This window comes from Salimicrobium halophilum (genome assembly GCF_900100295.1).
GTDB classification, from domain to species: Bacteria; Bacillota; Bacilli; order Bacillales; family Halobacillaceae; genus Salimicrobium; species Salimicrobium halophilum.
The window spans coordinates 229972-287642 of record NZ_FNEV01000004.1 but is presented as its reverse complement, the minus strand read 5'-3'; the positions used below and the strand labels follow the sequence as shown (position 1 = coordinate 287642).

The window sequence follows — 57671 nt, the reverse complement described above, 5'->3', positions numbered from 1 at the left end:
TTTTTAGTTATTATTCTGTAGAAAGATTGTTTTTCCTCGATTCTCTTAAATGATTGCAAGGCTGCCATCATAATAAATAAGGCGGTTAGGCTCACACTTACGAACGGAAGAATAGCGGTAATCATTAGAGAAACGAAACCAATTACGAATACACTTGAAACCATAGTTAAGGTATTGAGGGGATTACTTATCATTACTAAAAGAGAATTTTTGAGGTTTTGAAACGTGTTCATATTATACTGAACGTAAACTGGAAAAAAGTATAAGAGACTCATAACAAAAATGACCGTTAATGCAATAGATGGGTAATAAAGAAAATGAAACAGGTGGTTTTCGGTGGTTTTAAAGAAGTGAATATTACCAGCCATTACTACAATAATGATGGTGATCGACCAGGCAGATACATTCCCTTTAACGAATTCTCTTTTAAAATGTTGCCAAAACGTCTTAAATATTGGTATCTCATCCTCTGTGGTGAGTAATAAATGAATCACTGAGAACAAAGCTATAGTTGCTGGAAAAATACCTAGCACAATAAAGCCTGATAAAGAAAATAATATCCACAAAATGTTCAAATAAGTTATTTTTAAGAACCAATCAGATAATTTGTAAATCAAACCACTAAATCCTTTTTGAAACATAGTGCTCCCTCCTATAACCTATACGCTACAAGACAGTTATCCAGTGAATTATTCAAACAAAAGCATCTGTCTTTATTTAATAACCCCAGATGAAAGCTAGTTATCGCTTTCATCTGGGGTTATTATACGTATTGTTTGTTTTGTCTTTCAATCGGTTTTATGTAAGAGGTAAAAATATTCCCTAACTAGTAAGAATAGTACATTGTTGGAGTTGTCGACAAAAATCTATAATGTAATCACGACAAGGAGGTGAGATGAAATGCGATCGGGATCAGAGGCTAGTCAAGAAAGAGTAGTCGAAGAAAAAAAGGCACGAATGAACAGTTGGAAAGATAACGTTTCAGGATACTTATTTATCGCACCGATGTTGATAGGAAGTACGATTTTAATACTCTATCCAATTGTCGCTTCTTTCATTCTTAGTCTGACAGACTGGAATTTTGTAAGCGGTTTAGAAGGGGCTAGTTTTGTAGGGTTAGATAATTTTATCACACTATTTAATAACCCTGTGTTCTTAAAAGGGCTTGTTAATAACTTTATATTACTGTTAGTGGTACCAGGTGGGCTGCTATTATCATTGGTTCTCGCAGTAATTATAAATAAAAATGTGTATTTCAAAGACGGATTTAAAGTTATCTACTTTATGCCCTACATTTCAAGTACTGTTGCAATAGCACTGGTATTCCAAGTTTTGTTTCACCCGAGCGAAGGTCCCATAAACCAATTTTTGATGTCTATAGGAGTTGAAAATGTACCGCAATGGATTGCTGACCCTGCGTGGGCACTTCCCTCTGTAATGATTATCATCGTTTGGACTCAAATTGGTTTTCAACTCATCCTTTACATTGCCGCATTACAAAACATACCACCTGAACTGTATGAAGCTGCAGAGGTAGATGGTGCCTCAGCACTTTATAAATTCAGGAAAATCACGGTACCCCTGGTTACACCTACTACCTTCTTATTACTCATTCAAGGGATTGTGCATACGTTTAAAGTTTTTGATCTAATAAACGTATTAACCGAAGGTGGACCAGCAAATGCTACGACAATACCGGTGTTTTATTTGTATGAGCAAGCATTCGAAGAGTTGAAGACGGGGTATTCTTCAGCTATTGCCGTTGTATTGTTCATTATCTTAGTCGTAATTACTATTACCCAGTGGTTTGGACAGAAGAAATGGGTTAACTATTAGAAAGGAGGCTCTTAAGTGGAACAAGTATTCAGAAGAATAAATGTGTCTAAATTACTAGTGACTATTGTAATGACGATTGTAGGGATAATATTCCTTTTGCCATTTCTGTGGATGATTTCAGCATCATTCAAAGTAGAAGCTGAGGTCCTTGCTTATCCAATTGAATGGATTCCATCAACGTGGAATGCTGTTGAAAACTATAAAGAAGTATGGTTCGGGTCGAATTCATTTCTCTTGTATTACTGGAATTCAATCAAAGTTTCTTTTTTGACAACTTTTGTATCCGTTTTCTTTTCTTCAATTGCTGCTTATAGCTTTGCAAAGATTCATTTTAAGGGACGAGATGTTCTGTTTCTGATTGTGCTACTAACATACATGATACCGCCACAAGCTATAATCGTACCGCAATACCTTCTTTATTCGTCTGTAGGGTTGATTGATACCCATTTAGGGTTGATCCTTCTTAATAGCTTTAGCGCATTCGGAACATTTATGCTGAGACAATTTTTCATGGGAGTTAACGATGAAATAATCGAGTCAGCAAAGATGGATGGTGCTGGTCATTTCCGGACTTTCTTTAGTATCGCGCTTCCATTAGTGAAACCGGCGATTGCAACTTATGCTATATTACGCTTTATATGGACTTGGAACGACTATCAAAATCCACTTATCTTTTTGCGCTCTGAGCATTTGTACACTATCCAAATTGGAATTGAACAATTTGCTGACGCCCATGGATCTATTTACTCTTTGATGATGGCTGCGGCAGTGTCAGCGGTTATTCCACTTCTAATTGTATTCGTAGTTGGTCAAAAGAGAGTTATTGAAGGAATTTCCCTTGGTGGGGTAAAAGGGTAAGACAATTTTATAAAAAAGGAGAAGGTTATATGAATAAAAAGTGGTTGGAAGTGATGGTTTCTACACTCATCTTAACTAGTCTGATGTTAGCAGGATGTTCCAATGGAGAAAACGCAGAACAGAGCGAATCGGAAAGTGATGAAGTCACTTTAAAATTGTTTACATGGATTAATGAAGAGAACGGAAATTGGGAGGAAACTATCAGCACCTATGAGGAAGAAAATCCGGGGGTAAATGTAGAAGTTAACACTTTGGTCGAGAACATGTCGGCAGATGATTACTTAAAACAATTGGATTTACTTGCGGCGTCTGGCGATGAGCTGGATTTGATCATGTTTCCTAGCAGTGAAGATCTTGCAAAACGTATTTCGACGGGAATGGTTGAGCCACTCAACAATTATATTGATGAAGAAGATATCACTCTCGACGAGGTATACAACACGGGGCCAGCTCCAGCTACGGATGATGGGGAATACTATGGTATTCCATCAAAATACAATACGTATCTGATTATGATGAACAAGAATCACTTGGACGAAGCCGGGCTAGAAATACCTGAAGAATGGACATGGGACGATTACAGAGAGTATGCAAGTACATTAACAACAGACGAAAGGTACGGATCTTATCTTCATACGTGGTCTACAATCTTTGATACTTTGAAGATGTTCGGTAAAGGTGAAGAAAACTTACTTATAAAGTCTGATGGTTCTTCAAATATGGATGACCCACTTGTAAAAGAATCATTACAGTTACGACATAACTTGGAAAAGGTTGATGAATCTTCTGTTCCTTATGCAGATATTATTTCTCAACAATTAAGTTATAGACAACAGTTTTTCTCCCAAAGTGCAAGCATGATACCAATCCCAAGTTACATGGTCACAGAGTGGGGAGGTTATGATCCGGAGTTTGAAATTGCGTGGGCTCCCTGGCCAAAAAATGATTCAAATGACCAAAAATACAGATACGCATCAGCGGACATTTTGTCGATGGGGGAAAGCTCCGAAAATAAGGATGAAGCTTACAAATTCATGAGGTGGATGACTACTGAGGGAATGCTTGTACAAGGAAAATCTATTCCTGCATGGAAGCAGACGGACACGGAAGAAGTACTCAATGAACTTGCGAACTCTACGTCTAATCCGGAAGCCGTCCATGTACCGTCTCTTCTTACAGCAATTGAAACTGGTGAAGAGGCAGAACAGTTCCTTCCTGCCGGTTATATGACAGAAGTTTATAGTGCATATAAGACAGAGGTAGAAAAATACCTGTTAGAAGGCCAGAGCCTGGATATAACAATAGAAAATGCCAAGCAATCTGTGCAAGACATAATTGACGCTAATAAATAATGCAACTGACAAGGGGGAGTGCTTGCTCTCCCTTTCTAAGTTAGGTTAGCGGTTATAGGCTAAGGAAGAGTATCGGAATCCAGAAAGGAGAAAAAAATGTTATATCCTACGATTACACCTACTCGAAATGTTATTGAGTTAAGTGGTATATGGAATTTCAAATTAGATAATGGAGAGACAGATCCAGTACTATCAGCTCAAAAAAAATTGACTAATTCATCACCTATGGCTGTCCCAGCCTCCTATAATGACATAGGTGTGGTCAAAGAAATCAAGGAACATATTGGTTTTGTATGGTATGAGAAAGAGATATATGTACCTAATGATCTAGAAAAGCAGCGAATAGTTCTTCGCTTTGGTTCTGCTACTCACCTTGCAAAGGTTTATCTAAATGGAGCTCTCAGTATAGAACACAAAGGCGGATTTCTCCCTTTTGAATTAGAAGTGAACAATTACATTGAGGACGGGAAGTTGCGTATTACTATTGCTCTGGATAACACTTTAGATCATTCTACTTTGCCCGTAGGTATTTATGAGGAAGAAGAATACGAATCGTTAGGTAAAGTGGTTCGTAACCTTCCGAACTTCGACTTCTTTAACTACGCTGGTCTTCAACGTCCAATCAAATTATACACAACTCCTCATCAATTTATAAAAGATGTAACGATCGTAACAGACCATGACGGTGACCATGGAACAGTGAAATATTCAGTCGATACAAATCCTAAAGAAGGGTTAGTGAGAGTAACAGTAATTGATGAAGATGGGAACAAAGTAGCTGCTTGTGAAGGAGCTAATGGTGAAATTAGCATTTCGGACGTAAACCTGTGGGAACCTTTGAACGCCTATCTGTATACAATGAAAATTGAATTGATAAACGAAAATCAGTTGGTTGATGTTTATGAAGAATCTTTTGGGGTTCGTACGATCAAAGTGGAAGGTGGGCAGTTTTTCATCAATCATAAACCATTCTATTTCAAAGGTTTTGGAAAACATGAGGATTCACCGATCCATGGTCGTGGTTTCTCTGATGCAGTAAACGTCATGGATTTTAATTTGATGAAATGGATGGGAGCTAATTCTTTTCGCACAGCACACTATCCTTATTCCGAAGAACTTATGCGCTTAGCAGATCGAGAAGGATTCGTTGTTATTGATGAAACTCCAGCAGTTGGTTTACATTTCAACTTTCATGCTACTGGAGCAATTAAAAAGGAAGACAGCACCTGGGAAAGATTACAAACGTTCGACCACCACAGGGATGTCCTCGAAGATATGATTGCCCGTGATAAAAATCACCCGTGTGTTGTTATGTGGTCTGTTGCAAACGAAGCAGCTACAGAAGAAAACGGTGCTTTTGAATATTTCGAGCCGCTGGTTGAACTCACGAAAGGAAAGGATCCTCAAAAAAGGCCTGTAACAATTATTACTTATATTGGTTCCAGTCCTGAGCATGATAAAATCGCAGAACTCGTTGATGTATTAGGGTTGAACCGTTATTACGGTTGGTACGAGCATGGTGGTGAATTAGATGTTGCAAAGGTGAAATTGAAAGCTGAACTTGAAGCTTGGCAAAAGCGTTGTCCTGATAAACCAATCATGATGACTGAGTATGGTGCGGACACCATGGCTGGCTTCCATGAGGTAGCCCCCGTGTTATTTACAGAGGAATATCAGAATGAATATTTAAGGATTAATCATGAGATTTTTGATGAAACTGATGTTTTTATTGGAGAACACGTATGGAACTTCGCAGATTTTGCTACAAGTCAAAATATTCGTCGTGTAAATGGCAATAAAAAAGGAGTATTCACCCGTGAAAGAAAACCTAAAGCTTCAGCACATATGCTACGTAAACGATGGATGACGATACCCGATTACGGATATAAGGTCATAAAGGATAAGATCACTAAGGGCTGATGCTTCGATTAATATAATTACAGTAGAAAAGCTTTCGTTGACAGGAGTTTATTATCCATGTCAACGAAAGCATTTTTTTAAAATCAAGAATTACTTTCCTGTTATTGGAATTTCATCTATAGACGACATTGCTATAATATAAGTATTAACAAACCATGATTTTGAATTTTCTAAAAATATACAGAGGAGTCTTCAAGTAGGTGTATTTAAATGTTAAATTTGTTCAAACGAGCTGCAAGTCTATCTCTCCGTTACCGTATTACTATTGCGGTTGTTGTATGTGTGTTTTTACCCTGGGTCATGACGTATATTGTATCGAATTACATGACCAAGGATATATTGGAGCAAAGAGCTGTGAGACAGTCTGAAGACTCGTTGCGCGTGGTAGAAATGAGTATAAATAAGTCTTTCAGCGATTTGATGTACCTTTCGAATTTCATTCAGTTTGATACAGAATTCAACAAACTGATCGGTTCTTATCAAAAAATCGATCAGTCCCTGGAAGATGCAGAACAGAAAATGGCGATGCAGAAACTTGAGATATCCGGTTATTTAGAGGGAATTACTAACACTATTAATTTGGCTTACATTACTATTCTATTTGATAAGGATATGTATTATACGAATTATAGTACTAATGAATATAACCCTTCCGAAATTTTTGAAGAAGAGTGGTTTGATAAGCTTCAATCTCTGAACTATTATGAAACGTATTGGATGGGGGCGCAGCCCAATTATATCCAAAGTGAATCCTCTTACAGTCCGTATTTGATTACGATGGGGAGAACGATTCAAGAATCGAATAATGACCAAGTGTATGTAATGCTTAGCGCTCATGAAAATGATATCAGCGAAGTACTAAGCAATTACACTAATGAGAGCATGCAGGAGTTTTACTTATTAAATGAAAAGGGCACTATTTTATCTAGTGTCAATAAGCAGGAAATTGGGCGAGAACTTCCTTACGATTTATCCATGGAAAATGAATACCAGGTTGTGGATTATCATGAGAAAGAGCATTTGTTAGTAACTCAGTCAGTATCACATACTAATTGGAGTCTGGTCAGTTTGGTTCCTTACAAGCAGACCATAGGCAATATCAACATGATAACTAGGACGACAATCATTATTCAGGGTGCATTTTTACTTTTGTTTCTTATAGCGCTTATCATTCTAGTTCGTGAAACGACGAAACCCCTCGAAAGAATAGGGGAAGTAACTAAAGAAGTTGAACAAGGAAATATTATTGTAAGAACAAATATAGAAGGAAGCAATGATATTTCAAAATTGGGTCAATCCTTTGACGAAATGTTGAATCGAGTTGAAAAAATGATTGATCAAATCAAACACAAAGAAGAAGCAAAGAGGACAGCGGAATTGGAAATGTTACAAGCTCAAATAAATCCTCATTTCCTCTTTAATGTATTAAATGCAATTAGATTAAACGTCTCCATGAAGGGAGATGTTGAAAGTTCGAAACTCTTACGATCCCTTTCATCGTTACTAAGAATGACCATTAACAGAAACAATGCTTTTATACCACTTAAGGAAGAAATTGAAATTATCAAACACTATGTAGACTTGATGAATTTCAGGCATGACCAAAATATAAAATTGGTGATGGATCTCGATGAGATGACCTGTAACGAAGAGGTTCCACGCTTTTTTTTGCAACCGATAATAGAAAATGCAATTATTCACGGATTCGATAGTAAAGAAGGCAGTGTCAAAATAAAAACTTGTGACGTTGAAGACCACCTATTGATTTCAATAAGTGACGACGGCAAGGGTATTGACTCACAAAAACTAGCTTCGATTAAAAAGACAATCTTTTCAGAGGAAATTCAATCTAACAAGAGCAGCGAAAACTCATTTAATGGCATTGGTATTAAAAATGTATACCAGCGTATGAGAATCGTTTATGGAGAAGCATTCCGTATGAATTTGACCAGCACTCTTGGAAAAGGGACAGACTACACTTTTTATATTCCAAAGGAGAAATGACGGTATGTATAAAGTTGCCTTGGTTGATGACGATGTAATGGTATTAAGATATATGCAGAAGATGATTCCCTGGGAAGAGCACGGCTTTGAAGTTACTGGAGTATTCAATGATAGTGTAGAAGCATACAACGAACTGAAGATGAATAATTATGATGTATTGTTCACTGATATTGGAATGCCCAATCTGAACGGAATAGAGTTAATCTCATTGTTGTATGAAGAGAATCCAGATTTGTATAAAGTAATCCTATCTTGTCATGATGAATTTTTGTATGCCCAACAAGCATTGAAACTTGAAGCGTTTGATTATATTTTAAAAGAATCCATGGAGGAAGAAACAATAGTAGATTTATTAAAATCTCTGAAGAAAGCGATAGAAAAGAAACGACAAAAAGATACAGAAACAGACAAAATATATGAATTCCTGAAAAAGAACAAAAACAAGCTTAAAACTGAATTTATTGAGAAAATACTTTACGACAATTCATTTATAGAAGATGAAACCTGGTGGATAGAGGAAGAAGAACATCTTGGGATTGACTTCTCTTATGACTATTACACCCCCGTGTTGTGTTATATAGACAAAAGCGAAGAGGCAATTAAACAATACGAAACACAGAACTTGCTTCACTTTAGCATAGATAATGTAATTAACGAAATTTTGGATAAACATTGGAAAAATGCACAAGTTTTTTATATTAGAAATAAATTTTTTATTATATTTCCTTACGATACTGACGAACTGAACGATGGGTCTTCTATAGTTGAGAAGATATTACGAGAGATTCACTATAAAATTAGTAAGTATTTGAAGTTAACGTTCACAACAGTTATCGGCCGAGATTACCAAGTAAGGGATCAGTTAACAAATTCCTTGAGAGAGCTGTTTTACAATGAAGAACAATCTTTTTATTATCAGCATGGCTCTATTAATCATCTTGAAGTGACACCGTATGAAAAATCCAACTCTTTTCACAACCACCTCGAACTGACGGAGGAGCTTGTTCACTTCATGATAAAGGAAGACTATGATGAAGTAGAGAGTATAGTAGTACAACAGCTAGAAACTATGAGGGAGCTGAGGTTAGAGCCATCGATTGTAAAGGACTGGTCAGTAAAATTAGTATTGGACATCAAACATAGGCTTCAAGCTCTTCCCCACTTTGAAGATACTACAATCGTAAGTATGACAGATAAATTGGTCAATCAAGCCTATTCGCTGGATTATTTGGAAGAATTGATGGTAGGTATTTGCAGACAACTTATGGTTCACACGAAAGATATGAAACATATGCCGGAGAATACAGATGTCGCTTCAGCTCTAAAATACGTGCAAATAAACATCCATAAAAAAATCACCTTGAGTGAGGTTGCAACTCATTTACATTTGAATCCTAGTTATTTTAGTAGAGTATTCAAAAAAGTAACAGGGGAAACTTTTATTGAACATGTGATAAGAGTTAAGATGGAACGTGCTCAGGAACTATTGAGTAAAACGAACAAATCAGTGGACGAAATCTCCGTTGATCTTGGGTATGAAAGTAAGAGCTACTTTTTGAAGACCTTTAAAAAATCTTATGGAGTGCCTCCAAGTTCGTTCAGATATGAAAAAGATTCTTTTAAGCAAGAAACCTGATAGTTTCCTAACACAACAAACTAAACCCGAACCATTCCTGTCTTTAATGGTTCGGGTTCTTTAAATTTATTCAATATTCATTTTGATTTCTAAGCCATCGCCGGGTGCTTCGGTTCAGCAGCCTTCAGTCCTGCCTGATTCAAGAAGTTCCATGGCTGATTGAAATGCGGCTGGAAGAAGAAATCGACGAAGCCGAGCTCTTCCACAGTCATTCCGTTCTGAATACAGACACTCATCGTGTTGATGGACTGCGTGACGTCTGCCAAAGAAAGCACTTGTGCGCCTAGAATCCGGTGCGTTTCCGGATCGAATGTCACTTTAAACGTTACTTTCTCAGCTGTCGGCATGAAGCCGGGACGGTGTGTGTCTTCGATTGTGACACTTTTCACATGAATATCCAAAAGAGAAGCGGATGTCTCCGTAAGTCCTGTAGATGCCATGTTCAAGCCGAATAGGTGAAGCCCGGATGTCCCTTGCGTACCGATGTTCCGGAGTACCGGTTTTTCAATGTTACGTGCCACGAGCGTTCCCATGCGTACGGCATTCGTAGCAAGCGGAATATACATGTGGTCACCAGTCGGATTGTAACGGACCGCACAGCAGTCGCCCGCAGCAAAGATGTTCGGGTCACTCGTCTGCATGTAGTCATCCACTTTAATCGCTCCGTTGTCGAGCATATCGACTTTCCCTCGAAGCAGTCCTGTATTCGGACGGAAGCCTACGCACATGATGACGAGGTCGGTATCGAAGGATTCTTTGTCTGTATGAACACGGCGTGCTTTGCCGTTTTCTCCTTCGAATCGCTTCACGGTCTGATTCATCGCCAACGTAATTCCGCGGGCCTCAAGCTCATCTTCTACTGGAGCTGTGAATTCGGCGTCCAGGTATTTGTTCAGGATACGATCAGCACCGTCGATCAACGTCACGTCTTTGCCGGCTTGAGCGAATGCTTCCACAAGCTCTACACCGATATAGCCAGCGCCGACGACAGTTACATGATTCACGGGAGCTGTTTCTTCAATGATTGTGTTTGCCTGATCGTAGTTCTTAGCGAGCAACACATTTTCGTAATCGATGCCTTCGATTGGAGGCGTGATCGGCCAGGAACCTGTAGTAACGACAAGTTTGTCATACGTGTCCGTAATCGCTTCGCCTGTCACGAGGTTCACTGCTTCGATGGTTTGTATAGATGTATCGATATTCGTTACATCATGCTGCATTCGCATCGTTACTCCAAGGTTAGCAAGCTCTTCGGGAGACGTATAGAAAAGGCCGGATGGATCTTCGACAACCCCGCCCACGTAAAGTGCGAGTCCGCAAGAAAGGAAAGAAACGGTATCATTTCTCTCGTAAACCGTGATTTGTGCATCTGGATAAAGGTTCGCCATATTGGTAACCGCAGCTGTACCTGCGTGTGTACTTCCGATTACTGCAATTTTCATGATTGTAGTCCTCCTGTTAATTGTGAATTATTTCACAATATCTAATGTATTTTTTATTATAAGCACTCCAGCAATAAAAATCAATAACTCTGTTCAATATTTCACAATAAAATTTCTAAGGCTTATATGATTACTTGTTGTATAATGGCAGACGTGTAATGGAACGGGAAACAGGGGGAAGCGGAATGACACAGCAAGTACAGACGAACGGAAGATTCTACAGCTATCTGAAAAAGAAGAACAACTACGGGAAAGCCTACCTCGATGCGATGGAGGATACGGTGCATCATCTCAAGAAGGAACAGACGTCGGCGAATCGGCCCGGGATGCTTCTTGGAAAAGTCCAGTCCGGGAAAACGCGGACATTCCTTGGAATCATGGGGCTGGCGTATGACAATGGCTACGATATCGTCGTCCTTTTGACGAAAGGAACAAGAGCGCTCGTAAAACAGACGATGTCTCGGCTCCACCTGGAGTTCGACCAACTGATCCGTGACGATGAGATGCATGCTTTCGATATCATGAACCTGCCGTCGAACGTCAGTCGCTGGGAGCGTAAGCAGCGTCTCGCCATCGTTGTGAAGAAAGAAACGAATAACATGGACCGTCTTCAGGCGACGCTTTTTGAGAAGTATCCGGATCTGAAGGATAAAAATGTGCTGTTCATCGATGACGAAGCTGATTTCGCGAGCGTCTCCTATGAAAAGAATAAAGACAAAAACGTCGTGGAGCAGCGGGTCATTGCTTCGAAAATCGATGCTCTCAGGAAAAATCTGCAGAGGAGCTCTTATCTTCAAGTGACAGCGACTCCTTATTCTCTGTATCTTCAGCCGGAGGAAAAGGAGAATCAGATGCGATTCGCACCGGTACGGCCGGCATTCACGGTCCTCGTTCCGGTCCATGATCAGTACGTCGGGGGAGAATTCTATTTCGATGACTCGCACGATTCTTCGTCTTCCGCCTATTATTTATACCGCGACATCCGCCAAAGTGACCTCGATCTTATGAAAAAGAAAGACGGACGGCGCGTGAAAAGAGATAATGCGCTGAAGCAGAAGAATCTGGCAAACGTGAATGAAGCCATCTTGAATTTCATTACCGGAAGTGTTTTGCGTCGCCTTCAGCAGCATACAGCAGGAATGAAGCAGGAGAAATATGCGATGGTTGTGCACACGGAACGGGGAAAAGCTGCTCATGAATGGCAGGAAGAACTTTTCAACAAAATCATCGCTGATATCCAGGAAGCGGCGGAAGAAGACACCGCAGAATTTCAGGAATATGTGAATGCATCGTACGAGAATCTATCACGATCTTTGAACTTGCGACCGAAATCGGTGCCTTCCCATGAAGCGACGATCCATGCAGTAAAAGAAGCCTTGCGCGACGAGATGGCTGTCGTCACTACGGTCAATTCGGATAATGAAGTGGAAGAGCTGCTGGACGCGGAAGGTCAGCTGCACCTTCGTACGCCGATGAACATCTTCATCGGAGGTCAGATTCTCGACCGGGGTGTGACGATCAGGAATATGATCGGTTTTCTATATGGAAGAAACCCGGCTTCGTTCCAGCAGGATACGGTGCTGCAGCACTCCCGTATGTACGGCGCCCGCAACCTCGACGATATGGCAGTGACGAGACTCTACACGACGAGTGCTATTTATGACGTAATGGAAAAAATTCACGAATTCGATGCAGAACTGAGAAATGCCTTCATCTCCGGCGGGCACGACCGCGGCATGATATTTCTCCGAAAGGATAGGACGAAAGGGATCGCTCCGTGCAGCCCGAACAAGATTCTGCTCTCGCGGCTTACTTCTTTGCATCCGCACAAACGATTGCTGCCGAAAGGATTTCAGACCGGATACAAATCGTATATTCGTAAAAATGTGAACGGGATATCGGTAACCATCGATCAGTGGACCAAACGCGAAGAGACAGCTTTCGTTTCCGTCGAAGAAGTGAAGCAATTGCTTCTGGACATCCGTGAGACGCTCGTTTTCGATGAAGGGCACAGCTGGGACGTGGAAGAGTACGCGTCGATTCTTGATTACCTTACGATGGATGCAGAAGAAAAAGGAGTCTGGATCATTGTAAGGAAAAATAGGAACATCCGCCGCACGGATTCAGAAGGTCGGTCTGAGGATGCCCCGGACACGCCATCCGGCGGTTATGGTGAATTGGCTGTAGCAAGGCGTATGGCAACAGATCATCCAGCGCTTATTCTTCTTCAGCAGAATGGGCGAGAGGAAGACGGGTGGAGAGGGGCCCCATTCTGGTGGCCTGTTCTTGTGACGCAGGCAAACATGGAGCCTGCAATTTACACAGCTCACCCTGTGTAATCTATCTAATAGTGATATCGAAACAATTTTCTTAGATGCAGCTGATACAAAAGATGCTGCTCAAGACGCATATCCAAATGATACAATGAAAAGAGATGCTTTTCGTCACTTCCCATGGAATTACATGCTAACTGAATCTATGGGGAAAATAGATGCTAGAACAAGAACAATAAATCACGAGTGGGGAAACTTACTAATAGACCCTATTATGAATCATTATGACAATCAATACGACGATTATAGAGGTCAAGGTTACTTGGAAAGTTCTGCATCTGAAAAAGCATTCAATGATGCCACTGGCTATATTGTTGGGCCTATATGAGGGGAGATCTAACATGTTGTATAGAATACTCTTCTATGGGGGAATAATCATATCTTCTATTATCTTTTTACTACTTTTCCAATATGCAAGTTACAAAAGTAATCAATTCCCTTTATTTTCAGATGTATTAAATGCCTTTGTGTTTATACCGAGTTACTTTGTACTAGTTTATGCAATCATACACATAGTAACTCTCCTATTTAATGATGCTAAATTAACACAATTTGTTATGAGTGCAATGATAATAGCTGTTTCTGTTTTTATCCTATCAGTCCTACTTAGCACTAAATTTCTTACAACCCTATTATTGTCTATTGTTGGTTTTCTAGTAGGTACTCTTTATTTAATTTCATTAAAAATTTTATATGGAAAGTCAGGCTAAATACAATAACCGTAAGCATAATGTAAGGAAGGAATTTAAAATGTCTTATACAATGTTAAGTATAGTCTTTTTGTTTATAGCGTGTATCGGTATTTGGAGACTATATAAAATTAATAGAGATAATGGTAAAAAAATATTCTTTAAAAAATTAGGGTTCACCTTTTTGGCTTCTTACGTCTTAATAGCAGGAATTCTATTTATCGTTTTCTTATAGACTTTTCGGTATTTTTCGTATGTTTCTCTATTTTTAGGCTCAATTACTTTATGACAGTTGATTGTAAGTTTTTGAATCTCAAGTGGAGTTTAGCTGTTTATGTTTATTCTTGGTCCACTATGAGAGGCATTGTATGGAGCCGGGTGATGACGCTTTTTGGTGGTGCTTCTTTTTTCTTTGATTAGAGATTTTTTTCGTAAAATGATAGAAGTGAAGGAAAGGGAGTGGTGACACATGGACGAGAGAACGAAAGAACTGTTCCACCAGCTAGAAAATGGTTCGAAAGAGGAACAGTACGAAGCTTATCAAACGCTTCTTGAAGAAATGGAAACGGAAGTACCATGGGCTTATGAAGTATGGGACAAACTTGTAGACTGGCTGACCGATAAAGATGCTCACCGGAGGTCCCGGGGGGCTCAATTCTTGTCTTTTCTGGCCATCAGTGACCCGGAAAACCGGATTCTTCGCGATTTTCCGAAAGTGTGGCAGGTGACGAAAGATGAGAAGTTCGTCACGGCCCGTCATTCTCTTCAGGCGATATGGCGAGTCGCACTTGGTGGGGAGAAGCAAAAAAACCTCGTTACCGGCTATCTGATCGAGCGGTTCTATACCGCGGAAGAAGAAAAGAACGGCACGCTTCTGCGCGAAGATATTCTGAAAGGGCTCCGCGCGTTGTATGAAAGAGATGAGGATCCGTATATCGAGGAACAAGCAAAAGGCCTCATTGATAGTGTCGATGATGAAAAATACGCGAAGAAATACATGAAAATATGGAAATAGCAAGAAGCTCAGGCGGTTGAACTGCCTGAGCTTTTTGATTTATACACCGCGTTTATTTCCCCATACAAGCGTATGAACCTGGGGTAACACACGTACCCGGTTCAGAGCAGACGAGGCCATCACCTGGTCAATCAGCCACTCGTATTTCGAAAGCAGCGTCGATGCAAGGCCTGACGGTGAATCCTCCTCAAGGTCATCATTCCCCACTTGCAGGAAGAAACTGAGATTCGGGTAGCGCTTATGCACATATTCCGCATAGGCGAGATCTTCTTTATCGAAAATGACGACTTTCAGACTTACGTTTTTCGACCTTCCGGCATCATCCAATTTCTCCAGAATCAAATCGAGCGTCTCCCAGTTCGTGTTCATTTTCGAACTTGGCGGCTTCGGAGAAATGGTGAGGTCATCGATTTCCGTGAACCAGTCCTGCCAGCGGGAGCCTTGCGTCTCAAGCGCGACTTCGATTCCGAGCTCGTGAAGCGGGTCGATCAGTTCGTCCAGACGGGCGAGAAGCGCCGGATTTCCGCCTGAAATCGTGACGTGGTCGAAATGGTCCCCGCCTTCTTCCTGTAATCTTGCGATGATTTCGTCTGCTTCGAGTTTTTCGATCTCTTCTTTCGCACTGCCGTCCCACGTGAAAGCAGAGTCGCACCAGGCACAACTGTAGTCGCATCCCGCCGTGCGGACGAACATCGTCTTCCTTCCGACGACCATTCCTTCTCCCTGGATCGTCGGGCCGAAGATTTCGAGTACCGGGAATTTAGCCATTTCTCATCCACTCCCTTCGAGCTTCGGCATAACTTGTCGGTGTTTCATAAAGGCGGACGAATTCTACGCGGCAACCGTTCGGGTAGTCCGCCAGGGCCGCATCCATTTTTTCATAACACCAGACGACCATGTTCTCGGCCGTCGTGTTCATGTTCGGCAGCGTATCGTTCAGGTAGCGGTGGTCGAGATGGACTTCGATCTGTTCTTTCCAGATCGTTTTGATATCTCCAAAGTCGATGACGAGTCCGATGTCATCGGTGTGACCGCTGATTCCGAAGACGGCTGTATACGTGTGGCCGTGCAGATTCTTGCATTTGCCGTCATAACAGTGCAGATGATGGGCAGCGTCGAAGGTGAATTCTTTGCTGACCATGACCCGCTTGCTGTGATAGTTCAGTTCGTGACGTTTGATATGTTCATCGATTTTCTGAAGGTTTTCTACAATCGTAAATCCGTACATTACGCATGCTCCTCCTGACGTTCAGCGAGGTAGGCATCCAGTCCGTTCTGGCGCAGCTTGCAGGATGGGCATTCGCCACATCCATAGCCGTGGACGCCGTGGTAGCACGTCAGCGTCCGGTCTCTTACATATTCGAAAGCATCCAATTCATCGGCGAGCTGCCACGTTTCTTTTTTATCCAGCCACATGAGCGGCGTATGAACGACGAACGTATCGTCCATCGACAGGTTCAACGTTACGTTCAGCGATTTGATGAAAACGTCGCGGCAGTCGGGGTACCCGCTGAAATCCGTTTCGCACACGCCTGTCACGATATGGCGGGCGCCGATCTGTTTTGCGAGAATCGAAGCGAAGGATAGAAATAGCAGATTACGTCCAGGTACGAAGGTGGACGGCAGTTCTCCGTCTTCGCCGTCTTTCACTTCGATCGATTCGTCGGTGAGAGCGTTCGGAGCCAATTGGCTGATCAGCGACATATCGAGGACGTGATGCTTCAGCCCAAGGTCCTCCGCGATCTCTCTGGCAACGTCAAGTTCTTCGTTGTGACGCTGGTTATAGTTGAAGGTTACAAGTTCAACCTCATCGTAGTGTTTCAGGGCCCAAAAGGTGCATGTCGTGCTGTCCTGGCCGCCGCTGAATACGACGACGGCTTTTTCTGATTGTTTCATGTGTCAACTTCCTTTCCCATTTGAATGTGGAAAGTCTGTCCAACTAAAAAAAGCGACACCTAAGGCAAGGCATCGCTCGTCCTTAGTTTTTTAGAGAGGGTTAGGCTAAGAACCTCTTTATATACAGACTTGTCTATCCATCATAGCATATATGAATAGAAAGGGAACCAGAAAAATTCATAGAATGGCTCAGGGACGGTTTTTCTCTCGAATAAAAGGGAAGATAACAGGGGAAAAGGAGGAATTCCATGGAATACATAGATACGTTATTGAAATTGACCATAAGTCTTATGGCTATCATCATCGTTACGAGACTTCTCGGGAAGAAAGAGATGTCCCAGGTAACGCCGCTCGACTTTGTGTACACTCTTATCCTGGGAGGAATCGTAGATAATGCCTTATATGATACGACCACGTCGCTCTGGGAGATATTATTCGCTCTGGCGGTATGGGGCGTACTTATTTTCATCGTAGAACGAACGACGCAGCGTTTCGATAATTGGAGGTATCTGATGAAAGGGGAACCTTCCATCATCATCAGTAAAGGCAAACTGAACGCCAAAGAGATGAAACGCAATCTTCTGGAGGCGGAGCAGGTACGTACGCTGCTACGGATGCAGGGAGTTTTTTCGATAGCGGAAGTGGAGTACGCGGTTCTTGAAAACAATGGTTCGCTCAGTGTGCTTGAGAAGGCGGGCGGGCAACCGGTGACCCGAGAGGACCAGGGCATCGATTACCACGAGAGTGAGATGTCCTATTTACTGATCGAAGAAGCGAGTATCAATAACGGGACCCTTAAGAAGATAGACAAAGACGAAGAATGGCTCAGAGATGGATTGAAAGAGGAAGGATATGAGGTAGAAGACATCTACTACCTGGAATGGAGCGAACAGGACGGATTCACCATCCAAACCTACAATGACTCCGAAAGTAGCAGATCTACGACATATCACTAATAAATAGCGTATAATAAAAGAAATCAAGTGAAGAGCGGAGGCGATTCTGTGGGGATGATTTCAAGGGTGTGGTGCGGAGAATGCGGCTATTCGGAACATTTCCGTTCCGGAATCGGTATGCGTCACGGCTCATTGGACCGCTGTATCAGTGAGTTTCCTTACTGGGAAAGACAGAAACTGGAGAGTCTGCGTGAAGAGAAAGCGTTGAGCGATTATCATTTCAGTTTTGTGTTAGCCCAGTGTCAGACCTGTCTGAATCTGATGGATAAACCTTTCATCGAATTCCAGTTTCAGAATGGATCGCGCGAACATAGTGGCATGTGCTGCACGTATTGCGAAAGCGAGAGCGTGCGGCTGATTCATGAGGACCGGCTGGATGCCGCGCGCTGTCCTTATTGCAAAGAGAAAAGCCTCGAACAGCAGCTCGAGGGGATGTGGGATTGAGAAGTTCGTTCCGGTTACGGGAGGAGCTTCTTTTTTGTTTGAAAAAAAGTCCTCTCTGCCTGGGGTTGCAGGCGAGAGAGGACCGTGAAATGAGATGAATATTTTCATAAGATGGTGTGACACTGTGGCATAAATTCCGTAATGGGATAAATTTTTTCCTGACGAGAATGAAACTGTCCCATAAATAAACATATGCGGTGATTCTGCTCAAATACTTTTCAAAAAGCGTCGGATAACTGCTTCCTCATGTAATGAATATGCCGAGTATCAAAGCGACGGACAGTCCCACTAACCCGATCAGCGTTTCCATGACCGTCCATGTCTTCAGCGTATCTTTCACGTCCAGACCGAAGAAGCGGTTCACAAGCCAGAAGCCAGAGTCGTTCACGTGGGAAAGAACAGTAGCTCCCGCTGCAATCGAGATGACAATCAGTCCAAGGGCGGCACCTTCAAGACCAGTAACATCGATGACCGGGGAAATGAGACCCGCGGCTGTAACCATGGACACCGTGGCGGATCCCTGTGCGACACGTACGATGGCAGCGATCAGGAAGGCCAGAAGAATCGGTGGCAATGGAGATCCAGCCATCATTTCCCCGAGTACATCCCCGACGCCCGATTCGATGAGCATCTGTTTGAAGACGCCACCGGCACCGGTTACGAGGATGATGATACCTGCAGGTTCCAGCGCTTTCGTTGCGATATCCTGGACTTCCTGACGGGAATAGCCTCTCTTCGTTCCGAGGAAACGGAACGTAAGCAACGTAGCGATGGTCAGTGCGACAATCGGGTTACCGACGAATGTCGTAATGGCTCTCACGGTATGACCTTCCGGAAGAATGATGGTCGACAGTGTGTTAACAAGAATAAGCACGAGCGGTACAAGAATGATAGAAGCGATCATTCCGAACCCTGGAAGGTCTTTTTCATATTCTTTTTCTTCAAAATCCATGTAATCTGGAACGGCCACATCAATGCGTTTCGCAATGTAACTTCCGAACAGAGGACCTGCGATGATCATCGATGGAATACCGGCCAGTATCCCGAAGAAGATGACCCAGCCGAGATCGGCACCGATCAAGTCCGCAACTGCGATTGGTCCAGGTGTCGGTGGTATGTAACTATGAGTAACGGCTAGTCCGGCAAGAAGCGGAATACCGTAGTATAGAAGGGACTTGCCTGCTTTTTTCGCAAGACCGTATACGATAGGGACGAGGATGATGAATCCTACGTCGAAGAATACCGGAATGGCTACGAGGAATCCGGCGATACCAAGCGCCCACTGGGATTTGTCCTCTCCGAATTTACCGAGCAATGTCTGAGCGAGACGTTCGACCCCGCCTGAGACTTCAAGCATTTTCCCGAACATGGCACCCAGTCCGACGACGATGGCGACGAATCCGAGTGTTCCGCCCATTCCTTCTTCGACAGTTGTAATGACTTCCCCGAGCGGCATGCCTGCTGCGATACCGACGAGCAGACTGACGATCATCAATGAAACGAACGCGTGCAGTTTAGTACGAATGACGAGATATAATAGTCCGAAGATCCCTGCAACGGCGATCAGTATTAGCATAGTTGGTGACATGGCTGTTCCCTCCTGTATATGTAAGTGATTTCAATTTTTACTGTAACGCATATACTACATGAAAAATTTTTTCGTTGCAATCGGTTTCAGAAAAATATTTTTCTTTTTGTAAGCGATGACAAAATTATTTTCTTTTTCCCTCCATTCGTATTATGATGAATCTACCAGAAGGAAGAAGGGGAGAAGGTTATGGCAGCGAACGAAAGGAAACATTGTCTGATAAGAATCCGCTCCGAATATCCCCAATTCACCCAGACAGAGAGAAAAGTGGCGGACTATATCCTGGAGCACCCGGAAAGGATCGTGAAGGGGACCATCAATGAAGTAGCCGATGAGATCGGTATCGCCGTGTCCACGGTCTTCCGCTTCTGCAAGACGATGGGGTTCAAAGGATATCAGGATATGAAAATAGAGCTCGCTTCTGAGCTGGTCGGTTCGGAGAAAGAAGAACTGGAGGGAATTCTTGAAACGGATGATGAGGCGAAAGTGACGGAGAAAGTGTTCCGCTCGAACATCCGGACGATGGAAGAAACCTTGGAAGTACTGGACGCTGAAGAAATGGCGAGAGCAGTCGGACTGTTCCTCGAAGCGGAGAAAATAGAATTCTATGGGTGTGGCGGATCGAATATCGTCGCTCAGGATGCTTATCATAAAATGCTACGGACGGGGCTTCCTGTTTTCAGTCAACCCGATACACACATGCAGATGATGTCTGCCTCTCAGATGAAAGAAACGGATGTCGCCGTCCTCATTTCCCAGTCCGGGTCGACGAAGGATGTGCTGGATATGCTGCACATTCTGAAAAGCAACAACGTACCGGTCGTAGCCATCACCAATTTCGCGAAATCCCCGCTCCGTGAAAGAGCGGACGTCGTCCTTTCGACCGTGGCAGAAGAAGCGGATTACCGGCCGCAGATGCTTTCCGCTGCTATGTCGCAGATGAGCGTCATCGATGCCTTATATGTGAATGTGCTGGTGAAGCGGAAAGAGAAAGGATCGACCGCCTGGGAAAAAATCAGAAATGCGGTGCTCGGTAAGAAGCTGTAGGAAAGCGGATGTTTTGAAATGAAGAGAATAAGAAATCTATAATAAAAGAGAAGAAGAGACGCACTAGGAGGGACAGTATGGATATCAAAGACATCAAACAGTATCGGAAAGCGGACTATGACATCGACGATATGTTCATCGAACGATGGTCGCCCCGTTCTTTCCAGGAGAAGGAAGTTCCGGAGGAGGAACTGATGAGCGTGTTCGAAGCGGCTCGGTGGGCCCCTTCTTCGATGAATATGCAGCCGTGGCGTTTCATTATCGCAAGAACAGAAGAAGACAGAGAGAACTTCCATTCCTTCGTGATGGACGGGAACCTGAAGTGGTGTGAGAAAGCGCCGGTTCTCGCGTTGATCATTTCCGATAAAGAAGCGAAGACGCACGCGTTCGACAGTGGAGCGGCCTGGGGCTTCCTTTCTCTTCAGGCGAGGAAAAAAGGACTGATCACCCACGCCATGGGCGGATTTTATAAAGATAAGGCACGCGAAGTTCTCGGAATTCCTGAAGAGTATGAGGTACAGGCCCTTGTAGCTATCGGATATCAGGATGAGAAAGAAAAGCTTGAAGAAGAAATGCAGAAAAGAGAACAACCGTCCGATCGTCGTCCGGTCGAAGAGTCCGTGATGGAAGGCGAGTTCAGGAAATAAAGGGTAACCCTCCGTTTCTCCAGGTAGAGAAGCGGAGGGTTTTTCTGATTGCGGGACGTTTATGGGAAATATTTTGAAACGAACGGTTGGGAAAAAGCGAATAGAACCGTTCGCTGATAAAATTTTTCTGTGAGTGGACCTCTATTCATTTTGCGGTACGTTCGTGCTGATTTGTGTGCTATGAATGGGAGGCAAATCGATCGGTGCTCTGAAAGGATACGAGTCTTTTGGTTTATGCGATGGTTTTCTGGAGATATCAGAAAAACCCATCGCATATTTATGAATATCCGACGGGTTTTGACCAAAGGAAGGCAAGAACGTTTTATACTGATTTTTATAAGATGAATTTCGCAGCAAATCGCACGAAAACCCCTCATAATCGTAAGCTGTTCAAATGTTCTTCTCCGCTTTTCCTTTTCATGTCTAGCTGCATCACCCAGAAACCCGAGCCATAAGAAGCCAGGATCAGAAAAAAGAAAAGGCGCTTTTGTCTGACCAGGCTTCTTATGACTGAGGTTTCTAAGCGGGGGGATTCCGCTTTTCCTGTCTAGCTGCGAAGAACAGAAGCCCGAAATATAAGCGGCCAACCCTATTTTGGAAAAAGAACGTTCCAAAATGAGGCTCGTCCGCTTATATTTCGGGCTTCTGAACGTTCTTCTCCGCTTTTCCATTCTAAAAAGCAGAGGTCCACCCGGCGTCGGCGGTGATGACAGTGCCGTTTACGAAGCTTGCTTCGTCTGATGCGAGGAAGAGGGCGACATTGGCGATTTCTTCAGCAGAACCGGTTCTCGGAGAGAGTCCATGGGTCATTCCTGCCCGCTTCATTCCCGCTTCGCTTGCTCCCTGCATGGTCGATCCTATATTCGTTTCCACGGCGCCTGGCGCGATGGCGTTGCAGCGGATGCCTTTGTCTGCATACATCCACCCTGTGTTTTTCGTGAAACCGACGACCGCATGCTTCGAAGCAGTATAGATGGCGCCTGCATGAGCGCCATTCATGCCTCCGGTAGATGCCGTATTGATGATGACTCCCTTTTGCTTCTCAAGAAAAAGAGGCAAAGCTTTCCTCGTAGCACGCATGACCCCTTTGGTGTTGATATCGAACACTTTGTCCCATTTTTCATCCGTGATTTCTCCGGCAGGTTCCATGCCATCCATGATTCCGGCGTTGTTCACCAGAATATCGAGCGTTCCGTATTCGTTAACAGCCGTTTCGATCATGTTGTCGATGTCGGATTGATTTGTGACGTTCACGGTGACAGCTGTAGCAGTACCGCCGTGATCAGTGATTTCTTCCACTACTTTCTGAAGTCCTTCCTCATTCATATCTGCCGCTACGACACTTGCTCCTTCGCTTGCGAATTTCAAAGCCATGGCTCTTCCCATGCCGGAAGCGGCCCCTGTGATGATTGCAACTTTTCCTTCTAGTTTCATAACACATCACTCCTTCAGAGGAATTTAATAGACAGGTGTCTATTAATCTATATAGTAAGTATAATGAATGCATAGAGAATAATTCAATTCACAATAAAGAACGTATTGTAAGATATTAGACATTACTTACCACCTTGTAAGGAATCAGGGGAATATCAGACAAAAGAAGGGCAGGTGTAAAAAATGGACAGACGGATCAGGAGAACAAAGCATGTATTCAAAAATACAATTATTGAACTGATGAGAGAAGAAAAGTTCAAAGATATATCAGTAACGGATATCGTTGATAAGGCGGACTATAGCCGGGCGGCCTTTTATACACATTTCAAAGACAAAGAGGCATTGTTGGAGGAAGTGACGGGAGAGGTGCTGGATGATCTGAGTCGGGCCTACGAAGAACCTTACCATGAGGTATACCCATTCTACATCGATCGGCTGAAGCCGGAGAACATCAAAATCTTCCACCATGTCGAAAGGCACAAGGATTTCTACAAAGTCGTCGTCGACTCAGAAGCGCTCCCCGGTTTTCAAAAAATGATAACAGCGAAGTTAAAAGATCTTCTGTTGTTGGATTTCGAACGTCGGGAAGTGGGGACGGAAGTGGAAAAAGAACTGATGGCCGGGTATCAGGCTTACGCAATCTATGGGATGATCATGGAATGGGTAGAGGGAGGATATCGGTACTCTGCCGATTACATGGCCAGGCAGTTGCTTCTGATTTTACGTGAACGATTGCATTGACGTTTATTACCAATTCTCCTCGGGAAAAACCCTCTAGCAATAATAGGAGAGGAGAAAAAACATGACAGCGAATGTAATCGGGTTCGCCCTTCTTGTAATGGGGGTCTTTTTGCTCGTCGGAAAAATGATCAGGGTAAGTGTTCCGTTATTCCAGTCTCTGTTTCTGCCGAGTTCCATCCTGGGAGGGTTCGCAGCGCTTCTGCTTGGGCCTCAGGTCCTCGGCAATCTATTGGAACCTCTGACCGGAGAGGATTCTTTTTGGAGTACAGGCCTGTTTACAGAAGGAATAACAGAAGTGTGGGCAGCTCTACCGGGATTGATGATCAACGTCATTTTCGCTTCATTGTTCATCGGGAAGAAAACCCCATCTCTTAAGAAAATATTGAATTACGGTGGTCCCCAATTGGCGTTCGGCTGGACCGTGGGATGGGGGCAATATGTCATTGGTCTACTTATCGCTGTGCTGATTCTGACCCCATTCTTTGGTATCCCACCTATGGCTGGTGCGTTGATCGAGATAGGTTTCGAAGGTGGACATGGAACAGCGGCAGGGATGCAGAGTACGTTCCAAGAGCTTGGCTTCCCGCAAGCATATGATCTCGCTGTAGGTCTTGCTACCATCGGTGTGCTGTCCGGTGTGATTGTAGGAATTATTCTTATTAATATTGCGGCCAGAAAAAAACAGACAGCTATCGAAATGGACGAGAACTCTTTTTCCGACCTTCAAAAGCTCGGAATCCGTGAATTTGAAAATCGGGAAGCGGCCGGTAAGATGACAGTTCGTTCCGAATCGATTGAACCACTTTCGTTTCACGTAGCGATGATCAGTATCGCTATATTGATCGGCTACGGAATTCAGCAGGCATTCATCGGTTTGGAAGCCATCACTTGGGGACCGTGGACGGATACGTATGTGATGACGTATATTCCTCTGTTTCCATTGGCGATGATCGGAGGAATCCTGTTGCAGTTGTTCCTCGATCGTTTTGACCGATTCAATCTGGTGGATCGTCAGATGGTGATGAGGGTACAGGGGCTTTCGCTCGACGTGCTTATTTTGACTGCAATCGCTACGATTTCTTTGGCAGTCATCGGAGAATACTTTGTACCGTTCCTGCTTCTGGCCATCGCCGGTATCGGATGGAACGTTCTGGCCTTCAAGCTGTTTGCTAAGAAGATGATTCCGTCCTATTGGTTCGAAAGGGCCATCGGTGACTTTGGACAGTCGATGGGGATCACAGCTACCGGTCTTCTTCTCATGAGAATCGTCGACCCGAATGTCGAGACACCGGCTCTGGAGGCCTTCGGTTACAAGCAGCTGATTTACGAACCCTTCCTGGGCGGTGGTCTTGTCACAGCGCTTTCCGTGCCACTTATCTACTCGCTTGGGCCGATTCCGTTTCTCATTTTCGCCTTCCTGATGTCTCTGATCGGCTGGGCAGCAGGTATTTTCTATTTCGGAAAACAAAACACAGAATCATTTTGATTAATAAGACGCCCGTGTTTCATCGCCACAGGTGTTGTGTAACTATTATAAATGGAGAGCAGAAGACATAGAAAAGGCGACGGATCCGTCGCCTTTTCTAATGCGTTCATTTTCTCTGGTTTTGAAAGATGGCCATCATATAAGCGTCGCGGTAAGCGCCATTGGTGAAGAAGTGTTCTTTCATTTCCCCTTCGACGTGGAACCCGACTTTTTCGTAAATGTGGGCGGCAGGCTTATTTTCTGTAGCTACAACGAGGTGGATTTTATGTAGGTTCAGGGTGCGGAATCCGTAGTCCACCATCATTTCCGTTATTTCTGTAGCGTAGCCATTACCCTGGTATACCGGATCGATCATAATCCCGAATTCTGCGTTGCGGTGGATAGGATCAATGTCGTACAAGCCTGTCAGACCGATGCTTTTTTCGTCTTTGCAGATGACGAACCGGCGATGCTTGTCTGATTCCTTCATCTGATCATACCCACTGGTGATCCGGTCCTGGGGGAAGTGGGCTTCGAGGAACCAGTAGTCCATGATTTCCTTCTGGTTATACAGTTTGTGCATGAAAGGGATGTCGTCTTTTTCGAGAGGACGTACCCGAATGTGATTGTCCATATACTTCGCCTCCTGCATCTATCGTAGCAGAACTGTGACTTTTTGGAAAAGAAAAGAGAGGGAGCATGAGGAAATGGAAGGAATTATGTATAGAAAGGTTTCATAAAAAGAAATATAAGGAAAGGTATAGTAATTACGTTAGAATAGGGAGTGAGCACGTATGATCCGTACGATTTTAATGATTATCGGTTTGATTGTAGTTATCAGCTTTATTATTTCCCTGCTATAATAATTATCCATAAGAAATAGGAAACTCCCGTACTTCTGACACACAGAAATGCGGGAGTTTTTCATGTTTTCGTTTTGCTTCTCAATTCGCCAGTAATTTTTCCAGATGCTTCACCGTAGGAGTCAGGTTGACGAGGAAATAGGTTTCTCTCAGTCTTCGTGCGGGAGCACTGATGTTCAGATATCCCGCTCCTCCATTGTGGATCATGCTTGCATTGGCGGCTTTCAGAGTCAGGTACGTAATGCCGAGTCTCTGTTTTACGAGCGTTTCCCACGTAATTCCTTCTTCTATCGTCTGGTAAACCTCCTGGCGTCTCACGTTCCATTCTTCTTCCAGCTCTTCCGGTTGTACAGGCAGGTACTGGTTACAGCCAGCCTGTTTGTTGCTGATTTTCTTCATCGAATGGATCGAAGCTTCGGTTACCCCGAGTCCCAAAGGAATCTGATACATCAGGAAATACGGACGCACCTTTTCCACGAAGGCATCGGCATCTTCTGAAACGACGAAGTCATCCGGAATGAAAGCGTCGTTAAATTTCAATCGGTACGTAGCGCTGCCGTTGATCCCCATGTAGTCGACTTTTTCCTTCATCGTGATTCCTTCTGTGTCGCAAGGAACGAACAGCATCACTCTTCCTCCGTCGTCGGTTTCAGCCACAGCACCGAACCAGTGGTCCTCGCCGAGGTTGGAAACCGAAGGAAGGGTGCCGGAAAGGACATAGCCCCCTTCTGTACGTTTCGCTTTCAAAAGGAGCCTTTCGAGCTCCCCGTAAAATTTCATCGGATTGGATAAACCGGTTCCGGCCAGTACAGCCCCATCTTCAAGAGAAGGAAGCACTTCTTCTTGCAGATACCGGTTTGTCGTGTGTCTTACATACGTGAGAGCCGCCAAGTGACACCAGAGAGTGAAACCGGTAGTCATGCAGGCGTGCGAAACGTCTTCCATCAAGCGGAATTCACGGAGAGAGACATCCGTTTCGGATAACGAAGCTGACCGGAGCCACCCGTTTTCACCCAGTTGCTTCAAAAAATGCTTCGGGTAATGATGCTCAAGGTCGATGTTGGAAACAAGAGGTTTGAGCTCTTGCTGGATGAGGTCTTGCCACTTCTGTTCTTCGGGGCGGGTTGCAACGTTTCCCATAGTAATGCTCTCTCCTTTCTCCGTTTATTTGTCGTTCGAGATTTCCGTAATGGAGTCCACAGGTGTTTTGACAGCGTCGCGTGCACGCTGGACAGCATCTTCATCAGGAGCGTCGTAGAAGCAAAGGCATTTGGACATATCTTCACATACATACGTCCGCTCGAACGATACTTCCGGTACTTCCGCATAATGTACAGAATTCTTCTTCTTCCGTGCGAGGTAGTCATCCATCGAGAGATCTTCAGGCAGGTTCCACTGAACGAGGTAGTTGACCTTGCTTGCCTGATTTTTTACTTCTTCCAGATCTTTTCCGACGAGACGTACGTCTTTGACCAGATCCGGCTGTACACCGTTCTGTTTCAATGTTTCTACCAGAGATTCTTCGTCTTCATTTTCAAAAATGAAAAACGCGCGGGAGAAGTCTTTGGCTACTTGAACTTCGATCAGGTTGCCGCCACGGTTCTGGACGACTTCTTGCAGGTTGTCGGTTTTAGTCTTAAGATCTTCTTCTGTTGCAATACCTTCTAAGGGCGTTTCTACTAAAAATAAGCTCATAATCATTCATTCCTCCTAAAACTTATAAAAATAATCGGGATTATCTTTAAAGTTATCTTATTACACTAAGTTCAAAAAATCAACCTAGTAGACCGATTTATGTTAAAATATTCTTATGAATTGATGAGTGAAAGGATGTTTAGGCATTGAAGGAAAATTATAAATTACCCTGCAACATCGCTCAGACGCTGAATATCGTGGGAGATCGCTGGACCCTTTTGATTCTGCACGAAATTCTCGTCGGCGCTTCCACATTCAATGAAATCAAGAAAGGGCTGACAGGTATTTCTTCCAATCTTCTTTCGGATCGACTGAAGTATCTCGAACAGAGTGAGCTGGTATCTGTGTCTTTGTATTCCGAGCATCCGCCGAGGTATAGCTATTCGTTGACCGAGAGCGGAAAGGAACTCGAACCGGTCTTCCATTCCCTGTTGATCTGGGGACGTAACAACCTGGACAAGTGTTACAAGAAGCTGGTCCACGAAGCTTGCAACCATGAAGTGGAGCAGACTTTCTATTGTGCTCACTGTGATACGAGTGTAGAGGAAGAAGACCTGGTCGTGCTTCCGGTGGAAGAGGAGGTCAGTTCAAGAGCGTAAGTAAGAAAACCCGGCGTAGGCCGGGTTTTTTGTATAGTGGAGAGCTTATGGTAATGTGATGATTTTCACCGGAATGTTTGGAGAAACTGTCCTGTATTTTTTGTTATGGGATGATTTGGGGTGGTATTCCGTGAAATTATCGTCCATTCCTACTTTCATGCGATAGTTTTCGCGAAAGTCTCGTGAAAACTGTCGCATAAACAGCTCTCCCTCACTCCCTCAACAGGGTGATTTCACTTTTCTAACTCCATTGACGGCCGACCCATGCTTCAAAGAGGTGGACGGACTTATCAAGAAGCAGCCCGAGCACACCGATGAAGATGATACCGGCGAGGACAAGATCCAGATCCAGTGCATTCCGGGAGTCGATGATCAGATAGCCGAGACCGGACTGGGCTCCGACCATTTCACCGGCGACAAGGAAGATCCACCCGGTACCGATAGCGATATGCAGGCCGTTCACAATCGTCGGGAAGGCGGCAGGCAGGATGATTTTATACATCAGCTGCGGCTGTTTGATTTCAAGGTTCTGAGCCAGTTTCAAGTAAGTCTCATCCACCCTTTTGACGGCAGCCACTGTAGTCAGCAGCACTGGGAAAAAGGCTGCGATGAAAATGATGACGATCGCCGGCATGTCACCGATGCCGAACCATAGGACGATGAACGGGGTCCAGGCGATAGGAGCAACCGGACGAAGCACCTGGACAATCGGGTCCGTAATCGCCCAAATCCTTTGCGTGCGCCCGAGTATCAACCCGAGCAGGACTGCTGAACATACTGCCGCCAGATAACCGGTGAAAAAGCGGAAGAGACTGACCTGGATATGTTCAAAGATGACACCGCTCCGGACCAGCTCCACGATGCCTTCTCCCACCTTCAGCGGAGAAGGGAGCAAAGCTTCCGGGTAATTTCCGATCCATATGATCAATTGCCATACGAGAAGGAGGATGGCGATTGCGGTTAGAACGTTTATCAATTTATACGTAAAGCGTGATTGCATTACTGAGCCTCCTCCAATAAGGAAGTATCCACAAAGTCTTCATACGCCGGTGGATCCTCCGTCAGATCCATCTCCCGCATGTTTTCCGTCAAAACATTGTAGTCTTCTTTTCTGATTTTCAATTCATCATACGAAATCCACCCAAGGGATAATTCCAGAGCTTCGTCTGTTACGTTCAAGTACTTTTTGTGAATATCGCTGGATTCCTCATGGCTATGACCGGCAGCTTCCCCGGCTTCTTTGTAGCCTGTCACGAATTCTTGAGCAAGGTCGGGGTGATTTTGAATCAGGTCGTTACGAAGCACAAGCGCACAGCATAAAGAATGGGGCCACAACTCCTCGGACTGATACAGTACTTTCCCGTGATCCATCGTGACGCCGAGAGCACCGAACGGTTCGGCTACGATATAGCTTGAGATCTGCCCGGTGGCAAGAGCCGACGGCATTTCCGGAGGTGGCATTTCGACCATATGGACGTCATCGTAGGTCATATCCCCCTTGTCGAGCATACGTTTCATAAGGATATTATGAGAGGAGAGCGTATGCGGGATGGCTACAGATGTCCCTTTGAGATCTTCCACGCTATCCACTTCGGGAGAGACAACGGCAGCATTCCCGTCTTTATGGCCGAGGGCTACAGCTTTCAGGTCGATTCCTTTCTCCTTCGCTTTCATCGCCAGCTCCACAAGCACGGACGCCCCGTCGATTCTCCCGGTATTAAGAGCATCCATCAATTCGATCCACGATCCGAATTTTACGAGTTCGATTTCAGCTCCACCGGCATAGGTACCGTTCAGTTCTTTTTCAAAATATAAAGGAGCAGCATGCGTGATCGGGAGATAGCCGATTTTCAAAGTCGATTTCTCTCCGGCCTGACTCGTACCGCAGGCAGAGGTGAACACCATGGTTAGGGTAATCATAAGAATGGCTACGTTCGTTTTACTCATCGTCTGCTTCTCCTTTCAAATTTGGAATTCGGGCTGGTGTACAGGTTGATTGAAGTGGAACTCTTCAAAGATCATCTTCCGGTAATGCTGGAAATCGCTATGGCTCCGGTCCCGAGGTTTCGAGGTGTTGATGACTATCTCTTTACTGATCATCCCGGGCGACGGCTTCATGACGAATAGGCGGTCCGACAGATAGACAGCTTCGTCGATATCATGGGTAACAAGCACGATTGTAGTCCCTTCTTTTTCCTGGAGACGTAATAATTCATTCTGAAGGTGATAACGGTTGAACGTGTCGAGAGCCGCAAATGGTTCATCCATCAGAATCAGCTCAGGCTTCATCGCAAGCGCTCTCGCGATAGCCACGCGCTGTTTCATTCCACCTGATAATTCGCCGGGGAACTGATGGTAGCTGTTCTCAAGTCCGACCAGCTTCAGGTATTCCAGACTCCGCTCCCGTCGTTCTTTCTGTGATACCTTAAGTGGTTCAAGGCCGAGTTCGACATTTCTGACGACAGACCTCCATGGCAACAATCCATAGTCCTGAAAAAGCATGACACAATGTCTTCCAGGTTCGAGAACTTTGTCTCCGTGTATGCGGATTTCTCCTTGTGAAGGTTTTTCAAATCCGCCAATAAGGTTCAGGATGGTACTTTTGCCGCAACCACTCTGCCCAAGGATGGAAATGAATTCTCCTTTTTTCACATCCATCGATATATTCTTAAGTACGACTTCTTCGTCTTTCGCTTTATGAAAAGACTTATGGACATCATCCATATGGACAAGTGGCTCTGTATGATCCGCATTCATTGAATCTCCTCCTCAATTTCTTTAATTCTTATGAGTTTAGTCGGCTTTAGTTGTTAGTAATCATAATATAGCAGGTTCAAAAAATCAACCTTTAAAATGAAAAGAGGAATCCCCCTGTTCAGGAACTTGTTTCAGATCCGCAAATAGTCGGGATAGCTCCGCAAATAGCTATCGAATCCCGTCGAAGGTCCGCAAAAAAGCCTACCAAGTCCGCGAAAACGCCCGGCATGTCCTCAAATTGAAAAATCATCTCAAGACCAGCACATAAAAAAACCTTACACCAGGAGTTGGTGTAAGGTTACATCGTCTTCTTTAAATCACAGCAAGATAAATTGAAATAATTGCGGATCTCTTCAAGATCATCGTGCGGAATGAGGGTACCTTTATAATGCTGAGGTTCATTGATTCCAGTAAGGAGAATCGTATCTCCCGGTAATGACTTATCGATACATTCGTAAATCGCTGCTTTTCGACTGGGAGCTGTGGTCACTTTCTTAGAAGAAATCATCGGCGATAGTGCTTCTTTCATTGCTGTTAGGACGTCTCCCGGTTCTGTGTATCCGACTTGTTCTGCTCCAAGTACAATTTCGTCTATATCAGGTCCGATCTTCTGCGTCATGTGCTTCGCTTTCTCAAGTCCCCGAAGACCGATGCCATTCACCATAGCGATCAGCTTCCCGTCTGTCAGAGTTCGAGCGGCATCGAGCGTCTGCTCCAGCGCTACAGGTGTATGGGCGAAATCAAGGATGAAGCGCCGGTCACAAATGGTTACAATCTGAAACCTGTTTCTAAGAGGAGGGATGGAAAACACCTCTTCGACAATCCGTTCCATGTCCACTCCTTTCGAGTAAAGAACGGCACAGGCACTCATAACATTATAAATGTTGTGCTCCCCGACAAAAGGAGTGTACACATCATATACACGACCATCGGCGTATAGGTGAAAGCGACTGCCGCTTTCGTCATAAACGATGTTCTCTCCGTAAAGGTCTGCTTCCGGATGACGCAAGCTGAAGGTCACTGTCGGCTTTCCTTTCTCAGCGAGACCACGGAAAGCGGGCTCGTCCAGCGAGTAGATGAGCGTCTCGGCCGCTTCTGCAAGTTTCATTTTACTCTGTAAATAATGATCGATGGTCTTGTGATAGTCCATATGGTCCTTGCTGAAGTTCGTGAAAATGCCGACATTTACGGGGAAGAACGCTGTCCGTTTCTGATCGAGAGCGATCGATGTCGCTTCGAAAACCATGGACTGGTACTCTTCTTCTTTGAAGGTATGGATGATCCGCGCCAGTTCTGGTGCCTCCGGGGTCGTCGGAGTCGTTTTATGGTAATCTCTGTGGCGAAGTTCATGGGTCATCACACCTTCTGTGCCGACAGAGCCGGTCTTGAATCCTAATCGGTTAAGGAGAGAGGAGACCAGGTAGGTGACGGTGGTCTTGCCATTAGTCCCGGTCACCCCGTAAAATTCCATGTCTTCGTAAGCTTCCTGGTACACTTTTTGTAGAAGGGTCGTCATCACTGCAGAAAGATCCTGGACGACGATGAACGTTATGTGCGGAAAGTCGCTGTACTTTTGTAACAGCTCCTTTTCCGTTGCAATCACGCATATCGCTCCGTTTTCCACGGCTTCTTCTATGAAATCAAGGCTGTTCAGGCGTCCGGACCTGCAAAAAAATACGCCATCGTCATTCGGCACCGCGGAGTGCAGGCTGAATTGACGAATCGGCAGGTCGAGGGGGCCGATGGAGTCTATATAGTGAGGCTGGATGGCTTCTTTTAAATTAATCATGAGGGATGCCCTTTCTGTCATTTGAAGTCGTTTCATGTCCTTTCCCTATCGGAAGAGTATTGAAACGTTAAATGTTAAACTGGAACAGGAATCTGTGCGTAAGGGATGTGTTGGAATGGGTGTGTTTGTCGAAGTCGTTTTGCCTGTATTGGCTGTATTCCTGTCCGGTTTTGTTCTCCAGAAATCTGTACGTCTGGATATCAAATCCGTTTCTACCGTAGGAATGTATATCATGCTTCCCTGTCTGGTGTTCGAAACGTTCTATACTGCGGACCTGAATCAGGGGTATGGCATGATGCTTGTCTTCTCGCTTCTTCTTTTGATTATTATTTTAGGAATCAACAAAGTATATGCATGGTGGAAAAACTATGAATCGTCCACGGAGAGTGCGCTGATTCTTTCGACGGCTTTCATGAATTCAGGGAATTACGGCTCCCCGATCATTCTGTTCGCTTTCGGAGAGCAGGGGTTCATCTATGCGGTTTCTCTCATGGTCATGCAGTCGATCATCATGAATTTTTTCGGAGTGTATTACGCTGCCAAAGGAGTGGCCGGGCTGAAGATAGCTGTAATGTCCGTGTTGAAAATGCCCCCTACATACGCTGTGTTATTCGCATTTTTCATGAAATTCACCAACATACCTCTGGGTGGGAATGTCTTAGGTATCATTGAACTGGTAGCGGCCGCCACAGTTCCGACAATCATGGTGGTCCTCGGAATGCAACTCGCGGAAATACGGATGAGATCGATGGAGTGGATGAAGATTTCTTACGCTTCGACGGTACGTCTACTCGTTTCCCCGGTGATTGCCCTTTGCCTCGTGGCTGTACTGCCGATGAGTGATCTTATGGCGAGCGTGCTGGTGATCCAGGCAGCGATGCCTTCAGCGGCTACGACGACGATCTATGCCGTGCAGTTCGATTCCCGCCCGGAGCTCGTATCGAGCATCACCCTTGTGACGACGCTTTTGAGTGTCATAACTGTACCATTACTGCTGATTATGTATATATAAGTTTTTTCGTTATACAAAAAGGGAAACTCCTCCTTAGTAAATAGGAAAGAACTAGTCAACAGTCAGCAGAGGAGGAGAAGAAAATGGGGATGTCGATCCACACGGACGATCGGGTGAAAGAAGAAATAAAACCTTGGGTACGAAGACTTGCAAGAACGGGATACATGGCCAAAGGATTTGTCTATATGGTCGTAGGTATACTTTCTCTTCTTGCAGCTCTTGGCTTCGGAGGCAAGACGACGGGTACATCCGGAATGTTTCAGTCTCTAGCGCTTATGCCGCTTGGAAATATTCTCGTATGGCTTACCGGTATCGGTCTATTCATGTATATCTTATGGGTGCTCATAAAGGCGATCAATGATCCAAAAGGTGAGGGGAAAAGCCCGGGAGCATTGATCAAACGCTTCGCTTATCTTATCAACGCTGCGATTTATGGAACGCTTGCTGTTCAAGCTATCAGAATCGCTCTGAATGCGGCGACCGGCAGCAGTGGCAATTCCAATCAGACACTTTCGGCCAGGTTGCTCGAACAGCCATTCGGTCCCTGGATCGTCGGCGGTCTCGGAGCGATTGTCATCGGTTATGGTGTGGTTGAGCTAATCACCGGTATCACGAGGAACTTCATGAAAAAGTTCATACTCGGAGACATGGATGATCACGAGAAGAAAATCGCAAAGAATTCGGGAACGATAGGACTTACCGCCCGTGGCATTGTACTTGGACTTATCGGCTTTTTCTTTATTCAAACAGCTATCACCCATGATCCGGATCAGGCGAAAGGACTGGACGGTGCCCTTTCGGAAATAGCCAGTCAACCGTTCGGTCGCTGGTTGCTCGGCTTCGTTGCACTTGGGTTAGTGCTGTACGGTGTCTATCAAATCACCCGTGGACGGTATGAACATATGCAATTCGGTAAAAAAGAGAGGGAGAAGTCATGACGAAAGCGATGCTGATCATCAACCCTTCTTCCGGCCAGGAAAAAGGGCTTTCTTTTGAACAGGAAGCTATAGATGCACTGAAGAAGCGCCATGAGGAAGTGATCGTGAAATATACAGAAGGAGAGAACGACGCTCATCGCTTTGCAGAGGAGGCGTGTGAAGAGCGTTACGATACCCTCGTGTCCATGGGCGGAGATGGAACGATCAATGAAAGTATCAATGGACTTGCCGAGAAAGAATACATTCCGGATTTCGGCTTCGTCCCGCTCGGAACGGTGAATGACTTTGCAAGAGCCCTTGGAATCCCGATGAAGGAAAAAGAGGCGATCCGTCTTCTGGAGAATCCTGAAGCGAAGCCTGTGGATATCGGAAAAATCGTTGGGGAACGCTATTTCATGAATGTTCTTGCTGTCGGAGCCATTGCAGAAGCGACTTATCGCGTGAGCCCTGAACAAAAGTCGAAGTTCGGATCTCTTGCATATCTTATAGAAGGGGCACGTGCTTTCAAGAATGAAACTCCTTTTGATCTGGAAATCACGTACGATGGAAACAGATGGGAAGGGGAAGCGTACCTGATGCTTGTAGCACTGACGAACTCGGTAGGCGGTATCGAGTCGTTCGCTGAACACGCGGACGTTAATGACGGAGCCTTCCACGTATTTATATTGAAAGAATTGTCCCTCCCTAAGGTCGTAACACTCATCCCTGATTTATTCCGGGGAGAACTGAAGAGTAACGAGCAGGTGGAATACTTCAAAGCTTCGGAATTGAGCGTTTCTTCCGGAGAGGATCTCGTCGTGAATATCGATGGAGATGAAGGGATGCCATTGCCGTTTGAAGCAAGCGTGTTGCATAATGAGTTGAATGTATTCGTTCCTGATAAGTGACGGATGCTAGAAAAAAAAGAATTAAAGCTGTCAAACCCCAGGTCCTATGTTAAAATAGTCCTTAAAATTCGTTAGAGAGAAGGATGGGGTTATGAGCGTAAATAAAAGCGAGGTTCAAGTTATGGATAATCTGGTTACAGCCGATGATATTCGGGAAGCGGCGAAGACGGTGCAGGAAGCCGCAATCCATTCGCCACTCCTGAAAGATGAAGTATTATCAAGGCGTTATGAATGCAATGTCTATCTGAAACGTGAGGACTTGCAACCCGTGCGTTCATTCAAAATCCGCGGGGCCTATAACCTTATCAAGAACTTGAGTGAAGAAGATCGTGAGAAGGGTGTCGTATGTGCAAGTGCCGGAAACCACGCGCAGGGAGTTGCGATGTCCTGTCAGAAACTCGGAATCAAAGGGAAAATATTCATGCCGACGACCACGCCAAGGCAGAAAATTTCCCAGGTCGCCTTTTTCGGAGGAATGTGGGTAGACGTCGTCATCACCGGTGATTCTTTCGACGAATCTTATAAGGAAGCCCGCAAAGCTTGTGATGAAGAAGGGATGACATTTGTTCATCCATTCGATGACAAGCGGACCATAGCAGGGCAAGGTACTATCGGAAAAGAAATCATGGACGATATGGACGAACCGATTTCCCACGTGTTCATGAGTGTGGGTGGCGGAGGTCTTTCTTCAGGCGTCGGTACGTATATCAAAGATCAGTCCCCTGATACGAAGATCATCGGTGTCGAACCTGCGGGTGCTTCTTCGATGAAAACGTCTCTGCATCAGGGAGAAGTCGTGACCCTCGAATCAATCAATAAATTCGTGGACGGAGCTTCGGTGGCGAGAGTCGGAGATCTCACGTTCAAAATCGCCCAGAAGATCATGGAAGATGTCGTCAGCGTGCCTGAGGGTAAGGTGTGTACGACAATCTTAAGTCTTTATAACGAGAACGCCATCATCGCGGAACCTGCCGGAGCAATGCCGGTAGCGGCTCTCGATTTTTATCGGGAAGATATCAAAGGGAAAAATGTCGTCTGCGTCATCAGTGGAGGAAACAATGATATCTCGCGGATGCAGGAGATGAAAGAGCGTTCCCTCATTTATGAAGGGCTGAAGCACTATTTCATCGTCAATTTCCCACAGCGTGCCGGTGCTCTTCGTGAGTTCATGCTGAATGTGCTCGGTGAGACGGATGACATCACCCGCTTTGAATACACGAAGAAGAACAACCGTGAGAAAGGTCCGGTTCTTGTCGGCATCGAGCTGAAGCAGTACGACGATTACGACGGGCTGGTTCAGCGGATGGAAGAGAACGGATTCACCTATACAGAACTGAACAAAGACCAGGAGCTCTTCAATCTCCTCGTCTAGCATTTGCAGGGTCCCTCCGAAGTTTCGGAGGGATCTTTTTTGTAGATGAGGATGGTTGGTTGGGGCTGTAATGGGATAGATTTTTTAGGTTCATGGGGAAAAATACCTCATAAAATCGGGAATGCGATATTTTTCGTGATGAAGAGCGGGAAAATATCGGATAGCTTGAAGTATGAGGTGCTTTTTTAAAAAAAGCCTCGGGATAGTGTATCATTCTACGAATGCAAAAAGAAATCCCCGGCTGGGAGGGAGCCGGGGAAGAAATCGATATCTACGGATGATAATGGATTTTATTGAAACTATTTAATGGAAAAAACATGAATCCATTTTTAAATTATACGTAATAAGTGCCGCGATACCTTCCTTTCTGTTCGAAATTGCCTGCAAGCACTCGCTGAATCCGTTCCTTTGAAACTGTCCTCTCGCACCAGTCATAAACCCGGCCGGTAGTGAGGGGATCTGCGGGGAAGAGAGCTTCCAGTTCCTCTGCAGCTTGCAGCACCAGGGAAGAAATGGAAGAGGTAGAGCCACATTTGTCACACGTGCAAACCTTTGTTTCTGAATGCACGGGGGAGTGGCACCCGGGGCACAACAACCCTTTCTGAAAATCGTCATAGTGATAGGAAGGGAAGTCGGAATTCGGTTGGTCTTTTTTGTGAAGGGAACTAAGTAGATCTGCCAGCGCATCGGCATATCTAGGAAGGGGGATACTGGATCCCAGGTTTCTGACATGCTGATCCCACTGGGAAAGAAAAATGAATTCGCGGATGGGCGGTGCCTGATACAGGAAGAATTGTGGGTGGGGGAATACGAGATAAGCATGGACGGAGAGGGAAAAATTGTGGTATTCCAGGAACTGGGTGAGTAGCGTTTTAGCCCTCTCTAATTGATGAAGAGGATTTAGAATGGGGGAGCCGGAAGAAAGCTTGAAATCGCCATTTTCGTAAAAATAATCGCCATCGTAATACTTCACTTCATACATATGGATTTCCGTAGCTCTGATGAGGAGGGTGTCGATTTGAAAGGTAGTGCCCCGATGGTTCAAACGCACATCGTTGAGGATGAATTGGTGGCCCGGGATGTTCTCTGTCATGCTGTCGAATAGTTTCTCGCCCTGCCATCCTTTCAGAAGGCGCCTTTTGGTGTCAGCCTCATACGTGGTCAGGGACTTTCGTTTTTCCAGAGCTTCGAGAACTTTCAATAGTAGTGGTGGGTGTCGATCTTTTTTGAGCAAAAACATCATCCTTTCCTGTAAGATGTTTCTTATTATACCCTATTTTTCTACAGAAAGAGCTTTTGTTTTCAAAAAATCTTTGGGGAAGATGCTTTGGTTTCAGCTGTGCAGGAATTATGGAGTGTTTTTTCCTGTTTGTAACGACAGAATTGCCTTATTAGAATTGTAATCCGATAAAATTCTTCTAAATGAGTAGGAAATTACGGCATTCGGAAAGGAATGAGACGATTTTCGATCTTTTGACTGAATTTTCATCTCAAAGCCTGATTCCTGAAGCGAAGCCAGAGCTTCTAGGCGAGCCTTCTCCGCTTTCCATGTCTAGCTGCGACACCTAGCCCTTAGCGACATAAGTGAAAACCACCCATAAAGAAGAAGGGCGCTTCTTTAGGCTGATTTTCACTTATGCGAGAAGGGCTGAGCAAGGTGTCTTCGCTTTTTTATTGTCTAGCTACGAAGGCCAGAAACTCCGAGCCATAAGGAGAACAGATCAGAAAAAAGAAAAGGCGCTTTTTGTCTGACAGTTCTCCTTATGACTGAAGTTTCTAAACGGGCCTTCTCCGCTTTCCTATTGTAGTTTTTTATCATTTTTGAAATAATGGTGTCAGATAGAGACGAAAGGCAAAGGTAGACGGAGGGGTTAGACGATGGTTGAAATCGAGGGAGAGAAGACGTTGCTGAGAGAAGCGACGGCAGAGGACGTGGATGTCATCTATTATTGGAAGTTTGAAGAAGAAGAACAAGCTTCAAGAGACTGGAACGGTCCTTATATCCCTGAACCACAGGCAACGATAGAGGAATTTTACGATAGTTGGGAACATCATTACTATATTTACGAAGATGTCCCCAGTTCTCTGGTCATAGAAATTGAAGGTCAGGTTGTGGGTACCGTTGGTGCTTACTGGGTGGATCCGAATACGGACTGGCTTGAGACGGGGATCGTTATCTACGATAAGAATTATTGGAACGGAGGATACGGCACGGAAGCGTATCAGCTATGGATTGATTATCTGTTCGAAGCGACCGATCTTCATCGACTCGGCATGAGTACATGGTCCGGAAATGACCGGATGATTCGTGTCGGGGAGAAGGTAGGCATGAAAGAAGAAGCCCGCGTCCGTGAAGCTCGTCAGGTGGACGGGGATTACTTCGATGCTGTGAAAATGGGGATCATGAGAAGTGAATGGGAAAAAACGAAGGGAAAGAGCGCCACGTGAGGCTCTTTCCCTTATTTCATGTGTAAAATCTGATCGAGGTTCGTCAGTTCGAAAATTTCCCGGACGGCTCCGGTAGGATTTTCGATGGTAAGGGTCCCCCCATTAGCTTCGAGTTTCTTATGAGTGGAGATGAGTACGCCAAGCCCTGCCGAATCAATGTAATCGACGTCGCTGAAGCTTAAGATCAGGTTGCTTCCTTCATGGTCGATGAAGTGTAGGAGACGGTTTCTTAAGTCGTTCGCTGCTTCTGCATAAAGGGACCCTTTCAGTGTGAACTCCGGCGTCCCGCTGGTTACTGCCAGTCGTTTTTCGATAATCACTGTGCCTGCCTCCTTTTAATCACGTATGTATTTCATCATCAGTAACTCATTCCCCGTTCTATTATAAATGACACGCTCAAAAAAAGATTCCATCAAAAACAGCCCCCTCCCATGGTCGAGCTCGCCTGGAGGTACGTGCGGCGTTCTGTTTCCCTCGAATCCTTCCCCATTGTCCTTCAGACGTACAATCAGCTTTCTGTTCTGTTCATACATTGTGAGACGAACGGTGCCTTTGTCATTTCCATGGGAAAAAGCATTATTCAACGCCTCGTTGATGCCCACTTCTGCATGGATTCCTTTCTCTGAAAGGTGCGATAGATATTCCCGGATAAAGGGACGTACCACTTTCAGCAAATCCTCGGTAAATTCGATACTTACCTGCGACGTGCGCATCGCTCATTCCCCGTTTCTTTTGATTTCTATACGTAAGGATGTCACGTCATCTTTCATCGTTATGTAAGGTCGTGCTTCGCGCACCTGGTCGAAGATTCTCATGGACGTGGTTGTCAGTTCATCTTCGTTCCACACGCCCTGTTCTTTCAAGCCTTCCGTCAGCCCATCAGAAAAGAATAGAAATACATCCCCCTCTTTAAAAGGGATGACCTGTTCTTTATAGGCGATGGCATCCGTGATTCCGAGCATCGGACCGGGTATTTTGTGAAGAGTAGCCCCGCTCTCTTCCTGGTAATGGTAAAGATGGTTGATGCCGGCTCCGATCGTTGTCGCTTCCTGTTTCCGGAAGTCAAGCTCGCAACAGATGGCAGTGAAATAATACCCTTCCGGCATGAACGGCGCTCCGTTCACATTCACCCATTCGACGGTTTCCTTAAGCGTCATTTTCATATCGAGCGCCTGGGAAAACAGAACGCGGACGGCAGATGTCTGCAGCGCTGTCGCTACCCCGTGCCCCATCACGTCGGCCACATAGAGAAATAGACGGTCTTCCGCTACCCATTTGTAATCATAGAGATCCCCGCTGACTTTAGCAAATGGAAGATAAAGGCTTTCTATATCTACTATCTCAGACATATAATCCTGCGGCAACATCTTTTCCTGAAGCAGCGCTCCCCTGGTGATTTCTTTTTCGAGAAGCTTCTGTTCGCGTTCCTGTTCCTTCACTTTGTAACGGAGTTCGATTTCTGAGACGACCCAACGAGCTAGTTTTTCGAGTCTTTCCGTCTCTTCTTCCGAGAAATCACGCGGTTCATAATCCAGGACGCATAGGGTGCCGAGAACGTTACCGAGACTGGTGACAAGCTCTGCCCCGGCATAGAAACGGTAACCGAATTTCGTTACGAATATATTGTTGTGGAATCGGTCATCCTGATAAGCATCCGGCACGACCATCGTTTCTTTGTTTGCGACGACGTGCTGACAGAAGGCATCTTTCCGGTCCGATTCACGAAAATCGGCTCCCACACAGGATTTAAGCCATTGCCTGTCTTCGGTGATAATAGAAATTAGGCAGGTGGGCACGTCGAAAATATCGGCGACGAGGGCTGAGATCCTGTCGAAAGCTTCATTTTCTTCGCTATCCACAAGGTGCAGGGAATAGAGTTCTTTAAGCCGACGTCGCTCCTCTTCTTTGGAGGAAATGAAAATGTCCGGGCGTTCCGGGTGTTTCTGCATACGAATCTGCTCCTTCGTCTGAATGAGTATGGAAAGAAGAAAGCTTTCTTTTCCTGGTTCGCTTGCTCTATCAACTGGAGGGAGATAGAAAGGTAGTGGGAAGGTTTCTATGTATGGAATGCGGAATACGTATTATCTATTATATAAGATAATGGAGGAATCTCCTACTTATAACGGTCGTAAAAAGGGTATATACAAAATATCGGCAACCGGGACGGAGGTGTAAAATGAAAGTCACATTGAACTATGTATATAAAATTCCGAAAGGCGCGTCTGTCCATTGTGTGACAGAGGAACTAGAGATAGAAGAAGCTCTCGCGCTGGAGAAGGATTTTCATAAAGTGAACCGGGTCCGTGAAGTGACCTTCCGTGATGGCAATGGTCAGGAAAGGCTGAGGAAAGAACTGAAAACGTATATACAGAAAGTCGAAACCGAACCCCATAACGTAAAGGTGTATTTCGACGGGGGATACGAGGCGTCGAACAGACAATCAGGTCTCGGCTGCGCCATTTACTACGAAAAGGACGGGGAGGCCTTCCGCATCAGGAAAAACGCTCTGGTGGAGGAACTCGTATCGAGCAATGAAGCGGAATATGCCGCCCTTCATCTCGCTGTCCAGGAACTGGGGATGCTGGGCGTGCGTTACCTGCCTGTACAAATCATCGGTGATTCAAGGCTCGTCATCAATCAGATGAAAGAAGAATGGCCTTGCTACGACGATACGCTTCTCTCGTGGGCGGACCGGATCGATGCGAAGCTGGCGGTCTACGGGCTCGAGGCGACATATGAGCACATTCCCCGGGCAGAGAATCGGGAAGCGGATCGTTTGGCCAGTCAGGCGCTAGAAGGAGTGACGATAGATAGTCACGTCATGTTGGAATAGGGAGGGACTTATGCGTATTTTCGATGCTCATCTTCACATTATCGAACCGGGATATCCTCTAGTTGAAAATGAGGGATACCTTCCGGAGCCTTTCACGTGTCAGGATTACAGGGAACGTACGGATTCCCTTTCCGCTCCTGTAGAAGGAGGAGCTGTTGTGAGCGGATCTTTCCAGGGGACGGATCAGACGTATATGACCTCGGCGCTTGAGAAGCTTGGATCTGGATTCGTAGGAGTCACTCAGCTTCCTGAAGGGATATCGGATGAAGAGATTCTCGAACTTCATCACCAGGGCGTTCGTGCCGCCCGCTTCAACATCAAGCGTGGCGGCAGAGACATATTGCAAAATCTTTCGTATACAGCCAAAAGGATTTATGATCTGGTCGGCTGGCACGCCGAGTTATATGTGGATGCCAGAGATCTTACAGAGCTCCATAGCACACTCCGGGACCTTCCGGCATTCTCGCTTGATCATCTAGGCTTATCGAAAGAAGGGCTCAGGGTACTTCTTCCGCTGGTAGACGGTGGAGTGAAGGTGAAGGCCACCGGCTTTGGTCGTGTGGATTTTGACGTGGTGGAGGTCCTGAAAGAGATTCATAAGGCGAATCCGGATGCTCTCATGTTCGGGACGGATCTCCCCTCTACTCGAGCTCCAAGACCGTTCCGTAACGAAGATATCCAGTTGATCACAGATAATTTTCCTGAGGAAGATTGCGAGAAAATCCTGTATCAGAATGCATGGAATTGGTATATCAAGGCTTGAAATAATGTATAATGGAATAATCACCAGGAGTAAAGAAGGGATCGTATGAAAAAAGAATTCCTATTTGTTCTTCTGACTTTTGTACTGCTCAGTCTTTCCGGCTTTCATAGCACGATAGATTCGCACGGAGCAGTCTTGAAGGCGCAGGAGAACGTCATTACTTCTCCCGTAGAAGCGGAGGAAGAGCCGTCCGGACTAGCTGGCACGGAACTATTCCTGCTCTTTTCGGCACTCTTTCTTATAGTACGTACCATTTTCGTAGCTATCCTCGTCATTACCAGACGGTTATCCCATTTGACCACGGTTTTTTACGAAGGAGGCTACCTGCCTGTTTTCCATAAGTGTGCATAATCTTATGGAACAGGAGGTGAACGGGAATGTTGGTAATGAGAATTCTGATGATCGCTATGTTTTCTGCGACGGCTCTCAGTGTATTTTTCTATCAGAGCGTGGAGATCCTCGCAGCATTTATGGACTATTTTCAGAAAAAATAAGAGATAAAGGAGGTACCTTGAAAGGGGCCTCCTTTTTTCACAAGAGAGATATTTTTGATTGGGGGAGTTTGGAATGGGGAGAGGTGCAGACACATTCTTGAGTGCATATAACCGGATCGATCAGCAGTTGAACAGGTGGAAAGAAGGGGATGACTATATTCCTTTCGCTTCACTCGTCAACTATTTCAGTAAGCGGAATGCTGTCATCAAGCGATTCCAGAACGATCTTTTGGAGTTTGCCGAATTAAGGAATGCTATCGTCCATAATCGCGTCACGCCGAATTACGTGATTGCCGAGCCCCATGCGAAGACAGTGGACCACATTTTATATATAGAAGAAGAGATTACGAGGCCGAAACTCGTGATTCCGGCATTCGAGAAGCCGGTCAAGACGTTTCATCTTGATGATTCTCTCGCTTCTCTGTTAGATATTGTGAAAGAAAAAGAGTTCTCCCAGTTTCCGGTGTACGGAAGGGAAGGATTCAAAGGCCTGCTTACCCCACGTGGAATTACACAGTGGCTCGCGACTCATATCGACAGGAATCATGTGAACCTGAACGGTACGACAATCGGAGAGGTACTGGCAGTGGAAGTGAGAAGGGATTACGTCAAGTTCATCAGTAGTAAAACCACCGTTCACCAGGCGATGGATATGATGAAAGGAAATCCCGATAAGAACTACAGGCTCGAGGCCATCCTCATAACGGAACGTGGACGTACAGACGAAGAGTTACTCGGCATCATTACGCCCCACCATATCATTGATGAATCCTGAAAAAAGAAAGCCGTCCTGTATGGTACAGGCGGCTTTCCTTTCTATTCTTTCAACATCCTCAATCCATTGAGGATAACGAGGATGGTACTTCCTTCGTGGCCGATTACAGCAAATGGAAGATTCAGGTTCTGCATGAAATTGGCGACGATGAGCAAAAGGATGACGGCTACCGAGAAAACGAGATTTTGCATCATAATTTTCCGAAGGCGGGTGGACAACCGGAAAGAGAGATCAATCTGTTTAAGATCACTGTCGATCAGTACGATATCGGATGACTCGATGGCTGCATCGGTACCGGACCCCATGGCTATGCCCACATCCGCTCTGGCCATCGCCGGTGCATCATTGACCCCGTCTCCGACCATGACGACCGTCTCGTGTTTTTCTTTCAACTTTTCGACCTCTTTCACTTTTTGCTCGGGCATACATTCTGATACCCAGGAGGTAAGACCGGCTTCACGGCTTATGGATGCGGCCGTCGCTTCGTTGTCTCCGGTGATCATGATCGTTTCTGTCCCTCTTCGGTTCAAGGCCTGTATCAACTGCTTGGCTTCTTCTCTGATTTCATCTTTGACAGCAATGATCCCGAGGGTCCGTTCATCCCTTTCAAGAAGCATGACGGTTTTCCCCTCCTGTTGCCATTCTGCTCGTCGCTCTTCAAGTTGAGCAGGTATATCGTTCATGAATCTTGCATTTCCAATGCGGTAATGGTGCTTATCTGTACGCGCAATGACCCCGAGGCCGACTTTCGCTTCTGTTTCAATGACTGTTTCTCCGTTTTTTATTCCTCGCTCCCGGCCGTACGATACAATCGCAGTCGCCAGCGGATGACTCGATTGACTTTCCACGGAAACGATGCCGCTAAGTAGGCGTTCTTCTTCGTTTTCGTCGATAACATAGAAATCGGTGACGACCGGTTCCCCTTTGGTGATGGTTCCAGTTTTATCGAAAGCTACCGCCTCCGCACGGGTGAGCACTTCCAGGTAGGTGCCTCCCTTCATAAGGACGCCTTTTCTTGCTCCGGTGCTCATCCCGGCAAGCAAAGCGGGCATGATGGAGGCTACTACGGCACATGGGGATGCAACGACGAGAAGGACCATGGCCCGGTAAAAGACGGTCTCGAAAGAAAGGTCGAGCACGAGTGGGCTCAGGAGCATAAGACCTACTACGATGAGGACACCGACGACGTAAGGACCTTCGATCTTTTCAATCAGTTGCTGCGAAGGAGGGCGGTTCTGTTTCGCCTCTTCGACAAGCCTGATCATTTTGCGGAACAGGGAATCTTCATCTTTTTTGGTGACGGTCATCAGAAAGGTACCGCTGCCGTTGATCGTCCCATTGAACACGTCGTCCCCTTCTGTTTTTTCCACAGGGATCGGCTCGCCGGTGATCGAGGATTCGTCGATAGAGGAGTGACCGCTTGTTACCGTACCATCCGCCGGCACACGTTCCCCGTTTTTCACTAGGAGTTTCATCCCTTCCTGTAGTTCGGACACCGGAATCTGCTCCGTGGTACCATCGTCATTCTGCAACAGTGCTTCTTCCGGGGCGAGAGTGATAAGACGGGACAAGTCTTTTTCACTTTTTTCGAGCGAGTACGTTTCCATCGCCCCGCTGATCGAGAAGATGAAAATAAGTACGGCGCCTTCCCCCCAGTGTCCGATGACAGCTGCACCGACAGCGGCTAAAATCATGAGAATCTCCACGTTCAGGGAGCGATCTTGATAGAGGTCGAGGACCCCTTCTTTCGCTTTATAGTACCCCGCCGTGATATAGGAAAGAATATAAAAGAAGATTGCGAGACTTTCGCTTACCTGCCAGATACTTATGGCGAGCAGCAGAAATAGACCGCCGATCAGAGCGAATACGGTTTCCTTCTGCTTGAGGAATTTATTCATCGGAAACAACCTCCTATCTTTTTAAAACAGTTTTCAGATTAAAATTATTATAATCTATAATGGTGTGTTAGTAAAGAAAGGTGACTGATGAATTATTTGTGAAATACTTCACAAATGTATTGTAACATGCCTGGCGAACGGTTACTATAAAAGTAGATCAAAGGGGGTAACATCATGCTTTTGCTGACTGCTTCTGCTGCTATCATTTTTCCATTCTTATTTCTCGTGGTACTTCGCATGCCCGCTAAAAAAGGGATGACGTTCAGCGCATTTCTCGTGATTCTGCTCGCTTACATCGTATGGGGGATGAAAGAAAGGGTGATCGGCGCTTCGATTCTTGAAGGTGCGCATAAAACTTTGACGATTCTTTTCATTCTTTTTGGTGCGATCGTACTTCTGAACACGCTCAGAAGAACCGGAGCCGTGGACAGGATCAATCAGGGCTTCCGCAATATTTCTCCGGATATGAGAGTCCAGGCGGTGATCGTTGCGTTTCTTTTCGGTTCATTGCTCGAAGGGGCGGCCGGGTTCGGTACTCCTGCAGCGGTTACAGGTCCTTTGCTGGTCGCTCTCGGTTTCACACCTCTTGCTGCTGCGACTCTCGCGCTCGTTGCTGATAGCACGGCTGTACCGTTCGGGGCGGTAGGTACGCCTATACAGGTCGGTCTCGGGAACCTGCCGGAAGCGGGAACTGCTTTTTATAACGAAGTCGCTGTACGTGTAACACAGATCGATATGTTCGTCGGTTCGTTCATTCCATTGGTTCTCGTTGTACTGCTCGTTCTGTTTTTCGGGAAAGAGAAGCGGGCGAAAGACATTATAGAAATGCTTCCGTGGGCACTGATGACAGGTGTCACCTATACGGCTTCAGCTCTATTGTATGCGAACCTGTTCGGTTTTGAGTTCGTCGCTATTCTGGCTGGGCTCACCGGGCTGTTCGTCGCGTCGGTAACCGCGAAAAAAGGATGGCTGCTGCCGGAAAAAGCCTGGACGGGTGCGAAGACATCCCAGGAGGAAGAGACGACATCCGATATGCCGCTGATATCTGCCTGGGCTCCGTATGCCATCATCGTTCTTCTATTACTGCTTACGAGAATTGTGCCTTTCGTGAAAGAAGCTGCGCTCACCTGGATAGACGGGACATGGAACAATGTGCTCGGCGTAGAGGGTATCACTTCTGAGTGGCAGGTCCTCTATTCTCCGGGGGCCGTACTCATTCTTGCAACGATCCTTTCTGTCTGGATCCAGCGTAAACCTCTGCGTTACTTTATGGAGGCTTCCAAAGAATCCATCATCTCCATGAAAGATGCCGGACTTGCTTTACTTGCCACCTTAGCGCTTGTTCAAGTATTTGCTAACTCCGGAATCAACACCGCAGATCTTGTGAGCATGCCTCAATATATCGCAACGATCCTTTCTGAAAACCTCGGTTTCATGTGGTTGTTCGTCGCTCCATTTCTCGGGGAAATCGGTTCATTCATCACTGGGAGTGCTACGGTATCTACCCTGACCTTCTCCCCGGTTCAGTACAACATCGCTGAGAATACCGGGCTTAGCATCCAAACGGTGCTTGCTTTGCAGCTCCTCGGATCTTCTGCCGGTAACATGATCTGTGTGCACAATGTGGTGGCGGCGGGTACAGTCGTCGGACTTTCCGGCAAAGAAGGGGACATCATCCGGAAAACGGTCACCCCGGCTCTCTGGTACGGAGCAGCTGTCGGAGTTATCGCCATAATCATTTTCGGGTGACTAAAGGGATGATTCTATTATCCGATATTAAATAGAAGGACGTGGACATTTTAGTAAGGAAACGGAAAATGGGAGAAATGAAGAGTAATTGAACAATATTTCAATTCAGGACCTGCTTTGAGCGGGTCTTTTTTCTTAACCGGGGCACGTTCTTATGAAAAATAAGGTTTGGGCGTAACTTTTTAGGGAAAAAGTAATGGTATATTGTTACTGATGGTAATTATGTAAAACTATTAACCGTATTTATAAAGTTCAGGGCAGCTTGAAAAGAAAGAGATAGTATATGAAGAAGGGGAGAAAAAAGCATGGGATGTAACAACTGTATTGTCGGGAACCTGATTGTGGATGTGAAGGTGACAGGGGAAGGGAATATGACCGCGATGCCAAGTCTTATGTCATTTATCCAAGCGGAAGACATTCAGCAGAACAGTGAGGAATACATATTACGTATGGAGGAAGCGGATGCCGTGGATTTCGCTGACTTTAGTGGAGATCATCTGGATCGTACTCAGATCTTTTATAAAGTTCCTGATAAAGACTGGGATGTAATTGAAGGCATCTATGATCTTTCGGAACATAAGTGGATTGATGACGTCATCAAGAAACGCTTAGTCACTTGTCACTATCAGCCGATCGTGACAGATAATGGCGATGTATACGCCTACGAGATGCTTGCAAGGTTCTACAACGAAGAAGGAGAAACGATTTTTCCGGGAGAGATTTTCGGTGCAGCTAAGGAGAGAGGGCGTCTCTATGCTCTGGACCGCCTGTGTCGTATGACCGCTGTGAGACATTCGGTCAATTTGAAAGACAAGCTTGCCTTCATCAATTTCATCCCTACTTCGATATACAATCCGGAGTTCTGCCTGCGCTCGACGACGGCACTCGCTACTCAACTTTCGGTAGATCCAAGACAGCTCGTGTTTGAAGTGGTCGAGACGGAACAGGTGAAAGACGTGGAACATCTGAAGAGCATTCTGAATTATTATAGATCCAAAGGGTTCCAGTATGCCCTTGATGATGTCGGGGAAGGGTTCAGTACGATGACCATGCTTCAGGATATCAAACCTAATTACATGAAGCTTGATATGAAGTATGTGCAAGGGGTAGCTGATGATGAGTCCAAGCAGAAGGTTGCTAAACAGTTCCTGACGCAAGCCAGAAAAGACCGGGCTGTACCGCTGGCTGAAGGGATCGAGGAAGAGGAAGACTTTGAATGGCTTAAGAAGGAAGGGTATCAGCTGTTTCAGGGGTACATGTTCGGTAAGCCTTCTCCGGAAGTAATCGCATAACTTATTATTCATAGTAGTTTTGTTTGTTTTGAATGAAAACAGGGAAAGGCTACTAACAGGAGGGATAAGATATGGCTGATGAAATGACGTTTCGTATTGAGTCAAAAGGAAAAGGGATGCGCTCGGATGTGGAGACGAGGAAGCATTCCATGGTTGTAGATGAGCCGCCGAATATGGGCGGAGAAGATACAGGTCCGGACCCGCTGACGATGATGCTGTCGGCACTTGCCGGGTGTGAGAATGTTGTAGCTTCCATGGTAGCCGAGGAACTCGCATTCGATCTCGAAGGCATCGATTTCGACATCAGTGGCACCATCGACCCGCGTGGATTGAAAGGTGTGGAAGGCGTACGTCCTTACTTTCAGACGGTGACGATCGAAGCGAAAGTGAAAACATCTGAAACAGAAGAACGGATCGCTGAATTACAACGCATTACGGATCAGCGTTGTCCGGTTTACACAACGATGGAAGCGGCAGGCGTGGATCTTAAATCCGACTGGTCGAAAGCTTAATGACAGAAACGAAGAAAACCCCCGATGTCCCGGGGGTTTTTGTGATGATCAGGTCAATGGTGCTTCATATCAGTTCTTTGATCTTCTCTTCGGCTTTCTGGGGGGAAGTCTGTGGAGCATAGCGTTCGACGACGTTTCCGTTCTGGTCCACAAGGAATTTCGTGAAGTTCCATTTGATGCTGCCACCGAACATTCCGCTCGACTCATCCTTCAAATGCTTGAATAGTTCATGCGCATCGTCTCCATTCACTTTTATCTTTTCATGCATCGGGAACGTTACGCCATACGTCAGTCGGCATGTTTCTGCTGCATCCTGGGCGGACCCCGGTTCCTGATTCGCAAACTGGTTGCTCGGGAAGCCTAGCACCACAAGGCCTTCATCCTTATATTTTTTATAAAGACCTTCGAGATCATCGAATTGTCCTTTCAACCCGCATTTCGTGGCTGTATTTACAATCAGCATCACATTGCCCTTGTATTCGTCGAGCTTGTACTGTTCTCCATTTTCCTTCGTTACCTCAATATCATAGATACTCAAATCGAAGCCCTCCTTTTCTTTCATCTTACCGAAAAAATCAAAAAACTGATAATAAAATGAATCACTTTAAATCAAGATGTTTGATTTAAAGATTTGTTAAGTGGTAGTATGAAATTATTAAAGAAATTAAATACTTACTGATGAGGTGATGAATGATGGGATTCTTGGATAGGTTCAAAGGAGACAATGATTCAAATGATGAAATAAGAGAAAGAGTGAAGCTGGCGATCGTTTATTATAGTTCGACAGGAACGAACTACAAGCTGGCTAAATGGGCAGAAGAAGCTGCGGAAGAAAAAGGGGCAGAAGTGAAGCTTGTGAGGGCTCCGGAGCTGGCTCCTATGGAAGCGATCGAACAGAACCCTGCCTGGAAAGCACATTATGAGGCTACCAAAGACGAAGTGCCGGAAGCTCAGGTTGCCGATCTCGAATGGGCTGATGCCATTCTGTTCAGTACACCGACCCGTTTCGGAAACGTCCCGGCCCAAATGAAGCAATACTTTGATATGGCCGGTGGGCTCTGGGCGGAAGGAAAGTTGGTCAATAAAGTAGTGAGTGCCATGAGCTCTGCCCAGAACTCGCACGGAGGACAGGAACAGACGTTGAAAAGCCTCTACACAACGATGATGCACTGGGGCGCGATTATCGCAGCACCTGGCTATTCGGATGCGGTAACGTTCGCTGCAGGAGGCAACCCTTATGGAACAAGCGTTACAGTAGACGGAGAAGGTAACATGCAGGAAGATGTGGAAGAAGCAGTCAGGCATCAGGCGAGACGTACGATTGCAGTGGGTACTTGGGTGAAGAACGGAAATAAATGACGAATAATAACTCCGGATCGTAGAAGGGCGATCCGGAGTTTTCTCATTCATCCGTATTAATGAAGTTGTAACGGGAATCGAGATATCCCTTTATTTTCTTCGCCTTCGTGTTCTCACCTTGTAACCACTGGTCAAAATTGAAGATAAGCGGCAGACGGTCCGCCCCGTGAGCAAACCACGCTTGCTTCTTGTCGGGTACATAAGCAGCAGTATGAATCGTTCCGGCCCATGCTCCGTACTTGTAGGAAAATACCTTCTCCTCCGCATTGTTCAGAAGCTGATAGGATTTATAGATATCTTCCGGGGAAGCATTCTCCATAGTGTTGTAGCGGTTAAGGGAGTCTTCCATCCGGAAGCGGTTCTCTTCCGTCAGCCGGTGGAAGTGATTCGTACTTACATTGCCTTCTCTTACCTTCACTTCACGGGACGAGGCTTCGACGACGACGGAACGCCCATGGCTATCAAGAAGAACGTAGCTGAAGGCCCTCCGGTGAGGAATCTCCTTCAGGAAATCGATTGCTTCCTCTATGGTGCGATTGTTCTCGAGAACCATTCTTCCTATCATATTGCAGAGGAAGCCGCTGTCAGAACCTACGCGGTTTACGAAGTTATATCCCATGACCAGTCCATGCTCATTCATCCCGTCGGTGCGACCGGTGATTTGCATAGAAGGCCCGATAGTTGCATAACCATAATCTGAAGGAGCATATAATACATACCTTCCTTCATAAGCGGAAGGGTCACTGTCATAGTTTCGGACGAGTACGTTTTCATTAGTGAAAATGGAGCAGCCGCTCTTCCCGAACTCCAGGTAATACCCGCCGAAGTTCTGGACCGCTTCTTCCATCGATAGTTGCAATGCTTCAGCGAGCCCCCGGATTTCTTCCCATATTCCCGGGGAGAATGTTTGGAGCATTCCTTTCACTTCACCAAAATCTATAAGAAAGTGGCGTTTTCGTTTTCCTTCCCACTGCTTGTCGCGGTTCGGAAGGATCGGAGAGTGCTTCAGCCATTCTCCCTGCCGATAACCGAAATCATAATGGGATCCGCGAAATTGATGTACGTCACTATATACTTGCTTCACTATTGATTTATCCCCTTTGGTCTATGATGTAGGTCAAGTTTAATGAATAGAAGGTTCACCTGCAATATTTCTGCTTTCGGATGAGTATTTCCCGGGTAATAGGGAAGAGGAATGGATAATTTCACGAATTATTCAAAAATAATCATATCATGACGTTTAGACCCCTATGGGTAAGAGGGAATATATAAATGTATAGAAAAGTTGCTGAGTAATCAGATCATGAAGGAGGAGATACGGGATGACCAAAAAAATTCTCGTAGCGTATGATGGAAGTGATTTGAGTAAACAGGCTGTACAAGAAGCGAAAAAGCAGGCTTGTGATGCCCCTGAAAAAGAAATTCATGTAATATCAGTGGTCAACACAACAGGTCCTGTAACGAATGCGACGATGGCAGAAGCTGTCGGGAAAGAACTGGCCGAACGTTTTGAAACGGAAATGGAAGCACTGAAGACAGAACTCGAGACGGACGATTCCATAACCGTGAAAACAGAAATCAAAGTCGGAGAGGCGGAAGGTAATCCTGGTGAGAAGATATGTGCCTATGCCGAAGAGCACGATGTCGATCTCATTGTCCTCGGAAGCCGTGGGCTCGGAGGAGTAAGGAAGTTCCTATTGGGTAGTGTCAGTAACAACGTCGTACAAAAAGCGACCAAACCCGTGCTGATTATCAAATAAGAGAAAATGAAGGGGGGAACCTCTTCATTTTTTTGTAGAGCCAGAGGGGAAGTTATGTGGTAGAATAAACGAAATAGGCATTTGCTACTATACGATTCTGAAGAGAGGGTAGGTATGACTCCTTACATCCTTGCCGTTTTGTGTACATTCTTCCTCGGTTTACTAGTGAATCTTCTGCGCTTCAAACAAAAAAATGCATCTCACCGGCTCGTTCTTATAGGTGGAAGCGCCCTTGCAGTCATTCTGATCGATGTCGTGTATCCATCAGCTGATATAGAGTGGCTCGTGCTATTATTCATAGGCGTAAGCGTCGCTACTTCTCGTCTTCATGGAGCTGTTTTCTCTATTGTACTATCGGTTTCCTATCTGATTCTTCGGGGATTTCCTGTGGAATTGTTGGAAGTGGTCACGTATCCCCTGTTCGCTGTTACACTTCTGTATCTTTTAGATTATATCAATGAACTGCGTCGTCAACGACAACGCAGGCTCGACTTGGCATTACATACGTCGAAACAATTGAATATCTTCCGGGAAGTCAGTTATAAAATCCAGCAGACGATGGATGAAAATCAGGTTCTGCAGATTATTCTGACCGCAGTCACTGCCGGCTACGGGTTCAGTTTCAACCGGGCTATGGTCTTTCTGTTATCTGAAGACGGGAAGCGACTGGAAGGGAAGATGGCGACCGGACCATTGACACCGGAAGAAGGTTTTGAAACCTGGCAGTTGATTGCCGAGAATAAATACAAACTGAACGATTTGTTCCGCCTCAAAGAAATAGAGAAAACGATCGATCATCCTTTGAATGAAAAGGTAAGACGTCTTTCTTTGAGACTCGATGGAAATACGATAGTGGAACAGGCGATGAAGCAGCGAAAACCGTTCATTTGCAAAAGGTCAAATGAAAGCGATATCGTAAGGAAGAGGTTGGAGCTCCACTTTCAAATGGAGGAGTGCGCCATCATCCCTTTCTTTCACCAGCAGGACGTAATGGGAGTCATGTTCATCGATAATCCAGTGAACAACCTTCCAATCACAGACGAGTGGGTCGATCAGGTTCTCCCGCTGACGCACCAGGCTTCCATCGCGCTATATCAGTCCAAGCTCTATAATCGCATCGAAGAACTGGCTCAAAAAGACGGACTTACCGGTTTGTTCAATCAGCGTGTCTTCCAGCAGGATATCGAACGTTTCCTGGCTGGGAAGAAACAGGCTCCTGTCTCTCTTGTGCTGATGGATATCGATCATTTCAAGGTGTACAATGATACCAATGGCCATCTGCTTGGGAATGAAGTCTTGACTCAACTCGCAGATATCCTTGAAGCATCGGTGAAGTCGTTCGGTCATGCTTATCGTTTCGGTGGCGAGGAATTCGTGCTTCTGCTACCGGACACATCACTCGTGGACGCAAAAGACATCGCTGAAACCATAAGAAACCTTATAGAGACGACCGAATTCCCTTCAGAATCCAGTCAACCAGGGAAGATACTTACGGTCAGCGTAGGGGTCTCCTCCACCGAATTGGATGAAACGATGTGCGCAGAGGAACTGATCGAAATTACGGATGAAGCTTTGTACGAAGCGAAGAGTTCAGGTAAGAACAAAGTCGTGACGACAGAGGAGCATGTGTTATGAGCGGGTTCAGTATCGTCAGCCTCGGTTTGTTGTTTATCGTTACGGTATTGGGGACAGGACGTTTTTTCTATTTTCGGGAAATAAACAAATCCATAGAGCGTAAGATGAGCCAGTTCCACATGAACCTTGAAGAAATAGAATGCTCCTTTGAACAGATCGTCTATTTCGTTACGCTCCCGAGCCATTTACCTCTTATGCAGACAACGACCAAGGATGACATCCATCTTCAGTATGATATGGAAAAGGGCCTCTTTCCAAAGCTGATCGGCTTGAAAGTGTACATAGATTCAGGAGAAGAGCGGAGGATGATCGCTTACCTGCCTATGGAACAATTCCGTATCCCGAAGCTCGATCGTCTGTATGTGAAAAGGGAGTTGACTGGGGAGATGTATCAAAAGACCGCCGCAGCAAAAGTGATGCTGGTCTGTACGCAGGAAGAAATTAAGGAAGAAGTCTATCACCAGTTGAAGGTGGGACAGTTTGATATTGGAGGAGGAGTATAATGAATACGATGGAATTAGGGAAAAGCGGTCTGCATGTACCGCAAATAGGGCTGGGATGTATGCGCATGTCCGGCTTGTCAGCCAAAGAAGCCCGGTCGATGATCGATAAGTCTCTCGATCTCGGTATTGACTTTTTCGACCATGCCGATATTTACGGAAAAGGGGAATCAGAGGAAGTGTTCGCCAATGCCATCGAACCCTCGCTTCGTGAAAAAATGACCCTTCAGTCCAAATGTGGCATCAGAAACGGATTCTTCGATTTTTCGAAAGACCATATCATTTCTTCCGTAGAAGGCAGTCTGAAACGGTTGAACACGGATTATTTGGATATATTACTGTTGCACCGTCCGGATGCGCTTATGGAACCTGAGGAGGTTGCGGAAGCATTCTCGGAGCTCGAGAGTGCCGGGAAAGTCCGCCACTTTGGTGTAAGTAACCAGAATCCGATGCAGATGGAATTGTTGAAGAAACATCTCGATCAGGATCTCATCGTGAATCAGGTGCAGCTGAGCCTGATGCAGACAGTGATGCTCGATCATGGTTTCAATGTAAACATGGAAAACGCCCCGGCAGTGAACCGGGACGGAGAAATCATCGAGTATTGCCGGGTGAATGATATTTCACTTCAGGCCTGGTCCCCGTTCCAGCACGGGATGATCGAGGGTGCTTTCATCGGAAATAAAGATTTTCCTGCCATCAATGAAAAACTCCAGGAAGTGGCTTCCCGTTACGGAGTTACGGATTCGGCGATCGCGATTGCCTGGATCATGCGCCATCCGGCAGGGATCCAGCCGATCGTCGGAACCATGAACAAGCAGCGTCTTGAAGATATTTCGAAAGCTTCGGACGTGTCGCTTACCAGAGAAGAATGGTACGAATTGTACAGGGCTGCCGGTAACGACCTGCCTTAAATGGAATAAGCCTCCCGGGATCAAATCCTCGGGAGGCTTATTTATCAGGAAGAACCGCTCGTGGCACTGGCAGCAGCCGCAGCACCTACAGCTGCGAAGACAGATGCGTTTGTTGCTTGAATCGCCTGATTCACCGCTTTTCCGTACGGGTTCCGTTTCGCCCATTTCCTGATCTGCTTCTTCTTCTGTTTGGCTTCTTCTTTCGGAAACACTTGCTTGACGAGATCACAAGCGTCAATAAGACTGAGAAGGATGAGCGTACGAGGTTCCGGAGGTTCTGTGGATTCAAAAGCCTCGTTCAGCTTCGTGCGTATCTCCTGTTCATAGGAAGCGTCCTTGGATGGGTATTTTTTTCGTTTGAAAACAAATAGAATTTCTTTTTCCTTCTCTTCTAAAACACCACGCTCCGCGAGGCGAGTCATCATTCCTTTTTTCTTCTTTTTCATGCGATAGCCGAATTTCTCGACCCATCCTTTGATTTTAAGTTCTTTACCGAAATTCTTGATTTCTTCGAAAATCTCGTTCAGATAGGGATCGTCGACAGGTGTAGTGTCTGTCACGACGAGTTTCTTCCCGTCTGCTTTGACTCGTTCCCTCAAGGCAAGCTCGCCGATAAATGCTCCGGCAAGGCCGAAATCAAGAGACGAGTTGGCTCTCGCGACGACCGTTCCTTTTTTATCGTGAAGAGCCAGTAGCAATAGTTCTTCCGCAATCGTGAACATACATTTCACTCCTCCTGTTATGATACCTATATAGACATTATAAGAAAACGTTTTACTTTTTTCGAGGAAAGAGGGTTATATGCATGGGTAAAGTTACTGTAATTGGAAGTATTAACATGGATCTCGTCGTCTCGACGACTCACATGCCGGGACAGGGGGAAACGGTTCTTGGCAAAGAATTCATTACGTATCCAGGAGGTAAAGGAGCAAACCAGGCTGTTGCTGCTGCAAGAACAGGAGCAGAAGTGACGATGATCGGAGCAGTAGGAAGAGATGCTTTCGGTGAAAAAATGATGGAGAATCTTCACAAAGAAGGAATCGATACAAAGCATGTGGCCCTTGTTCCTGAACAGTCCACTGGTACGGCTACGATCATTCTTTCAGATGGAGACAACAGGATTATCGTCGCACCTGGAGCGAATCATGAACTGTCGAAAGAAATGGTCGCACAAAAGAAAGAAGAGATTGAGACAAGTGATGTCGTGCTGATGCAGTTGGAGATTCCGATCGAGGTGGTGGAAGAGGTGACTGTAATAGCTGCGGAGGCTGGTGTTCCTGTCATTCTGAATCCGGCACCTTACCGGAATCTTTCTGAGAATATACGAAACAGAGTCTCTGTACTGACACCGAATGAATCGGAGTACAACCAGATGCATTCTTCTCTTACAGGAGAAGAAGAGATAGTGATCACCCGTGGAGAAGAAGGGGTGGAACACAAAGGTGAAATGATCGGTGGATATTCGGTCGACGTGGTTGATACCACGGGAGCGGGTGATACGTTCAATGGAGTGTTGGCAGCGCG

55 protein-coding genes and 1 riboswitch (2 of these 56 only partly in view) are annotated in these 57671 nt (G+C 45.5%); of the genes, 33 read left to right on the top strand and 22 right to left on the bottom strand.

Going from position 1 to position 57671, the window contains the following annotated elements; genetic code table 11:
* Positions 1 to 641, bottom strand: the 5' portion of a protein-coding gene (locus BLQ44_RS08600) for a YesL family protein (RefSeq protein ID WP_093193483.1). The gene continues 19 nt to the left of window position 1, outside the view; the window shows 641 of its 660 coding nt (coding positions 1–641); its start codon is at positions 639 to 641; the stop codon falls past the left edge of the window.
* A gap of 259 nt (positions 642 to 900) precedes the next feature.
* On the opposite strand from BLQ44_RS08600, the gene BLQ44_RS08595 reads away from it, so the two are divergent.
* From BLQ44_RS08595 to BLQ44_RS08570, 6 genes are all read left to right on the top strand, one after another.
* On the top strand, positions 901 to 1836 hold the full coding sequence (locus BLQ44_RS08595; protein ID WP_093193482.1) for a carbohydrate ABC transporter permease: 936 nt from the start codon (positions 901 to 903) through the stop codon (positions 1834 to 1836).
* Positions 1837 to 1905: 69 nt separating this feature from the next.
* Positions 1906 to 2694 (top strand): carbohydrate ABC transporter permease, encoded by a 789-nt coding sequence (locus tag BLQ44_RS08590; RefSeq protein WP_093193526.1) that lies wholly within the window; start codon positions 1906 to 1908, stop codon positions 2692 to 2694.
* Positions 2695 to 2723: 29 nt separating this feature from the next.
* On the top strand, positions 2724 to 4046 hold the full coding sequence (locus BLQ44_RS08585) for an ABC transporter substrate-binding protein (RefSeq protein ID WP_093193481.1): 1323 nt from the start codon (positions 2724 to 2726) through the stop codon (positions 4044 to 4046).
* A 96-nt stretch (positions 4047 to 4142) separates the two neighbouring features.
* On the top strand, positions 4143 to 5966 hold the full coding sequence (gene uidA / locus BLQ44_RS08580) for a beta-glucuronidase (protein ID WP_093193480.1): 1824 nt from the start codon (positions 4143 to 4145) through the stop codon (positions 5964 to 5966).
* Between the two features lie 210 nt (positions 5967 to 6176).
* Entirely contained in the window at positions 6177 to 7970 is a 1794-nt protein-coding gene (locus BLQ44_RS08575) for a sensor histidine kinase (protein ID WP_093193479.1), read from the top strand.
* 4 nt (positions 7971 to 7974) lie between these two features.
* On the top strand, positions 7975 to 9606 hold the full coding sequence (locus BLQ44_RS08570; protein WP_093193478.1) for a helix-turn-helix domain-containing protein: 1632 nt from the start codon (positions 7975 to 7977) through the stop codon (positions 9604 to 9606).
* A gap of 89 nt (positions 9607 to 9695) precedes the next feature.
* Here BLQ44_RS08570 and BLQ44_RS08565 read toward each other — a convergent pair whose 3' ends face one another.
* The gene (locus BLQ44_RS08565; RefSeq protein ID WP_093193477.1) at positions 9696 to 11048 is read right to left on the bottom strand and encodes an FAD-dependent oxidoreductase; all 1353 of its coding nucleotides are present in this window, start codon (positions 11046 to 11048) and stop codon (positions 9696 to 9698) included.
* A 185-nt stretch (positions 11049 to 11233) separates the two neighbouring features.
* On the opposite strand from BLQ44_RS08565, the gene BLQ44_RS08560 reads away from it, so the two are divergent.
* Complete coding sequence (locus BLQ44_RS08560) at positions 11234 to 13387, top strand: Z1 domain-containing protein (protein ID WP_093193476.1); 2154 nt, start codon at positions 11234 to 11236, stop codon at positions 13385 to 13387.
* Between the two features lie 1152 nt (positions 13388 to 14539).
* Positions 14540 to 15085: a hypothetical protein gene (locus tag BLQ44_RS08545; RefSeq protein ID WP_093193473.1), complete on the top strand. Its 546-nt coding sequence runs from the start codon at positions 14540 to 14542 to the stop codon at positions 15083 to 15085.
* Between the two features lie 39 nt (positions 15086 to 15124).
* Here the strand turns inward: BLQ44_RS08545 and queE are convergent, their stop codons facing one another.
* The 3 genes from queE to queC are packed head-to-tail and all read right to left on the bottom strand — an operon-like array spanning position 15125 to position 16981.
* A complete protein-coding gene (queE, locus tag BLQ44_RS08540) occupies positions 15125 to 15853 on the bottom strand; it encodes a 7-carboxy-7-deazaguanine synthase QueE (protein WP_093193472.1) in 729 nt (242 codons plus the stop codon).
* Positions 15846 to 16313, bottom strand: a complete 468-nt coding sequence (gene queD, locus BLQ44_RS08535; protein WP_093193471.1) for a 6-carboxytetrahydropterin synthase QueD — start codon at positions 16311 to 16313, stop codon at positions 15846 to 15848. Before queD ends, queE begins: the two co-directional genes overlap by 8 nt.
* Positions 16313 to 16981 carry a 7-cyano-7-deazaguanine synthase QueC gene (gene queC, locus BLQ44_RS08530; RefSeq protein ID WP_093193470.1) on the bottom strand — a complete coding sequence of 223 codons (669 nt, stop codon included), beginning with the start codon at positions 16979 to 16981 and terminating at the stop codon, positions 16313 to 16315. The genes queD and queC overlap by 1 nt, the downstream gene beginning before the upstream one ends.
* Before the next feature lie 76 nt (positions 16982 to 17057).
* Positions 17058 to 17103: riboswitch (PreQ1 riboswitch) on the bottom strand.
* A gap of 126 nt (positions 17104 to 17229) precedes the next feature.
* On the opposite strand from queC, the gene BLQ44_RS08525 reads away from it, so the two are divergent.
* On the top strand, positions 17230 to 17937 hold the full coding sequence (locus BLQ44_RS08525) for a DUF421 domain-containing protein (protein ID WP_093193469.1): 708 nt from the start codon (positions 17230 to 17232) through the stop codon (positions 17935 to 17937).
* Between the two features lie 48 nt (positions 17938 to 17985).
* Positions 17986 to 18381 carry a hypothetical protein gene (locus BLQ44_RS08520; protein ID WP_093193468.1) on the top strand — a complete coding sequence of 132 codons (396 nt, stop codon included), beginning with the start codon at positions 17986 to 17988 and terminating at the stop codon, positions 18379 to 18381.
* Positions 18382 to 18625: 244 nt separating this feature from the next.
* On the opposite strand, the gene BLQ44_RS08515 is transcribed toward BLQ44_RS08520, so the two are convergent.
* Positions 18626 to 19969 (bottom strand): GntP family permease, encoded by a 1344-nt coding sequence (locus tag BLQ44_RS08515; RefSeq protein ID WP_093193467.1) that lies wholly within the window; start codon positions 19967 to 19969, stop codon positions 18626 to 18628.
* 189 nt (positions 19970 to 20158) lie between these two features.
* On the opposite strand from BLQ44_RS08515, the gene BLQ44_RS08510 reads away from it, so the two are divergent.
* Positions 20159 to 21016: a MurR/RpiR family transcriptional regulator gene (locus tag BLQ44_RS08510; RefSeq protein ID WP_093193466.1), complete on the top strand. Its 858-nt coding sequence runs from the start codon at positions 20159 to 20161 to the stop codon at positions 21014 to 21016.
* Positions 21017 to 21093: 77 nt separating this feature from the next.
* A complete protein-coding gene (locus tag BLQ44_RS08505) occupies positions 21094 to 21663 on the top strand; it encodes a nitroreductase family protein (RefSeq protein WP_093193465.1) in 570 nt (189 codons plus the stop codon).
* A 672-nt stretch (positions 21664 to 22335) separates the two neighbouring features.
* On the opposite strand, the gene BLQ44_RS08495 is transcribed toward BLQ44_RS08505, so the two are convergent.
* A complete protein-coding gene (locus BLQ44_RS08495) occupies positions 22336 to 23097 on the bottom strand; it encodes an SDR family oxidoreductase (protein ID WP_093193463.1) in 762 nt (253 codons plus the stop codon).
* 183 nt (positions 23098 to 23280) lie between these two features.
* Here BLQ44_RS08495 and BLQ44_RS08490 point away from each other — a divergent pair, with 183 nt between their 5' ends.
* Together BLQ44_RS08490 and BLQ44_RS08485 are read left to right on the top strand one after the other, a co-directional pair.
* Entirely contained in the window at positions 23281 to 23838 is a 558-nt protein-coding gene (locus tag BLQ44_RS08490; protein WP_093193462.1) for a TetR/AcrR family transcriptional regulator, read from the top strand.
* A 61-nt stretch (positions 23839 to 23899) separates the two neighbouring features.
* The gene (locus BLQ44_RS08485; RefSeq protein ID WP_093193461.1) at positions 23900 to 25324 is read left to right on the top strand and encodes a sodium/glutamate symporter; all 1425 of its coding nucleotides are present in this window, start codon (positions 23900 to 23902) and stop codon (positions 25322 to 25324) included.
* Between the two features lie 106 nt (positions 25325 to 25430).
* Here the strand turns inward: BLQ44_RS08485 and BLQ44_RS08480 are convergent, their stop codons facing one another.
* From BLQ44_RS08480 to BLQ44_RS08470, 3 genes are all read right to left on the bottom strand, one after another.
* Positions 25431 to 25937 carry a GNAT family N-acetyltransferase gene (locus tag BLQ44_RS08480; protein ID WP_093193460.1) on the bottom strand — a complete coding sequence of 169 codons (507 nt, stop codon included), beginning with the start codon at positions 25935 to 25937 and terminating at the stop codon, positions 25431 to 25433.
* Positions 25938 to 26247: 310 nt separating this feature from the next.
* On the bottom strand, positions 26248 to 27306 hold the full coding sequence (locus tag BLQ44_RS08475) for an acyl-CoA dehydrogenase family protein (protein ID WP_093193459.1): 1059 nt from the start codon (positions 27304 to 27306) through the stop codon (positions 26248 to 26250).
* 24 nt (positions 27307 to 27330) lie between these two features.
* Positions 27331 to 27861 carry a DUF4242 domain-containing protein gene (locus BLQ44_RS08470; protein ID WP_093193525.1) on the bottom strand — a complete coding sequence of 177 codons (531 nt, stop codon included), beginning with the start codon at positions 27859 to 27861 and terminating at the stop codon, positions 27331 to 27333.
* A 146-nt stretch (positions 27862 to 28007) separates the two neighbouring features.
* Here BLQ44_RS08470 and BLQ44_RS08465 point away from each other — a divergent pair, with 146 nt between their 5' ends.
* Complete coding sequence (locus BLQ44_RS08465) at positions 28008 to 28460, top strand: winged helix-turn-helix transcriptional regulator (protein ID WP_093193458.1); 453 nt, start codon at positions 28008 to 28010, stop codon at positions 28458 to 28460.
* A gap of 241 nt (positions 28461 to 28701) precedes the next feature.
* Here BLQ44_RS08465 and BLQ44_RS08460 read toward each other — a convergent pair whose 3' ends face one another.
* The 4 genes from BLQ44_RS08460 to BLQ44_RS08445 all read right to left on the bottom strand — a co-directional run bounded on the left by BLQ44_RS08460 (position 28702) and on the right by BLQ44_RS08445 (position 33006).
* Positions 28702 to 29460 carry an ABC transporter permease gene (locus BLQ44_RS08460; protein ID WP_093193457.1) on the bottom strand — a complete coding sequence of 253 codons (759 nt, stop codon included), beginning with the start codon at positions 29458 to 29460 and terminating at the stop codon, positions 28702 to 28704.
* Complete coding sequence (locus BLQ44_RS08455) at positions 29460 to 30407, bottom strand: ABC transporter substrate-binding protein (RefSeq protein ID WP_093193456.1); 948 nt, start codon at positions 30405 to 30407, stop codon at positions 29460 to 29462. Before BLQ44_RS08455 ends, BLQ44_RS08460 begins: the two co-directional genes overlap by 1 nt.
* A gap of 15 nt (positions 30408 to 30422) precedes the next feature.
* Positions 30423 to 31217 carry an ABC transporter ATP-binding protein gene (locus BLQ44_RS08450; protein ID WP_093193455.1) on the bottom strand — a complete coding sequence of 265 codons (795 nt, stop codon included), beginning with the start codon at positions 31215 to 31217 and terminating at the stop codon, positions 30423 to 30425.
* 298 nt (positions 31218 to 31515) lie between these two features.
* Positions 31516 to 33006, bottom strand: a complete 1491-nt coding sequence (locus BLQ44_RS08445; protein ID WP_176757478.1) for a Mur ligase family protein — start codon at positions 33004 to 33006, stop codon at positions 31516 to 31518.
* Between the two features lie 115 nt (positions 33007 to 33121).
* Here BLQ44_RS08445 and BLQ44_RS08440 point away from each other — a divergent pair, with 115 nt between their 5' ends.
* From BLQ44_RS08440 to ilvA, 4 genes are all read left to right on the top strand, one after another.
* Complete coding sequence (locus tag BLQ44_RS08440) at positions 33122 to 34018, top strand: AEC family transporter (RefSeq protein ID WP_093193453.1); 897 nt, start codon at positions 33122 to 33124, stop codon at positions 34016 to 34018.
* Between the two features lie 83 nt (positions 34019 to 34101).
* Positions 34102 to 34956, top strand: coding sequence for a DUF1206 domain-containing protein (locus BLQ44_RS08435; protein ID WP_093193452.1), 855 nt, complete (start codon positions 34102 to 34104; stop codon positions 34954 to 34956).
* Complete coding sequence (locus BLQ44_RS08430) at positions 34953 to 35843, top strand: diacylglycerol/lipid kinase family protein (RefSeq protein ID WP_093193451.1); 891 nt, start codon at positions 34953 to 34955, stop codon at positions 35841 to 35843. The genes BLQ44_RS08435 and BLQ44_RS08430 overlap by 4 nt, the downstream gene beginning before the upstream one ends.
* Positions 35844 to 35934: 91 nt before the next feature.
* Entirely contained in the window at positions 35935 to 37215 is a 1281-nt protein-coding gene (gene ilvA, locus BLQ44_RS08425; RefSeq protein ID WP_176757477.1) for a threonine ammonia-lyase IlvA, read from the top strand.
* A gap of 334 nt (positions 37216 to 37549) precedes the next feature.
* Here ilvA and BLQ44_RS08420 read toward each other — a convergent pair whose 3' ends face one another.
* Positions 37550 to 38449, bottom strand: a complete 900-nt coding sequence (locus BLQ44_RS08420; RefSeq protein WP_176757476.1) for a nuclease-related domain-containing protein — start codon at positions 38447 to 38449, stop codon at positions 37550 to 37552.
* A 644-nt stretch (positions 38450 to 39093) separates the two neighbouring features.
* Here BLQ44_RS08420 and BLQ44_RS08415 point away from each other — a divergent pair.
* The gene (locus BLQ44_RS08415; RefSeq protein ID WP_093193449.1) at positions 39094 to 39663 is read left to right on the top strand and encodes a GNAT family N-acetyltransferase; all 570 of its coding nucleotides are present in this window, start codon (positions 39094 to 39096) and stop codon (positions 39661 to 39663) included.
* 11 nt (positions 39664 to 39674) lie between these two features.
* Here BLQ44_RS08415 and BLQ44_RS08410 read toward each other — a convergent pair whose 3' ends face one another.
* Genes BLQ44_RS08410 through BLQ44_RS08400 form a run of 3 tightly spaced genes read right to left on the bottom strand, consistent with a single transcriptional unit; the run spans position 39675 to position 41612 of the window.
* Complete coding sequence (locus tag BLQ44_RS08410) at positions 39675 to 39983, bottom strand: STAS domain-containing protein (RefSeq protein WP_093193448.1); 309 nt, start codon at positions 39981 to 39983, stop codon at positions 39675 to 39677.
* A gap of 15 nt (positions 39984 to 39998) precedes the next feature.
* Complete coding sequence (locus BLQ44_RS08405) at positions 39999 to 40376, bottom strand: ATP-binding protein (protein WP_093193447.1); 378 nt, start codon at positions 40374 to 40376, stop codon at positions 39999 to 40001.
* 3 nt (positions 40377 to 40379) lie between these two features.
* Complete coding sequence (locus BLQ44_RS08400; RefSeq protein WP_093193446.1) at positions 40380 to 41612, bottom strand: SpoIIE family protein phosphatase; 1233 nt, start codon at positions 41610 to 41612, stop codon at positions 40380 to 40382.
* A gap of 227 nt (positions 41613 to 41839) precedes the next feature.
* Between BLQ44_RS08400 and BLQ44_RS08395 the strand changes: the two genes are divergently transcribed.
* From BLQ44_RS08395 to BLQ44_RS08380, 4 genes are all read left to right on the top strand, one after another.
* On the top strand, positions 41840 to 42496 hold the full coding sequence (locus BLQ44_RS08395) for a reverse transcriptase-like protein (RefSeq protein ID WP_093193445.1): 657 nt from the start codon (positions 41840 to 41842) through the stop codon (positions 42494 to 42496).
* Positions 42497 to 42506: 10 nt separating this feature from the next.
* Complete coding sequence (locus BLQ44_RS08390) at positions 42507 to 43259, top strand: amidohydrolase family protein (protein WP_093193444.1); 753 nt, start codon at positions 42507 to 42509, stop codon at positions 43257 to 43259.
* A gap of 45 nt (positions 43260 to 43304) precedes the next feature.
* On the top strand, positions 43305 to 43610 hold the full coding sequence (locus tag BLQ44_RS08385) for a hypothetical protein (RefSeq protein WP_093193443.1): 306 nt from the start codon (positions 43305 to 43307) through the stop codon (positions 43608 to 43610).
* 216 nt (positions 43611 to 43826) lie between these two features.
* Positions 43827 to 44528 carry a CBS domain-containing protein gene (locus BLQ44_RS08380; protein WP_093193442.1) on the top strand — a complete coding sequence of 234 codons (702 nt, stop codon included), beginning with the start codon at positions 43827 to 43829 and terminating at the stop codon, positions 44526 to 44528.
* A 41-nt stretch (positions 44529 to 44569) separates the two neighbouring features.
* On the opposite strand, the gene BLQ44_RS08375 is transcribed toward BLQ44_RS08380, so the two are convergent.
* Positions 44570 to 46426 carry a heavy metal translocating P-type ATPase gene (locus tag BLQ44_RS08375; RefSeq protein ID WP_093193441.1) on the bottom strand — a complete coding sequence of 619 codons (1857 nt, stop codon included), beginning with the start codon at positions 46424 to 46426 and terminating at the stop codon, positions 44570 to 44572.
* A 174-nt stretch (positions 46427 to 46600) separates the two neighbouring features.
* On the opposite strand from BLQ44_RS08375, the gene BLQ44_RS08370 reads away from it, so the two are divergent.
* The 3 genes from BLQ44_RS08370 (at position 46601) to BLQ44_RS08360 (ending at position 49979) form a co-directional block, all read left to right on the top strand.
* A complete protein-coding gene (locus BLQ44_RS08370) occupies positions 46601 to 48175 on the top strand; it encodes an L-lactate permease (protein ID WP_093193440.1) in 1575 nt (524 codons plus the stop codon).
* 305 nt (positions 48176 to 48480) lie between these two features.
* The gene (locus BLQ44_RS08365) at positions 48481 to 49467 is read left to right on the top strand and encodes an EAL domain-containing protein (protein WP_093193439.1); all 987 of its coding nucleotides are present in this window, start codon (positions 48481 to 48483) and stop codon (positions 49465 to 49467) included.
* A gap of 71 nt (positions 49468 to 49538) precedes the next feature.
* Positions 49539 to 49979, top strand: a complete 441-nt coding sequence (locus BLQ44_RS08360) for an OsmC family protein (RefSeq protein WP_093193438.1) — start codon at positions 49539 to 49541, stop codon at positions 49977 to 49979.
* Positions 49980 to 50043: 64 nt separating this feature from the next.
* On the opposite strand, the gene BLQ44_RS08355 is transcribed toward BLQ44_RS08360, so the two are convergent.
* Complete coding sequence (locus tag BLQ44_RS08355) at positions 50044 to 50517, bottom strand: glutathione peroxidase (RefSeq protein ID WP_093193437.1); 474 nt, start codon at positions 50515 to 50517, stop codon at positions 50044 to 50046.
* 155 nt (positions 50518 to 50672) lie between these two features.
* Between BLQ44_RS08355 and wrbA the strand changes: the two genes are divergently transcribed.
* A complete protein-coding gene (gene wrbA, locus BLQ44_RS08350) occupies positions 50673 to 51338 on the top strand; it encodes an NAD(P)H:quinone oxidoreductase (protein WP_093193436.1) in 666 nt (221 codons plus the stop codon).
* 43 nt (positions 51339 to 51381) lie between these two features.
* On the opposite strand, the gene BLQ44_RS08345 is transcribed toward wrbA, so the two are convergent.
* A complete protein-coding gene (locus tag BLQ44_RS08345) occupies positions 51382 to 52422 on the bottom strand; it encodes a C45 family autoproteolytic acyltransferase/hydolase (RefSeq protein WP_093193435.1) in 1041 nt (346 codons plus the stop codon).
* A 238-nt stretch (positions 52423 to 52660) separates the two neighbouring features.
* Between BLQ44_RS08345 and BLQ44_RS08340 the strand changes: the two genes are divergently transcribed.
* The 4 genes from BLQ44_RS08340 (at position 52661) to BLQ44_RS08325 (ending at position 56147) form a co-directional block, all read left to right on the top strand.
* Positions 52661 to 53098, top strand: a complete 438-nt coding sequence (locus tag BLQ44_RS08340; RefSeq protein ID WP_093193434.1) for a universal stress protein — start codon at positions 52661 to 52663, stop codon at positions 53096 to 53098.
* A 114-nt stretch (positions 53099 to 53212) separates the two neighbouring features.
* The gene (locus BLQ44_RS08335; RefSeq protein ID WP_093193433.1) at positions 53213 to 54733 is read left to right on the top strand and encodes a sensor domain-containing diguanylate cyclase; all 1521 of its coding nucleotides are present in this window, start codon (positions 53213 to 53215) and stop codon (positions 54731 to 54733) included.
* Positions 54730 to 55236, top strand: a complete 507-nt coding sequence (locus tag BLQ44_RS08330; RefSeq protein ID WP_093193432.1) for a hypothetical protein — start codon at positions 54730 to 54732, stop codon at positions 55234 to 55236. The genes BLQ44_RS08335 and BLQ44_RS08330 overlap by 4 nt, the downstream gene beginning before the upstream one ends.
* On the top strand, positions 55236 to 56147 hold the full coding sequence (locus BLQ44_RS08325) for an aldo/keto reductase (RefSeq protein WP_093193431.1): 912 nt from the start codon (positions 55236 to 55238) through the stop codon (positions 56145 to 56147). The genes BLQ44_RS08330 and BLQ44_RS08325 overlap by 1 nt, the downstream gene beginning before the upstream one ends.
* Before the next feature lie 44 nt (positions 56148 to 56191).
* Here the strand turns inward: BLQ44_RS08325 and BLQ44_RS08320 are convergent, their stop codons facing one another.
* Positions 56192 to 56869, bottom strand: coding sequence for a GOLPH3/VPS74 family protein (locus BLQ44_RS08320; protein ID WP_093193430.1), 678 nt, complete (start codon positions 56867 to 56869; stop codon positions 56192 to 56194).
* An 83-nt stretch (positions 56870 to 56952) separates the two neighbouring features.
* Between BLQ44_RS08320 and rbsK the strand changes: the two genes are divergently transcribed.
* On the top strand, positions 56953 to 57671 hold the 5' portion of the coding sequence (gene rbsK / locus BLQ44_RS08315; RefSeq protein WP_093193429.1) for a ribokinase. Its footprint extends 151 nt past the window's final position; only the first 719 of its 870 coding nucleotides appear in the window; its start codon is at positions 56953 to 56955; the stop codon falls past the right edge of the window.

Excerpts from the sequence above, each read along its gene's own strand:
- BLQ44_RS08595 (WP_093193482.1), top strand. The coding sequence starts at position 901 with ATGCGATCGGGATCAGAGGCTAGTCAAGAAAGAGTAGTCGAAGAAAAA.
- BLQ44_RS08590 (WP_093193526.1), top strand. The coding sequence starts at position 1,906 with ATGACGATTGTAGGGATAATATTCCTTTTGCCATTTCTGTGGATGATT.
- BLQ44_RS08585 (WP_093193481.1), top strand. The coding sequence starts at position 2,724 with ATGAATAAAAAGTGGTTGGAAGTGATGGTTTCTACACTCATCTTAACT.
- uidA (WP_093193480.1), top strand. The coding sequence starts at position 4,143 with ATGTTATATCCTACGATTACACCTACTCGAAATGTTATTGAGTTAAGT.
- BLQ44_RS08575 (WP_093193479.1), top strand. The coding sequence starts at position 6,177 with ATGTTAAATTTGTTCAAACGAGCTGCAAGTCTATCTCTCCGTTACCGT.
- BLQ44_RS08570 (WP_093193478.1), top strand. The coding sequence starts at position 7,975 with ATGTATAAAGTTGCCTTGGTTGATGACGATGTAATGGTATTAAGATAT.
- BLQ44_RS08565 (WP_093193477.1), bottom strand. The coding sequence starts at position 11,048 with ATGAAAATTGCAGTAATCGGAAGTACACACGCAGGTACAGCTGCGGTT.
- BLQ44_RS08560 (WP_093193476.1), top strand. The coding sequence starts at position 11,234 with ATGACACAGCAAGTACAGACGAACGGAAGATTCTACAGCTATCTGAAA.
- BLQ44_RS08545 (WP_093193473.1), top strand. The coding sequence starts at position 14,540 with ATGGACGAGAGAACGAAAGAACTGTTCCACCAGCTAGAAAATGGTTCG.
- queE (WP_093193472.1), bottom strand. The coding sequence starts at position 15,853 with ATGGCTAAATTCCCGGTACTCGAAATCTTCGGCCCGACGATCCAGGGA.
- queD (WP_093193471.1), bottom strand. The coding sequence starts at position 16,313 with ATGTACGGATTTACGATTGTAGAAAACCTTCAGAAAATCGATGAACAT.
- queC (WP_093193470.1), bottom strand. The coding sequence starts at position 16,981 with ATGAAACAATCAGAAAAAGCCGTCGTCGTATTCAGCGGCGGCCAGGAC.
- BLQ44_RS08525 (WP_093193469.1), top strand. The coding sequence starts at position 17,230 with ATGGAATACATAGATACGTTATTGAAATTGACCATAAGTCTTATGGCT.
- BLQ44_RS08515 (WP_093193467.1), bottom strand. The coding sequence starts at position 19,969 with ATGTCACCAACTATGCTAATACTGATCGCCGTTGCAGGGATCTTCGGA.
- BLQ44_RS08510 (WP_093193466.1), top strand. The coding sequence starts at position 20,159 with ATGGCAGCGAACGAAAGGAAACATTGTCTGATAAGAATCCGCTCCGAA.
- BLQ44_RS08505 (WP_093193465.1), top strand. The coding sequence starts at position 21,094 with ATGGATATCAAAGACATCAAACAGTATCGGAAAGCGGACTATGACATC.
- BLQ44_RS08495 (WP_093193463.1), bottom strand. The coding sequence starts at position 23,097 with ATGAAACTAGAAGGAAAAGTTGCAATCATCACAGGGGCCGCTTCCGGC.
- BLQ44_RS08490 (WP_093193462.1), top strand. The coding sequence starts at position 23,281 with ATGGACAGACGGATCAGGAGAACAAAGCATGTATTCAAAAATACAATT.
- BLQ44_RS08485 (WP_093193461.1), top strand. The coding sequence starts at position 23,900 with ATGACAGCGAATGTAATCGGGTTCGCCCTTCTTGTAATGGGGGTCTTT.
- BLQ44_RS08480 (WP_093193460.1), bottom strand. The coding sequence starts at position 25,937 with ATGGACAATCACATTCGGGTACGTCCTCTCGAAAAAGACGACATCCCT.
- BLQ44_RS08475 (WP_093193459.1), bottom strand. The coding sequence starts at position 27,306 with ATGGGAAACGTTGCAACCCGCCCCGAAGAACAGAAGTGGCAAGACCTC.
- BLQ44_RS08470 (WP_093193525.1), bottom strand. The coding sequence starts at position 27,861 with ATGAGCTTATTTTTAGTAGAAACGCCCTTAGAAGGTATTGCAACAGAA.
- BLQ44_RS08460 (WP_093193457.1), bottom strand. The coding sequence starts at position 29,460 with ATGCAATCACGCTTTACGTATAAATTGATAAACGTTCTAACCGCAATC.
- BLQ44_RS08455 (WP_093193456.1), bottom strand. The coding sequence starts at position 30,407 with ATGAGTAAAACGAACGTAGCCATTCTTATGATTACCCTAACCATGGTG.
- BLQ44_RS08450 (WP_093193455.1), bottom strand. The coding sequence starts at position 31,217 with ATGAATGCGGATCATACAGAGCCACTTGTCCATATGGATGATGTCCAT.
- BLQ44_RS08445 (WP_176757478.1), bottom strand. The coding sequence starts at position 33,006 with ATGATTAATTTAAAAGAAGCCATCCAGCCTCACTATATAGACTCCATC.
- BLQ44_RS08440 (WP_093193453.1), top strand. The coding sequence starts at position 33,122 with ATGGGTGTGTTTGTCGAAGTCGTTTTGCCTGTATTGGCTGTATTCCTG.
- BLQ44_RS08435 (WP_093193452.1), top strand. The coding sequence starts at position 34,102 with ATGGGGATGTCGATCCACACGGACGATCGGGTGAAAGAAGAAATAAAA.
- BLQ44_RS08430 (WP_093193451.1), top strand. The coding sequence starts at position 34,953 with ATGACGAAAGCGATGCTGATCATCAACCCTTCTTCCGGCCAGGAAAAA.
- ilvA (WP_176757477.1), top strand. The coding sequence starts at position 35,935 with ATGAGCGTAAATAAAAGCGAGGTTCAAGTTATGGATAATCTGGTTACA.
- BLQ44_RS08415 (WP_093193449.1), top strand. The coding sequence starts at position 39,094 with ATGGTTGAAATCGAGGGAGAGAAGACGTTGCTGAGAGAAGCGACGGCA.
- BLQ44_RS08405 (WP_093193447.1), bottom strand. The coding sequence starts at position 40,376 with ATGCGCACGTCGCAGGTAAGTATCGAATTTACCGAGGATTTGCTGAAA.
- BLQ44_RS08400 (WP_093193446.1), bottom strand. The coding sequence starts at position 41,612 with ATGCAGAAACACCCGGAACGCCCGGACATTTTCATTTCCTCCAAAGAA.
- BLQ44_RS08395 (WP_093193445.1), top strand. The coding sequence starts at position 41,840 with ATGAAAGTCACATTGAACTATGTATATAAAATTCCGAAAGGCGCGTCT.
- BLQ44_RS08390 (WP_093193444.1), top strand. The coding sequence starts at position 42,507 with ATGCGTATTTTCGATGCTCATCTTCACATTATCGAACCGGGATATCCT.
- BLQ44_RS08385 (WP_093193443.1), top strand. The coding sequence starts at position 43,305 with ATGAAAAAAGAATTCCTATTTGTTCTTCTGACTTTTGTACTGCTCAGT.
- BLQ44_RS08380 (WP_093193442.1), top strand. The coding sequence starts at position 43,827 with ATGGGGAGAGGTGCAGACACATTCTTGAGTGCATATAACCGGATCGAT.
- BLQ44_RS08375 (WP_093193441.1), bottom strand. The coding sequence starts at position 46,426 with ATGAATAAATTCCTCAAGCAGAAGGAAACCGTATTCGCTCTGATCGGC.
- BLQ44_RS08370 (WP_093193440.1), top strand. The coding sequence starts at position 46,601 with ATGCTTTTGCTGACTGCTTCTGCTGCTATCATTTTTCCATTCTTATTT.
- BLQ44_RS08365 (WP_093193439.1), top strand. The coding sequence starts at position 48,481 with ATGGGATGTAACAACTGTATTGTCGGGAACCTGATTGTGGATGTGAAG.
- BLQ44_RS08360 (WP_093193438.1), top strand. The coding sequence starts at position 49,539 with ATGGCTGATGAAATGACGTTTCGTATTGAGTCAAAAGGAAAAGGGATG.
- wrbA (WP_093193436.1), top strand. The coding sequence starts at position 50,673 with ATGGGATTCTTGGATAGGTTCAAAGGAGACAATGATTCAAATGATGAA.
- BLQ44_RS08340 (WP_093193434.1), top strand. The coding sequence starts at position 52,661 with ATGACCAAAAAAATTCTCGTAGCGTATGATGGAAGTGATTTGAGTAAA.
- BLQ44_RS08335 (WP_093193433.1), top strand. The coding sequence starts at position 53,213 with ATGACTCCTTACATCCTTGCCGTTTTGTGTACATTCTTCCTCGGTTTA.
- BLQ44_RS08330 (WP_093193432.1), top strand. The coding sequence starts at position 54,730 with ATGAGCGGGTTCAGTATCGTCAGCCTCGGTTTGTTGTTTATCGTTACG.
- BLQ44_RS08325 (WP_093193431.1), top strand. The coding sequence starts at position 55,236 with ATGAATACGATGGAATTAGGGAAAAGCGGTCTGCATGTACCGCAAATA.
- BLQ44_RS08320 (WP_093193430.1), bottom strand. The coding sequence starts at position 56,869 with ATGTTCACGATTGCGGAAGAACTATTGCTACTGGCTCTTCACGATAAA.